The sequence below is a fragment of the Agreia sp. PsM10 genome (assembly GCF_030433855.1).
GTDB lineage: Bacteria > Actinomycetota > Actinomycetes > Actinomycetales > Microbacteriaceae > Agreia.
Window position 1 is genome coordinate 226,527 of the sequence record NZ_JARUXC010000004.1, and the last position, 57,671, is coordinate 284,197.

The following is a 57,671-nucleotide window of genomic DNA, read 5'->3' on the forward strand; positions in this document are numbered from 1 at the left end:
CAGCAGGTGCACCACCTCGAGCCAGCCGAATTTCTCGATCTGCGGACAGTCGGTGTGCAGGCTCTGCAGGTTGCTCGCGAACGTCGGCTCGAGCACGGCGAGGATGGCGTTGGCGTCGTCGACGTCCGTCGTCATCGTGCCGGTGCGTGGCGAGGCGCTGGACACGAAGTGCCCGCGCACGTCGGTGATGCGCGGAAGACCGCTCGAGCCGTCGTCATCCATCGGGGCGACGCCCTCGAGCTGCACCCAGCGGGCGCCCGCATACGAGAAGTCGGGCTGCCATGTCTCGGGCTCGCCGGTTCCCGCGAGGGTGAAGGTCGAGTAGACGTGCGTGCCGAACTCCGAGAACTCGGGGTCGGGCATGACCAGCACGCCGTCGTCGCCGAGAGTCTCGCCGTAGCGCACCACGATGCGGTCGCCCGCGTCTCCCACCGCAGAGAGCTCGACCATCGTCGACATGTTCTGGCCCAGGTCGAAGACGAGTGTGCCCGGGCGCGGTTCTGTCACCTCGACGGGCGTGCGCGTCTCGATCGCGGTCAGCGCGGGCTGCGACTGGTAGCGCAGGTGCCCGCGCGGGCCCTGGATGAACGACGCGTGACGCCACTCGGAGTCGTCGAACCCGGCGGCCGTCCATCCGGTCGGGAAGAGTCTGCGGTCGTGGTCCTCCGACGCGTAGACGTTCGCCAGCGTCGTGGCCGACTCGCGGATGCGCCAGCTCTGGTCGCTGATCACCGTCTCGCGGCGGCCGTCGGCGTAGGTGAGGTGCAGCTCGGCCACGAACGGCAGCTCGTTGCCGTAGCGCACGTACGTCTTGTCTTCGTAGAGCGGCCAGAAGAAGCGGTCGCCCTGCTCGCCGGCGTAGAAGCCGTTGCCCACGTGCGCGCCGAGGGCGTTGCGGCCCGCCGCAATGCGCCCCGTGAGGTCGTAGGCCGCGTACTGCACGGCCTGGTGGTAGTCGGTCCAGCCCGGGTCGAGACGGTGATCGGATGCGGGCGCGCCGTTCGCGAAGAACTGCAGGTGGCCGAGTCCGGTCGCGAACGCGATGGCTCGCACGGGCGTCTCGTCTAGCTCGAACTCGCGCCGCACGTAGAAGGGCCTGTCGCTCGTCGTGCCGATCCAGCGTCCCTTCCACCGCGCATCCGGGTCGGCGAACCAGCTGCGGAACAGCAGGCTGTCGTCGGGCATGACGTCGCGGTTCGGACTCAAGGGGGGAGCGGCGTGCGAGTTCTGGTAGCCCGTGTGGAAGAAGGCGGGATCGCTCGTGGACTCGCGTCCGCGCTCGTCGCGCACGGCCACGCTCCACCGGTAGGCGGTCGTCGGCAGCAGGGGCTCCTCGGGCTCGAGTGCGATGTCGCGGGTGGCGTCGCAGTCGACCCAGTCGCTGTCCCAGACGGCGCCTCGGGGGTCGCCCGGCGCATCCGTCAGGTCGAGCCGGATGCGGTACGCCGTCTGGCGGGCTCCACGTTCGGGGCTCTCGATGCGCCAGTAGACGCGCAGCTCGGGTTCGTCGACGGCGAGCGTCTCTGCGAAGCCGTGGATGCCGAGACCGGTGACGTGCATAGAGTTGCCTCTCGTGAAACGAACGCCATTGAAGCGCTTCAATGTGACCACCGTACAGACCGGACCCGGCATGGTGCAAGCAGTGCCCGCCCCAACTCAGGAAAAACCGCGCGTGGATCGCGTCTTCGTCCTTCGAGGAGCGGTTCTTCCTGCGATAGAGCGGCAGCCCCGGGGTCAGCGGTGCCCGAGGGTGCTCTCGCGCTCCAGGATCGTCGGGCTCAGCACCGTCGTGCGGTGCTCGTGCGAGGCGCCGGCGATCTCCTCGACGAGCAGGCGCACCGCCTCCACGCCCATGCGGTAGCCCGGGGGCTCCACGGTGGAGAAGGGCAGCGGGCTCTCCCACGCGCTGCGGTTTCCGTCACTGCCCATCACGGCGACGTCAGTGGGGATCGAGACGCCCGGCATCGCGAGCAGCGACTGCAGGATGCCGAGGGCCAGCAGGTCGGTCGAGGCGATGATCCCGACACGGCCGGCCGCGGCGGCCCAGGCCGCACCGTGCTCGGAGCCGACGGCACGCCCGTCGGCGGCGGTGACGGCATCCGTTCGCACGAGCGACAGCTCGACACCGGCCTCGGATGCCGCACGGGTCGCACCCAGGCGGCGATCGCGCACGGGCTGCAGTCGTTCGGGCCCCGCCACGAACACGAGCTCGCGCACACCGGTCGAGAGCAGGTGGCGGGCGGCGAGGTAACCGTCGAGCACGTTGTCCATCAGCACGGTGCAGCACTCGATGAGCGGGTCGCTGTAGTTGACGAGCACCACGGGGCGCCCGTGGCTGCGCACTCGCTCGATGCCCGCACGCGAGTCGTGCATGGGGGCGAGCAGCATGCCCTGGGTTCTGGCCTCGTCGAAGAGGTCGAGGTAGCGGTCCTGCTCGGCGAGGCTGTCGGCGCTCGACGCGATCAGCAGGCTGAGGCCGTGCTCGCGCGCCTCGGCCTGCGCGCCCTTCGACAGGTCGACGAACAGGCTGTTGCCGAGGTCGGGAACGATGAGAGCGATGCTGTCGGTCGAGCCTCCGGCCAACGAGCGGGCGTTCGCGTTGCGCACGAAGCCCAGCTCGGCGATGGCCTGCTGCACCCGCAGCCGGGTCGCCTCTGCCACGCGCTGCGGGTGGTTGAGAACGTTCGAGACGGTGCCGAGGGCGACGCCGGCCGCCGTCGCGACGTCCTGCATGCTCGGTTGCGGCGGGGGCTTGGGTGTGCCAGACATACGAACGTCCCTTCTGCCACGAACGACTCTTCGGCGAGCGCGGGTGATCACGCACTGCGCGGTGGTGCTGCACGCGCGATCTGCGCGGACGCCCGCGTTCGCACCCGCTGCCCAACTGCAGGAGAGTCTAGCGACGAGCCAGTGCGACTCCCGCGGGAACCCGGGCGACGTGGCTGCCGTGCTGCAGCGCGATCGGCTCGTGACCCTCCAGCTCGAGCACCGCCGAGGCGCCCACGGGCACGCGCGTCTCGACCACGAGCTCGTCGCCGTCGAGGCGCCAGGCGATCGACACCGTGCCGTAGGGCGACTCGTGCACGGCGGACGCGTGGGTGAGCCCGCCTCCCGGCTGGGGGCGGAACGCGATCGTGCGGTAGCCCGGTTCAGCCGGCGCGAGGCCCGCCACGACGCGGTGCATCCAGTCGGCGACGGCCCCCAGCGCGTAGTGGTTGAACGACGTCATCGTGCCCGGGTTGACCCGGCCGTCGGGCAGCTGGCTGTCCCAGCGTTCCCAGATGGTGGTCGCTCCCTGAGTCACGGCGTAGAGCCACGACGGGCACTCCCTCTCGAGAAGCAGGTCGTAGGCGGTGTCGACCGCGTCGGCCATCGTCAGGGCATCCGACACCAGGGGGGTGCCCGCGAAACCGGTGGCGATGCGGTTGCCGGCCGCCTCCACGAGTTCGGCGAGGCGCCGCCCGGCAGCCGCCCGGCGGGCGTCATCCGGGATCAGGTCGAAGGTGATGGCGAGCGAGTACGCGGTCTGCGCGTCGGAGGTGAGGCGGCCATCGGACAGCAGGTACTCGGCTGCGAAGGCGTCGCGGACCTCGTCGGCGAGAAGGCCGTAGTGCTCTGCGTCGTCGTCTTTGCCGAGGACCTCTGCGGTGAGGCTGAGGTGCCGCGCGCTCCAGGCGAAGTACGCGGTGGCGACCAGGTACTTGTCGGTCGTCGCGTCGGCCGGGTCCTGCGGCGGAGCGGCGGGATCGAGCCAGTCGCCCAGCTGGAAGCCCTCGTTCCACAGGTGGTCGTCGCCGGAGAGGCGGTCCATCAGGTCGACCCAGCCCTTGGCGCTGTCGTACTGCTCGGCGAGCACGCCCACGTCTCCGTAGCGCTCGTAGAGCACCCACGGCGTGAGCACGGCGACGTCGCCCCAGACGGCGCCCGGTCTGATCGGTGTCCACATCTGATGCGCCGGAATCGCAGGAACGTACCAGGGCACGGTTCCGTCGGGAAGCTGCTCGACGGCCACGTCCTTCAGCCAGCTGCCGAGGAAGCCCGACACGTCGTAGAGGAACGACGCCGTCGGCGCGAAGACCTGGATGTCGCCGGTCCAGCCCACGCGCTCGTCGCGCTGCGGGCAGTCGGTCGGGATGTCGACGAAGTTTCCGCGCATGCTCCACACGACGTTCTCGTGCAGGCGGTTCACGAGTTCGTCCGAGCTGTCGAACCAGCCGGTGCGCTCCATGTCGGAGTGGTACACCCGGGCCACGATCGCGCCCCGGGCCACGGCCTCGCGCACGTCTCCCGGCCATCCGCCCACGTCGACGAAACGGAAGCCGTGCATCGTGAACCGGGGCTCCCACTCCTCGACCTCGCGGCCCGCGAGCGTGTAGCTGTCGGTCGAGCGCGCCTCGCGCAGGGGGCGGGTGTAGATCTCGCCCTGCTGCATCACCTCGGCGGTGCGCAGTGTCACCGTCCGGCCGGCCTCGCCCGACACCTCGATGCGCACGCGCCCCACCAGGTTCTGGCCGAAGTCGAGCACCGTTCCGCCCGAGGGGGTGTCGATGATCTCGACAGGCAGCACCTCCTGGGTGCAGCGCACGGGCGGCCCATCCGGGGCGGTGAGGGTGGCGGGGTCGCGATAGCGCACGGCCACAGGGGTCCACGCGCTGTCGTCGAATCCGGGGCTCGACCAGCCGGCCTGCTCGTCGCGCGCGTCGTAGTCCTCGCCGTCGTAGTTGCCGGTGCGCACGATCGGACCGAACGCGGCGCTCCATGTCTTGTCGGTGGCGATCGTCTCGACGCGGCCATCGGTATAGGTGACCTCGAGCTGCGCGATCAGCGACAGGTCGCTGCCGAAGAGGTTGCGCCATCCGCCGCGCCACCCCAGGCGGCCGCGGTACCAGCCGTCACCGAGCCACGAGCCGATCGCGTTCTCGCCGTCGACCAGGTGTTCCGTCACGTCGTAGCTGTAGTAGCGCAGACGCTGGGCGTAGCTGGTCCAGCCGGGAGACATGGCGTCGTCGCCCACGCGGCGGCCGTTGATCTCGACCTCGTAGAGGCCGTGCGCCGAGGCGTACAGGCGGGCCGATGCGACGGGCCCGGTCAGCGCGAACGCTCGGCGCACGAGCGCCGGGCGACGATCATCCGATTCGAACTCCTCGCGCCAGGCGCCGCCCACCGGCTTGGCCACCCAGTCGGATGCGTCGAGCAGGCCCGTCTCGAGAGTGGATGGCTCACTCCACTCGCTCTGGATGCCATCTTCTCCCGTGAGGCGCACCCGCACGGTGGCCCGCTCGCGCGAGACGAGATCGGGGCCGGGCCAGGGAACGAGCACGGACTCCGCGGAGTCGACCCGGCGCGTGGCGGGGATGCCGTTGCGGGTGACCTCGAGCTCATAGCTCGCCTGCGCCCATCCCGGGTCGGCGATGGTCTTCCACGACAGGCGGGGCCGGCGGTCTCCGATGCCGAAGGGAACGCGGTGATGCTCGATCGAGGGGGCTGATGGGGTGGCCGACATGGCATACCTCTGTCTGGGACGGTGAAGCTGAGGGAAGGAGAACTGATGGCGACGGAGCCCGTCGTGGGGGGGGGGGGGGTCCCCCCCCCCCCCCCCCCCCCCCCCCACGCCGGGGTTCTAGCCCTTAACCGAGCCGGCCGTGAGGCCCTTCATGATCTGCTGGTTGAGGAACAGGTACAGGATCAGGATTCCGCCGGTCGTGATGCAGATCGCGGCGAACAGCGGCCCGTAGTCGGTGGCGCCGTACTCGCCCGAGAAGTTGAGCAGTCCGGCCTGGATGGTGTTGAGCGAACGGTTGCTGGCGAAGGTGATGGCGATGAGCAGGTCGTTCCAGATGAGGAAGAACTGCACGAGGCCCACGGTGATCACGGCGTTGCGCACCATCGGGAAGCCGATGTACCAGAACGAGCGCAGCATCGACGAGCCGTCGATCGTCGCCGCCTCGAACACCTCGCGAGGGATCGCCCGGAAGTACGTGGCCATCATGAAGATCGTCAGCGGAAGTCCGTGGCCCGTGTAGATGATGATCAGGGGCAGCAGCGAGCCGGTGATGTTCAGGTTGAAGAAGATCGTGAACAGCGGCAGCAGGATCATCTGCACGGGGATCATGATGCCCGCGAGAATCAGCAGAAGGATGCCGCCGCGGCCCTTGAACACCATGACCTCGAGGGCGAACCCGCCGGCGACGCCGAGGATCACGATGAGCGCGAGCGATGGGACCGTCGCGATGAGGCTGTTGGTGATCGTCGTCGCGAGGTTTCCCGTCAGCCACGCCGAGACGTAGTTGCCCCACTCCCACACCTCGGGCAGTGCCCAGGAGGGGTTGTTCAGGAAGTCGGTGTTCGACTTCAGGGAGTTGATGAACATCCAGAAGAGCGGGTAGATCTCGATGACCAGCAGCACGCCGATCACGATCAGCACGGGGATGCGCTTGAGGAATCGGATCGGTGCGGGCGTGCGTCCTCCGACGTCGTGCTTCACGAGGGCGGAGGTCCGGTCGAGATTGTCGACGTTCGTCACAGTCATGGTCACGCCTCCTTAGATGGTGTTGTCGCGGCGGGCGCCGCGGAAGATGAGGGCGGTCACGATGAGGCACATGATGCTCAGCACGAGAGCGATGGTCGAGCCGTATCCGTAGTCGCTGAAGGCGAACGCGGTGCGGTACATGTACAGCGTGAGTGGTGTCGTCTCGTTGCCCGGGCCTCCGCCGGTCAGCGCGAAGACCGAGTCGAAGACCTTGATCGTTCCGTTGATGCTGAAGATGATCGACGAATAGAGGATCGGCAGCGACATCGGGAGGACGATGTTCTTGAAGAGCGAGAAGCCGCGGGCGCCGTCGATGCGGGCGGATTCGATGATGTCCTCGGGGATGTCGAGGAGGCCGGTGTAGAGCAGCACCCCGTAGAAGCCCATCGATCGCCAGACATCCATGATCACGATGACGATGAATGCCGTCGTTCCCGAGCCGAGCCAGTCGACGCTGCCGAGGCCGACGTTCACCAGCAGCTCGTTGACCAGACCGTCTTTCGGGGCCGACTGGAAGAGCTTCTGGTAGAGCAGGGCGATGGCCACGGTCGGAACGACGACCGGGAAGAAGACGAGCGTGCGGATGATCGCCGAGGACTTCTTGAGCACGAACGTGTACAGCAGGGCGAGGCCGTAGCCGAAGACGACCTGCAGGATCGTGAGAAGAAGCGCGTACTTGACGGTGAAGCCGAGGGCGGCCTGCACATCCGGGTCGGTGAAGAGCCGGGTGAAGTTGTTGATGCCGTTGAACTCGAAACCCTCGAGGGCGTTGCCCTTGAAGAAGGTGTAGCCGAACGACCAGACCACGGGCACGAGGATGACGAGCGTGTAGACCAGCAGGGCGGGTCCGAGGAGGATGGCGATCGTTTTGCGGTCGCCCAGAACTTGCTTCATGGGAGCCTTTCCCGTGGTAGGAGGCCGGCCGGGCGGTGAGTGTCCGGCGGCGGCGAGGGCAGCGTGAGGTGGGCCCTCCGCGAGGCCCGCCGCCATCCGGTGCTGCATGGATGGCGACGAGCCCGCGAGGGGCGGGAGTGGTGGTGGCGCTAGCCCGCGTCGAGGTCGGTCTGGAGGAGCTTCATGAAGTCCTCCGGGCTGAGCTGACCGGTGACCAGGAGCGACGCGTTCTTCGACGAGTCCTGTCCGGCCTTCGCATTGAACAGCGCCTCGAACCACAGCACGCTCTCGGTGCTGCCGGCGATGCGGTCCTGCACGTCGACGGTCAGGGCGGGCAGGTCGGTGACCGGCTCCTTCGACTTGAAGCCGGAGATGGCGCCCGACTGCTCGAGCGAGACCTGGCCGTAGTTCTCGGTGATGCACTTCAGCCAGTCGGCGACCTTGGGGGTGTACGTGTCGGCGCCGAAGGTCTGGGGCAGACCGACGTTGGCCGGGTACTGGTCGATGCTTCCCGCGCCGCCTTCGACGGCGGGGAACGGCATGAATCCGATGTTGTCGACGCCGACGGTGTTCTTCTCGGGGTCGTTGGCACTCTCGAGGAACCAGGTTCCCATGTACATCATCGCGGCCTTGCCGGTGAGCAGCTCGTTGTAGGAGCTGTCGATGTCGAGCGAGGCGATGTTGTCGTCGAAGTAGCCCGCTGCACCGAGGTCGGCGATGGCCTGGGCGGCCGCCACGTATTCGGGGTCGGTCAGCTTGGCGTCACCGTCGGCGACCTTCTGCAGGGCGTCCGGTCCGAGGTCGCGGAAGAGGTAGCTGGAGATGAGGCGCGTGATCGGCCATCCCTGCTCGCCCGAGGCCGTGAAGGGGGTGATGCCGTCGGCCTCGAACTGCGACGCGACGTCGACGAGCTCGTCGTAGGTCTGGGGCTCCTCGAGTCCACGCTCGGCGAACATCGTCTTGTTGTAGAAGATGCCCTCGATGTTGAACTGGAACGGAAGGAAGTTGAAGTTTCCGCCGTAGAGGTTCTTGATGGTCGAGATGGCGGCGGGCTCGATGTCGTCGAGAACGCCGAGCTTCTCGAGCTCGGTCTCGAAGTTCAGCAGCTTGCCGGCCTTGTCGAGCTTGGCGCCCTCCGCCGGGGTTCCGGCGGCCGCGAACATCACGGGAAGAGCGTTCTGGCTGGCGAGCAGCTGGATCTGGCTGTCGAGGTCGGCCTGCGGAATGGACGAGACCTCGAGCGGCAGGGCCGTGTTCTCGGTCTTGCACTGGTTCTCGGCGAGTTCGTTGAACACGGGCTCTGTGTTCGTGTTCTCGGTGTTCTTGAGGTACGTGAGCTTCGTAGGCTCAGAAGAGGATCCGCCTGCGGCGCAGCCGCTCAGGATCATGGTGCCGATACCGACTGCAGCGAGTGCGGCAACGACGGGACGCCTGAGGCGTCGGCTGCGTGGTGCTGTGGTCACAATTCCTCCTTGAAGTGCGACGCCTCCTTTGAGACGTTTCAATTGGGGATGCTAGTTCGGCTTCTGAATCGTGTCAAGCGAATGTCGACTCCGAGATTGAATCGTGTCAAAGCAACCGTGGAGCGCTTCAAACCGGGGTCGCCCGCCCAAACGGGCGTCTCGCCGTCCCCGCGCATCCGATCGTGGCCCTGCGGCCTCGGGTTTGCTACCATCGATTATTGAAACGTTACAAAGCCGGAGTGCCGGCTTCGAGGTCGACGACGACACGAGAAGGATGAAGACACAGTGGTCAACGCACATTCAGACGAAGCATCGAACGGAACACTTGCGGGCAAGCGCGCGGTCGTGACCGGGGGAGCAGGGGCCTTGGGTCGTGTGATCGTCACGACGCTGGCGGCCGCCGGCGCCGACGTCGCGATCCTCGACCTCGACGCATCCGGGGCAGAGGCTCTGGCCGAGCAGGTGCGTGCCACGGGGCGTCGCGCACTCGGTGTCGGGGTCGACCTCACCGACTTCGAGGCCGTGCAGGCCGCGGGTGCGACGGTCGTCTCGGAATGGGGCGGCGTCGACATCCTGCTCAATGGCGCCGGCGGCGGAGCGGTCTCGTTCTTCCACGAGATGACGGCCCAGACCTGGAACACCCAGATCGAGCGCAACCTCACGACCGTCTTCAACGTGACGCGCGCCTTCCTCCCCTCGATGATCGAGCAGAAGTCGGGCCGCATCATCAACATCGCCTCGATCGCCGCCATCTCGGGCGGGCGGCTCGTGCGCGGCGCCACCGCGTACGCCGCAGCGAAGGCCGGCGTCGTCGGGCTCACCAAGGCGCTGGCCATCGAGGTGGCCGAGGACGGCATCACGGTGAACGCCCTCGCCCCCGGAGCGCAGGCCACGCCGGGCCGCGACAACGACACTCCCGAGCGCCGCGAGGCCCTGCTCGACCAGATCCCCACACGCCTGCTCGGAGAGCCGCAGCACCTGGCCGACACGGTGGTGTTCCTCGCGGGCCCGGCTGCCGTCAACATCACCGGACTCATCCTGCCGCTCGACGGCGGACACTCGATCTAGCTCGACCTGAGGAGACATGACCATGACGAAACGACTCGACAAGGGCAAGCACTGGTTCAACGAGGTCTACGGCGAGGGCAAGGCCGACGGGCTCATCGAGATGCAGACCGGTCTGGCGCAGGATCTGGCCCGCTTCGGCATCGAGTTCAACTTCGGTGACATCTACTCGCGCCCCGGGCTCACGCTCGCGCAGCGAGAACTGCTGACGATCGCCTCGCTCGTGACCATCGGCGGGCTCGAACCCCAACTGCAAGGGCACACCCGAGGGGCGATCCGCGTGGGGTGCACTCCCACCGAGATCCTCGAGACGGTCATCCACACAGTGCAGTACTCCGGGTTCCCGAAGGCCCTGAACGCGATCCGCGTCGTCACGGATCAGCTCATCGCACTCGGAGTCGAGATTCCCGAGGCTCTGGGCCCCGACGAGGACTGACCGCGCTCGCCGCGTCACCTCACAGGGCGGCTGTGCCGCATCCGGTCAGGGGCGCGGCGCACGGGGCGCCTGGGTGGTCGTGGTCCGGATGCGGTACAGGCTCGTCGAGGCGGTCACGTAGAGATCCCGGCCGGATGCTCCGCCGAAGCACACGTTCGACACCTTCTCGGGGATCGGGATCCGCTCCAGCACCTCGCCCGTCGACGAGAGAACCTGCACGGAGTCCTCGCTCGAGGTCCAGATGCGCCCCTCGACGTCGACCCTGAAACCGTCGGATGCCCCGGGCCGCACCACGGCGAACTCGCGACCGTTCGAGCAGGTCGCGCCGCGAACATCCACGTCGTACGCCCTGATATGCCGCGCGGCCGCCGAGCCCGCGTAGAACCCGGTGTCGGAGACGAAGAGCGTCTTCTCGTCGCGCGAGAACGCGAGACCGTTGGGGTGGATCATGTCGGTGATCACCGGGTCGACCACGCCCGTTGCGGGATCGAGGCGGAACACGAAGCACCCCTCGTATTCGGGCTCGGCCGCGTGTCCCTCGCGCTCGGAGGGGTCGATTCCGTATGGCGGGTCGGTGAACCAGACGGTGCCGTCGGATGCGACGACGACGTCGTTCGGCGAGTTGAAGCGGACCCCGTTCCAGCGGTCGACGAGGGTCTGCGGAGGCGTGGAGCCGTCGACGCTCGTCTCGCGTTCGACGGAGCGGCGGCCGTGGCTGCACTGCACGACGCGGCCTTCGAGGTCGAGGGTGCGCCCGTTCGTGAACTCCGCGCCGGCACGGAACACGCGGGTTTCACCGCTCGCCTCGTCGTACTGCAGGATGCGATCGTTCGGGATGTCGCTCCAGCGCAGGCTGTCGAGGGCCCCGATCCACACGGGGCCTTCGCCCCACTCGGTTCCCGTGTAGAGGGTCTCGAGAGCGGCGCCGTCGAAGATGAGGGAGGTCACGCCGTCATCCTGCCAGACGGCGCCTGCTCGGGTGTCGCATCCGCGCCCCCGAGGCGCATCCGCTACCGGGCGACCGGACGCGGGTGCCCCGAACGGGCGCGGACGCGGCCCGCGGCCCGCGCGCCGTCGGAGCGCCCGCGTTGGAAATCGAGCGCTTCTTTGATACGTTTCAAAGATGCCGATCGTGAGCTTCGTTCAGTAGGGTCGGCTGACGGCTCGATTTGCCCGGCAATGGCGCGGGTACGGAGGATTGATACGTATGACTCGACCATTCTTTCGACCCGGCTCGGTCGACGTGACGTGGAGAAGGTGACCTGAGACGTGGCTCGAGTAGGAATTCGCGAGGTCGCAAGCCTCGCCGAGGTGTCGTTGGGTACGGTGTCTCACTACATCAACCACCCGGACAGGGTGTCGCCGGAGAAGCGCCAGCGCATTCAGAAGGCGATCGACGACCTGGGTTTCGTGCGCAACAACGCGGCCTGGCAGCTGCGCCTCGGCCGCAGCGCAACAATCGCCTACATCGCTCCCGATGTGAGCAACCCCTTCTTCGCAACGATCGCCGAGGGCGTCGAGCGCACCGCTGCAGCGGGAGGGCTCACGGTCTTCATCGCCAACTCCAACAGCTCGCGCGAACGCGAGGACAGCTACCTCGAGATGTTCGAGGCTCAGGGCGTGCAGGGAATGCTCGTGGCGTCGCACGAGCCGGTCGAGGATCGCCTCACGCAGATCCGTCTCCGGGGAACGCCGTCGGTTCTGATGGGGCAGCGGGCGACCTCACCGGCGCAGCCCTCGGTCTCGCTCGACGAGATGAAGGGCGGATTCCTGGCGGTCAGGCACCTCATCGACATCGGTCGCACCCGCATCGCCTACGTGGGAGGACCGCTCTCGGTTCCGCAGGTCGGGGAGCGGTACGAGGGCGCGCTCGCCGCGGCGAGGGAGTCCCCGGGAGTCACGATCGAGCAGATCGACGCGGTGGACCGCACGATCGCGGAGGGCCGCGATGTGGCCGACCAGATCGCTGCACGGCCGCCCGAGGAGCGGCCCGACGCGATCTTCGCGGTCAACGACCTTATGGCGCTGGGACTGCTGCAGACCCTCGTGGTCGAGCACGGCATCCGGGTGCCCCAGGACATCGCGATCGTCGGCTATGACGACACGGTGTTCGGGGCGTCGTCGATCATTCCCCTCACCACGGTTCGCGGACCCCACGACTCGTTCGGGCCGACCGCCGTCGACCTTCTGAGGGCGGAGATCGCGGGGGAGGGGAGCGAGGACTCGAAGCACGTCGTCTTCGATCCCGAGCTCGTGATCAGGGCGTCGACAGTGGCTCCCGCTGCGTCTGCGTCTGCCGAGTAGCTCGCCCTTCGACAGGCTCAGGGAACGGGCGGACGTGTCGACGGATCTGTTACACGGCCGACCCGCCCGCTTAATCGTCGTGAAACACGGGTCTCATACTGTTGCGTCTTGCACACCCCGTTTCACTATCGCCCGAATATTCTTCTGGCCAATTTTGCAACTAAGTAGCATAATTCGAAACCAGCACCTGTTCCCTTCGCAGTCCCACCGAGATCTCGAGGAGCCACCCATGAATTCCCGTCCACCGCTGAGGCGCTCGCGCCTCATTCCCCTCGCCGCGATTCTCGCGGTCACAGCACTGGCCGCAACCGGATGCGGCCGCTCCAGCGACGGCGCGGCACCCGAGGCCGCCGGCAGCCTCGCAGACGGACCGGCCACCGGAAAGGTGACCCTGTGGGCGCCGGACGGCGACGCCACCGCCCTCGACGACGTGCTCACCCCCTTCGAGAGCGACAACCCCGATGTCGACGTCGAGGTCACGCTCGTGCCCAGCGACGAATACAACACGAAGCTGCAGACGGCGATCGCGGCGGGAACCGCTCCCGACATCGCCTTCCTCTACACCGAGGCGCAGACCCAGTTCCTGGCATCGGATGCCTTCGCCCCCGTTCCCGACGGCGTGGCCGACTCCTCGTCGTTCTTCGAGGGATCCTGGGATGCGGGCGAGGTCGACGGAACCGCCTACTCGGTGCCGTGGTACGCCTACACGCGCCTGCTCATCTACCGCGACGACTTCGCACAGAAGGCCGGAGCCACCCCTCCCGCCACCTGGGACGAGACGATCCCCTTCTTCAAGAAGCTCGAAGAGGGCGGGGCCGAGAGCGGCTACGGTGCAGACGTCGGCTGGGACACCTACAACGGACAGAACCTCGCGATCTTCGGCTACCAGGCCGGCGAGACCCTGCTCAGCGACGACGGCTCGACGTGGGAGCTCGACACCCCGGGCATGATCGAGGCGGCCGAGTTCAACGCGTCGTTCTTCTCGTCGGGAGTCTCGTCGCCCGACACCCCCCAGTTCCTCGACACGCAGCCCTACCTCGTGGCGGGCAAGACCGGCTCGATGATCAGCGGCCCGTGGGTGATCTCCGGCCTCGACACCACCGCAGGCGAAGAGGGCTGGACCGCGGCGCACATCCAGACGGCGGTTCTTCCCGCGGGTCCGGATGGCAACGTCGGGCAATTGGCCGGTGGAAGCTGGGCCGTCACGAAGAAGTCGGACAACGCCGACTCCGCCTGGAAGACCGTGAGCTTCATGGCCCAGGAGGACACGCAGGTCGCCCAGTACGAGGCCGCCGGCAGCATGCCCGCCGTGGTCGCGGCGTGGGACGACCCGTCGATCGCCGACCAGCCCCTGCTCAAGCCGTTCTTCGAGCAGCTGAAGAACGTCAAGCCCATGCCGTCGGTGAGCACCTGGAACGAGGTCTCGACCATGCTCGGCAAGGAGCTGGAGCAGGTCGCCCGCGGCAAGGAGACCGCCGCAGAGGCGATGGCGAACGCGCAGAAGAAGGCCGACAGCATCGGTACGGGCACGGACTGATCCGATGGCATTCGCCGTGCAGTCGAACAAGACGGGGGCGCCGCGCACACGGCGGCGCCCCGCGCATACGGGGATCGCGTGGCTGTTCCTCGCCCCCTTCGCGGTGATCTTCGTGGTCTTCAGCGCCATCCCGATCATCTCGTCGCTCGCCATCAGCGTGACCGACATGCGCAGTGCAGACCTGCAGACGCCGTTCGGGGTGAACTTCGCAGGCCTCGAGAACTACGTGGCCCTGCTCTCCGACGGCAACTTCGTGCGGGCGATCCTCAACACCCTCCTGTTCGTGGTCGTGGGCGTTCCCGTGACCATGGCGGTGGGCTTCGCCCTCGCGCTCGTGCTGAACAGCGGCATCCGTCGGTTCCGCTCCGTCTTCCGTGGCCTCTTCTATGCGCCCGTGGTCACGAACATCGTCTCCGTCGCGTTGATCTGGCAGTACGCGTTCAACCAGAACGGCACGGTCAACGAGGTGCTCGCGAACCTCGGCTTCGCCGGTCCGAACTGGCTGGGCGACGAGAACCTCGCCATGCCGGTCGTCATCCTTCTCGGCATCTGGCGCAACTTCGGAACGGCCATGCTGCTGTTCCTCGCCGGCCTCCAGTCCGTGCCGGAGGACGTGCAGGAGGCCGCCGCCCTCGACGGCGCCGGCCCGTGGCGGCGGCTCTGGTCGATGACCATTCCGCTGATCATGCCCACGACGCTCCTGGTCTCCGTGCTGCTCTCGGTCTTCTTCCTGCAGGTCTTCGACGAGCCCTACCTGCTGACCAACGGCGGCCCGCTCGGGTCGACCGAATCGATGGCGCTCTTCACCTATCACCAGTTCGGGTTCGGCAACTTCGGCGTCTCGAGCGCGGCATCGTTCATCCTGCTGCTCATCGTCGCGGCGGTCAGCGCGCTCCAGTTCCGACTGCTGAGGAGTCGCTCATGACCTCACGCCTGCGCCCCGCCGTGCTCTACACGGCGCTCATCGTGCTCGCCCTCGTCACGATCCTGCCGTTCATCTGGGTGATCTCCGGATCGCTCCGCACGACGAGCGACATCCAGGCGAACCCCGGGGCCTGGCTGCCGTCCGAGGTGACCCTCGACAACTTCGCCCGCCTGTTCAGCCGCAACGGCTTCAGCACGTTCCTCGGCAACAGCGTGATCGTGGCGATCGTCATCGTCATAGGCAACATCATCGCCGCCTCGATGGCCGGCTTCGCCCTGGCGAAGCTCGAGTTCCGCGGCAAGAGGGTCGCCTTCGCCGCCGTGCTGATCGCGCTGATGGTGCCCTTCTCCGCCACCTTCGTTCCGCAGTTCGTGGTGACCGTTCAGCTCGGCCTCGTCGACACCCTCGCCGGAATCGCCCTGCCCAGCCTCGTGCTGCCGATCTCGATCTTCATCATGAGGCAGTTCGCCGCGAGCATCCCCGACGAACTGCTCGAGGCCGCCCGCATCGACGGCGCGAACGAGGTGCGCATCTTCTTTCAGATCTTCCTGCCCCTGGCCGGCCCCGCCGTGGCGACGGTCACGATCATGTCGTTCCTGGCCTCGTGGAACAACTTCATCTGGCCGCTGATCGTGGCCCAGAGCGCCGACAGCTACACCCTGCCCGTCGGCCTCGCGGCGATGAGCCAGGCGGCGCAGAACGTGACCGACTACGGCCTCGTGCTCGCCGGCGCCGTGATCGTGATGCTGCCTGTTCTCGTGCTGTTCCTGTTCCTGCAGCGCTACTTCGTGCAGGGCATCGTGTCGACCGGACTGAAATGATGGAGGCCATGATCGAGGTCGACTGCGCTGCTGGCACGATCGTCGGCTCCACCGACGGGGTGGATGCGCAATTCCTCGGCATCCCCTTCGCCGAGGCGCCCGTCGGTGCGCGTCGCTTCTCCGCGCCCGAGCCGCGGGCCGTCTTCGACGAGCCGTTCGCGGCATCCGCTTTCGGGGCCACGCCGCAGCGCGGCCGGCCCTACCCGATCACGGCCATCCCCGAGCCGTCTATCGCGGGAGACGACACCCTCTCCCTCAACGTGTTCGCGCCGGCCGACGGTGTCGGCTCGGGCGCCGCGCCGGTTCTGGTCTACATCCACGGCGGAGGGTACGTCGCCGGCTCCCCGGTCGGCCCCTGGTACGACGGCGCCGCCCTGACCCGCGATGGCATCGTGATGGTCACGCTGTCGTACAGGCTGGGCGTCGACGGCTTCGCCGCGGTGGATGGCCGCGCCAACCGCGGAATGGCCGACTGGCTGCTGGCCCTCGCGTGGGTGCGCGACAACATCGCCGCGTTCGGGGGAGATCCGGGCCGGGTCACCGTTGCCGGGCAGTCCGCGGGCGGAGGCGCCGTTCTCGCGCTGCTCGCCAGCCCCGCCGCGCAGGCGCTGTTCCACCGGGCCGTCGCGATCTCGCCGGTCGACCTCTCCAGCCCACTCGACGAGGCCGCCCGTGTAACCACGGCGCTCGCGGACTCGCTGGGCGTCTCGCCGACGGCCGAGGGCCTCGGCTCGGTCGACCCGGATGCGCTGCAGCGGGCGGTCATCACCTGGGGCGAGCGGCACCCGGGCACGGAGCCGCTGCTGTTCGAACCGGTGAGCGGCGACGAGCTGCTGCCCCTGTCCATCCGAGCCGGCCTCGCGGTGACCGGGCTCGACAAGCCTCTTCTCATCGGCGCGACCGCCGACGAGTTCGACAGTCCGGGCTTCGCGGGCTCGGACGCCGAGCCGGAGGCGGAGACGCACGGCACGGCAGATGTCGCTGCTCCGCGCCAGACCGACGTTCTCTTCAGGGCGAGCGTGCTGCGCACGGCCCGGGCACGGGCATCCGGTGCCGCAGGCACGTGGCTCTACTCGTTCGACTGGGCATCGCCGGTGCTGCGCGGCGCCGCCCACTGCACCGACCTCCCCTTCTTCTTCGACATCCTCGGCGCCGAGGGGGTCGAGGCGGTCCTCGGCGACGAGCCGCCCGCCACACTGGCCGCCCGCATGCACCGGGAGTTCGTCGCCTTCGTGACGGGAGCCGAGCCCTCCTGGCCCGCCGCCAGGGGCGTCGAGTCAGACCCGGTGCTCGTCTTCGGCGTGGTGTCGAGCGACTCGACCGCGCTCGTTCCCGGCGCGTACGACGCGGTTCTGCCGCTCGTCGACGCCGATCTGGGAGAGTGAGCAGATGCCTGGACTCGACCCGAGCGCGATGCGCCGACTGAATACCTCCGTGGTGCTGCGCGCCCTCGCCGAGCACGACGAGCCCGTGACGATGGCGACCCTCGTGGGGCAGGTCAAACTGTCGCGGCGCACGGTCGAGCTCATCCTCACCCAGCTCTGCGAGAGCGGCTGGGCCGTCGAGGTCACGCCCGTGCACGCGGATGTCGGACGGCCCCCGCGCTACTTCTCGTTCGAGGCCGACCGCGCCCTCGTCGCGGCCGTGCGCGTCGATACGCACGCCGCAAGCGCGGCCGTCTCCGACATCCGGGGCCGAGTGCTCGGCAGGGGCCTGGTGACCCTGCGCGATTACTCCGACACCGACCAGGTGATGATCGACGCCGTCGAGGCTGTGGATGCGGCCATTCGCGAGTCGGGCCAGCCCCGCGACCGGGTGCGCGCCGGGGCCGTCGCGGCCGGTGGCGCGATTGACGAAGACGGTGTGGTGCGCCGTCTCATCAACTCGCCCGGGTGGAACGAGTTCGCTCTCGCCCGCGAACTCGGTGCGCGGCTCGGCATCCCTCTCTTCGCCGACAACGACGCCAACCTCGCCGCCCTCGCCGAGCATTGGCGCGGAGCGGCCCAGGAGACCGACACGTTCGCCTGGTGCATCTTCGGAAACCGCGCCGGTATCGGCATCGTGATCGGGGGAGTCGTGCACCGGGGTTTCCAGGGAGGTGCCGGTGAGATCGTCGAGGCGGGGGCGCTCGATGCGATGCGCATGGAGTCGCAGCCGTTCGGTCTGTTGACTTCGCCGCTGGTCGAGGAACGCCGCCAGGCAGCGGAGTGGCTGGTCAGGGCGCGCGCCGGCGATGCCGAGGCCCTGGAGCTTCTCGGCGAGTTCGCCGACGACGTCGCCCGCCTGCTCTCGTCGCTGGCGTGGACGATCGCGCCGGAGGTGATCGTGCTCGGGGGAGGCCTCGAGGTGGCGGAGGACCTGCTTCTTCCCCGCGTCGTCGAGGCCATGAAGCAGCTCGGCACCCTGCGTATCGACGTGCGCGCGACCACGATCGGGGCGGATGCCCCCCTGCTCGGCGCGGTCAAGCTCGTGCTCGACCGCATGGACGTGGAGTTCTTCGGGCCGACCATCGCGGCGTGACCCGCGGCGGGGCCTAGCCTCGCACCGTCACCACGACCCATATCGTCACCACGAATTTCGCAACACAGTACGCAAACACCCGCAGGACAGGAACCAGGAGCTTCGAATGTCTGACTCGCAGAACACCCCCGACATCCTCATCGTCGGCAGCGGAATCATGGGTGCCGCGACGGCCGGGCTGCTGCGCGAGGCCGACCCGACCGCGCGCATCCTCATCATCGACGGCGCGCCCGTAGTGGGAAGCGTGCCCGGGCTGCACCTGCACGACAGCACCGAACCAGCAATCTGGGAGCGCTACAACCAGCGCGTCTCCTCCGGAATCCAGGGCATGTACACGGGCGCCGACGTGACCCCCGACATCACCGACGAACTGCGCTCGGTGGAGCCCGGCATGTACAACCTCTCGGCGCTCGGCGAGAACGCGGCCGCCATGCCCGCGAGTGCTCTGTCGTGGAATGTGGGCGGCATGGGCGTGCACTGGACCGCCGCGACGCCCTGGCCCGACGGCGACGAGACCTTCGACTTCGGAGACCCCGAGCAGTGGCAGGCCGATCTCGAGACGGCGCGCGAGGTGCTTGGCGTGCACCCGGCCGTGCTCGGTCCGACCGGGCCCGGGCAGCGGGTGCTCGACGTGCTCGACGAGCTGTTCGGGGCCGCGAGCCCTGCCGGCCGACACCCGCAGGCCATGCCGATGGCCGTACAGCCCGGCGCATCCGGGCCCCTGCCGCGCACCGGCCCCAGCCGCATCTTCCCTCCGATCGCCGAGGGTGGCGACGCCGCGTTCGAGCTGCGCGCCGGCACGCTCGCGATCGCGGTGCTGCACGACGCAGGCCGTGCCCGCGGGGCGCGCGTGCGCGACATCGCCTCGGGTGAGGAGTACGACATCGAGGCATCGGTCACGGTCGTCTGCGCCGACGTGATGCGCACGCCCCAGCTGCTGTTCGCGTCGGGGATCAGGCCCGAGGCGCTCGGACGCTACCTCAACGAGCACGCCTTCGTGACGAGCCGCGTGCTCATGGACCTCGACCGCTTCGGCCTCACCCTCGACGAGCTGCCCCGCTCACTCGAGGGCGAGTTCGCCACAGACTCTCTCTGGCTGCCGCAGAACGGGTCCGCCCAGCCGTTCCACGGCCAGATCATGAACTCCGTCTACGTCGACGATCACGACCGGGCGCTCGCGTACTCGGTCGGCGTCTCGCTCTACACGCCCGTCGAGTCGCGCGCCTCGAACAGGCTCGCGTTCTCCGAGACCGAGACCGACGTCACCGGTATGCCGCGCATCACCGTCGAGTTCGACTACACCGACACCGACCTCGCGCTCATCGAGCAGGCCTCAGACACGATCGAACTCGTCGCTCGCCGGTTCGGATCGTTCGATCCCGAGACCGAGTCGGCCGTGCTCGCCCCGGGTTCGTCGCTGCACCAGACCGGCACCGTGCGCATGGGCGCCGTCGACGACGGCACGAGCGTCTGCGACCCGGATGGGCGGGTCTGGGGATTCGACGGCCTCTATCTGGCCGGCAACGGGGTCATCCCCACGCCGGTCGTCGGCAACGCCACGCTCACCGGCGTGATCACCGCCGTGCGCGCGGCGCGAGCCGTCGCCCGCCTCCGGGTGTCGGCCGCCTGACCGGCGGTCGCGCATCCATTCGTCTTACATATCTGCACCGTCTTGAAGGGACACTCATGAACATCGACACCCTGGGCACCTCGTATTCGATCGAGCTGCCCGACTGGATCGCCGACGAGCTCGCCGACGTGCCGGATGCGCTCGGCAGCCACGAGGAGCGCATGCGGCTCGTGCACCGGCTCGCCGCCCGCAACTTCAGGGAGGGAAGCGGGGGACCGTTCGCCGCGATCGTGGTCGAGTCGGCCACCGGCCGGATCGTGTCGGTGGGGGTGAACGTGGTTCTGAAGAGCGGCGTCTCGTCGGCGCACGCCGAGGTCACCGCTCTCGGGCTCGCGCAGACGCGCATCGGGTCGTGGGACCTCGGCGGCGAGGGCCAGCCCGCGCACGAGCTGGTCGTGAACTGGCGTCCCTGCGTGCAGTGCTACGGCGCGACGCTCTGGTCGGGAGTGCGCACCCTCGTCGTGGCCGGCGACGGGCCCGAACTCGAGCAGATCACGACCTTCGACGAGGGCCCCATGCGCGAGGACTGGGCCCCGCAGTTCGAGGCGCGCGGAATCGCCGTGGTGCAGGACGTGACCCGCGACGAGGCCCTGCAGGTGTTCCGCGACTACCGCGAGCACGTGGATGCGGGCGGCGCGGTCGTGTACAACGCCCGCGCGGCCGAGTGACGGCATCCGGCCCCCGCTTTTTGATTGCTCGACCAGGAAGAAGACCATGACGCTCAGCCGCTCGCAGTTCGCGCTCAACCCCATCCAGTGGATCAACATCAAGGCCGACCCCGCGGACCCGGCCAGTGACGACCTCTGGCTCTTCGCCGAGCCGAGCTTTCGGGAACAGTACCCGGATGTGCTGGTGCAGGTGCGCCGCTCGGGCTTCGACGCGACGATGATGGAGGTGCTCGACACGCAGACCCTGCAGAGCTACGCCCGCATGCTGCGCGATACGGGCCTTCGCGTCGCCCCCGGGTACTGCTCGGTGGCGTTGCCCGAGGACCACGGGGTGTCTCTTGCGCCGGGCAGTGCTTCGTTCGTGCGCTGGTTCGACGGCGTGCGGCGCAAGGCCGAGGAGTCGAACTTCTTCGGGCTGTCGTCGGTCTTTCTTGCCCCTGAGGTGTCGTGGGCTCCTGGCACGGTGCGCACGCTCGACTCCGTGGCCGTAGGTGCGGTCTTCGACGAGGGCCGTCTCGACCGGGTGATCGATGTGCTCGGCGAGGCCGCGAGCGTGCTGGCCTCGGAAGGCATCAGGGCCGGCCTGCACAACCACGTGGGCACCTGGGTCGAGACCGAGCACGAGATCGACCGCGTGCTCGCCGCCATCTCGCCGGATCTGCTGGGCGCATCGTTCGACGTGGGGCACCTGGCGTGGGCAGGTATGGACCCGGTCTCGATGCTGGGGCGCTACTCGGATCGCCTCGTCGACCTGCACATCAAGGACCTCGACCTCGACGTGGCGGCCGCCAGTCGGGCGACGCCCACCCCCTACCGCACCGCGACCGACCAGGGGCTGTTCCTCGAGCCGGGGCTCGGCGGGATGGACCTCGACGGCATCCTCTCCGCGCTGCCCGACGGGTTCGGCGGCTGGATCATCATCGAGGTCGACCGCGCGAGCATGGAGCCGTTCGAGAGCGCGCAGGTGAGCCGAGCCTGGCTGGAGGCGACGATCCCGGCCTGACCCTCCAGCATCCGCGCCCCGTAGGCGCATCCGCCGCCAGTCGTCCGGCAGCGGATGCGCCCATACGGCGCGGATGCTCGCTACAGCGTGCGGGTGGTCGGGTCCCAGGACTCCGGGAGGACCGGGCTCGCGGGGGCCGTGCTCGTGACGCGCACGAACTGGCCGGCCGCGGAGGACTCCTCCATCGCGTTCATCACGTCGAGCACGTGGTAGCCCAGCTCGGCCGGCAGCAGGTCGGCGCCGCCCGACCGGATGGCCCGGGCCATCTCCAGCACGGCAGATCCGCGGCCGCCGGCGTACCCGGTCTCGGCCAGCTCGACGCTCTCCTCGCCGCGCACCAGAGTGCTCGCGCCCTCGAACATGTTCGGGTCGGGCAGCACGAGCGTTCCGGTCTCGCCGGTGATCTCGACGAATCCCGAGCGACGCAGCGGTGAGTCGAAGCTGAAGATGCTCTGCGACGATTGGCCGCCCTCGAAGCGGGCGAGCGCGCTCATCTGGGTGTTCACGGTCACGGGCAGCTCGGTTCCGGCGCGCGGGCCCGATCCGATGACCCGGATGTCGCGAGCGCGCGAGCCGATCGCCGCGACCTCGGTGAACGACCCGAAGATGCAGGCGAGCGTCGTGAGGTAGTACGGCCCCATGTCGAACAGCGGCCCTGCGCCGGGAACGAAGAAGAAGTCGGGGTTGGGGTGCCATGACTCGGGGCCGTGGCCCTGAAACGCGGTCATCGCGGTGAGCGGCCGGCCGATGTCGCCGCGGGCGATCGCGCGCAGGGCGCTCTGCACGCCGGGGCCGAGGATCGTGTCGGGCGCGACGCCGATGCGAAGACCGGATGCCGCGGCCTGGTCGAGCAGCGCCTGTCCGCTCTCGCGGTCGAGACTGATCGGCTTCTCGCTCCACACGTGCTTTCCCGCACTGAGAGCGGCCGACGAGAGCTCGGCGTGCACGGCCGGAATCGTGAGGTTGATCACGATCTCGATGTCGTCGTCCTTCAGAACCTCGTCGGCGCGTCCGGAACGCGGCACGCCGTATTTCTCGGCCTGCTGCGCGGCGCGTGCGACATCCAGATCGCCGATCATCACGACGCGAACGTCGGGGAAGGTCGTGAGGTGGGTGAGGTACTGGTCGCTGATCGCGCCGGCACCGATGATGCCGATGCCGACGGGGCCGGAGCCCGTGGGGGTGTAGGTGGCGGTGCTGTAGGTGGCGGTGCTCATCAGCGGAGGCCCCTCTCGACGAGGAACTGTCTGGCTTCGGCGATGCCGGCGAAGAGGTCGCCCGAGTAGACGTCGAACTCGACGACGGCGAACTCGAGGTCGGGAACCGCGTCGAGGCCGGCGGCGAGGGGCACAACGCCCTGCCCGGCGGGAAGCTGGCTCGACAGGTGCTCGGGCTGTTCGAGCGAGATGTGCCCCGCGGGAACCTGGTTGGGCAGGTCGCCGGTGAGCGACCCGTCTTTCACGTGGATGAACTTGACCCGGTCGGCGTTGCGGGTGAGGAACTCGACGAGGTCCTCGCCTCCCGCGGCCACCCAGTACGCGTCGACCTCGAGAACGACGGCGGGGTCGAGCAGGCTCGCGAAGTGGTCGAGGCCGGTGACGCCCTCGACGTGGTTGCGGATCTCGCCGTCGTGGTTGTGATAGCCCACGCGCATGCCGCGGGCGGCGGCGGGCTCGACGGCGGAGTTGAGGCGGTCGGCGAGACGAGCGATGTTCTCGGCGCTCTCCCACAGGGTCGGCGGGGTGAACGACTCGATGACCGTCTTCACGCCCAGCCGCTCGGCCAGGTCGAAGGATTCCTCCAGCTCGCCGGTCGCCAGCGGCACGTGGGCGCTCGGTGCGGTGAGTCCGTGCTTCGCGAGCCCCGCCGCGTAGGCGTCGCCGAATTCCTGCAGTCCGTAGAGCTCGACGGCCGTGAAGCCGAGGTCGGCGATCCGCCCGAGCGTCGCATCCGGATCGGCGGCGAGCGCCTCCTTGACCGTGTAGAGCTGGAGCGAAATGGTCGCGGTCATGCGTCTCCTCAGTGAGTGCGTGCGGGGGTGTTCGACAAGCCTAGCCAGAAGCTGCGGATGCGCATACATTTCGATGGTCGCGTCATGACCGGCGGGTTGCGGCGGTTGTGTCTGTCGGTTCGGGTCTATGGAGTCGTGCTGCCGATCTCGAACACAGAGGCTGAACCGACACCGAAGAGTGCCGCGCCGGTGAACAGCTCGACGGTCTCGCCGTCGACGAGCACCTGCACCTCGCCGTCGCCGGTGGGCACGATGGTCTCGACGCCCTGCCATGTGCAGGTCACCGAGTCGACTTCGCGTCGGATGATGAGCGCGCTGTCCGAGCTCGATGCAGTCCACTCCTCGCCGACGGCGATGCTGGTGAGCGCGGCGGACGCGGCCTGCGCGATCGTCGGGTGCGGCGCCGCGACAAGCGTGTCGCCCTCGAGTCGCAGCACGTGCGGCACGCTCAGCGCGCTGGCGCGGACGACCTCGGCGTCGATGGCTCCGCGCATCCACGAGATCAGGCACGGCAACCCGTCGCGGTCGCGGAAGAAGGAGGGAGCGTAGTAGCTGTCGCCGTAGGTCAGGCGCCCCCAAGCGGTCGCGTCGAAGCGGCCGTCGACGAATGTGCCGATGGCATAGGCGACGTAGTGGAGTACGTCGTCCTGCCAGACCGAGGTGACCATCACGTCGCGGCCGTCGATGGTGAAGATCTGGGGGCACTCCCAGAGCGCTCCCGTCCACACCGGGTCGGTTTCGCTCGTGCTTCGCGATGCCGCCAGGCCGTCGAATGACCACGAATCGAGGTCGTCGGAGACGTACGAGCTGGCCGCAGCCTCGCCCCCGACAATGGCGGTGCCCACGAGCATCCGCCACCGCTCGCCATCGCGCATCACGAACGGGTCGCGGAAGGCGACAAGATCCAGCGGCGGCGCCTCCACGACGACCGAGCCTTTCGTCCACACGAGCCAGTCGTCGTCGACCGGGGTGGCGCTGCGGATGCGGCCGACGCCGAACTCGGGTGTGGAGACGGCGGTGTAGAAGATCGTGGCGCGGCCGGCGACATCGACCGCGAGCGAGCCAGACCAGATGCCGTCGTCGCCATCGCCCGGCGCGAGGGCGACCGGATGCTCGGTCCACTCGATCAGGTCAGGCGAACTCGCGTGCCCCCAGCGGCACTCGGGAGCCCACGTGGTGCGATCGGGAACGTACTGGAAGAAGAGGTGGTAGCGGCCGTTGTGCCAGGTCAGCGCGAGCGGGTCGTTCATCCACCCCGATCCGGGGGTGAAATGCCAGCGGGGGCGGGCGCGCGGCGCGTGCGTCATGAGTGCGGCTCCTTATGCTGCCGCCGTCGATGGCGGGCTGTTCGACAATTATGGGCTTGACAAGACGATTTGGCAAAACGTATTGTCAGAGCAGTCGCCTCAGCGACGCGTGCCGTTTCTCTCGGTGCGCACCCTACGTAATCACGCAATGTCGCACAGAATTGGAGTCGAAGTAATGATGCTTCGCATACATCGACGGATGTCCCGTCGTGTCCTGGTAGGCGCCGCCGGTGTCCTCGCCGTCGTCACCACCGCCGTCCTCTCGGGGTGTGGCGCTGGAGGCGGCGCTCCCGCAGCGGGTGACGATTCGATCACCGTTCTCGTCGAGGCCGGTGGCCACGGCGAGTTGCAGCCGATCGCCGATCAGTTCGAGACAGACACGGGCACCTCGGTGACTTTCGTCGAGTTGCCCTACGACGGCCTCTACAATCGGCTGAACAGTGAGTTCAGCTCGGGTTCGCTCTCGTTCGACGTCGCGGCTCTGGACTCGATCTGGCTGCCGACCTTCGCCGAGGCACTGACGCCTCTCGACGACGTGTTCACCGACGAGGTGCAGTCCGACCTGTTTCCTGCGCTCGTGACCGAGGCGCAGGTCGACGGCTCGTTCGTCGGGATGCCCGCCTGGACCAATTCTGAGATCCTCTACTACCGCACAGACCTCTTCGAGGACCCGGCCCAGCAGGCCAACTTCAAGGCGCAGTTCGGGTATGACCTCGTGCCTCCCACCACCTGGGAGCAGTACGCCGACGTCGCGAAGTTCTTCACGCAGGACACCGATGGCGACGGCCAGGTCGACATCTACGGCACCGACGTGAAGGGTGCGGTCGAGACGGAATGGTTGGCCACCCTGTCGCAGACGGGCGAGAAGGACATGGTCGTCGGCGACGATGGAACCGTGTCTCTCGGCGACGAGGACAGCCTCGAGGCGCTCGACTTCTACACCAGTCTGCTGCCCTATGCCCCCTCGGGCGCTGCGCAGCTGGATTGGGCCGGTTCGCAGAACCTCTTCAACCAGGGCCAGGTGGCGATGATGCGCTTCTGGGCGCACGCCTACAAGCAGATCCCCGCAGACTCGGCGGTGGCCGGCAATGTCGGGGTGATGACGATGGTCGGTGGCCCTGGCGGGGTCGCCGGAGTTCCGGGCGCGTGGTACCTCTCGGTGCCGGCGGGCACGAGCAAACAGGAGAAGGCACTGGAGTTCGTGCAGTACGCCTACGACCACAACGAGCTGTCCGTCGACACCGACCTGGGACTCGCATCGCGTATCTCGGTGCTCGAGCAGTACCAGGACAAGCCCGGCTACGAGAACTACAAGCCGCTCATCGACACCCTGAATGCCGAGTCGACCATCCCACGTCCGGCGAACCCGAAGTGGCAGGAGATCGTCGATTCCGCTCTGATCCCCATGATCCAGAAGGCCGTCGTACCGGGGGCCGACAATCAGAAGCTCCTCGACGACGCCAAAGCGCAGGTGGAGTCCATCATCGAGTGACCTCAGGCTGTGGCGCCCCGGTCCAACGGGGCGCCACAGCCGCCCACCCTTCGCCGTTCCTCGACCCGAAAGTCTCATCGTGCGTCTCACCGATCGCCGGTTCGCCTTCTTCCTGATGCTCCCGGCCACCGTTTTCCTCGCCGTGTTCGTAGCGTGGCCCCTCGTGCAATTCGTCTCGGATTCCTTCTTCGATATCAGCAAATTCGCCGGAGGACCCCGTACCTTCGTCGGCCTCGACAACTACATCGACGCGTTCACCTCTGGCGACTTCGGCAACGCCGCGTGGCGAACGATCGTCTACACCGTCATCGTGGTCGTCTTCGAGTTCGTCCTCGGTCTCACCGTCGCGCTGATATTCACGGCGCTCGGCAACTCCTCGCGGGTATTCCGCACCATCTTCCTGTATCCCCTGATGATCGCGCCGATCGTCGCCGGTCTGCTCTGGCGGTTCCTGCTGATCGACAATTTCGGCATCGTCAACCAGCTCCTGACCGATGCCCACATCCTTCAAGATCCGGGCCAGATCCAGTGGCTGAGCGATCCGAACATCGCTCTGTTCTCGGTCGCGATCCCCGACATCTGGTTGACTACCTCGTTCATCTCGCTCGTGCTCTTCGCCGGCCTGCAGAACATCCCGGGCGACGTCATCGAGGCGGCCAGGCTCGACGGCGCCCGCTATTCGACGATCCTGTTCCGCATCATCATCCCCCTGCTTCGACCCGTCATAGCGGTGGCCCTGATCCTCCGCGGCATCGACGCCGCCCGTGCCTTCGATGTCATCCTCATCCAGACCAACGGGGGGCCGCAGCAGAGCACGGAAACCATGTCGCTGCTCGTCTACCGCACGATGGTGCGGTTCGGCGATCCAGGCCTGGCGAGCGCGATGGGAACCGTGTATCTCGTGGCCATGCTCGCCGTCTCGGTCGCGGCCATCCTGCTCATCTGGCGACCCGGAAGTGAGAACAACCGATGAACGGTCTCGAAACCACCCGCGTGAGCTCCCGGGCCATCCTCTGGGTCGCCCTCGTGCTGCTCGTCGTGCTGTACGGCTTCCCCTTCCTCTACATGCTCTTCACGTCGTTCAAAACGCCACTGGAGACGATCGCGGTGCCGCCGACCGTGCTGCCCTCGACCTGGACGATCGAGAACTACACGTCGGCCATCGGCCGTGACGGTGTGGTCGCCTCGTTCATCAACAGCGTCGTGACAGCCGTACTCAGCACCGCCATCTCCCTCGTGCTGGCGCTGCCGGCGGCCTACGCCGTCACGCGGTTCCGCACCCGCTTCGGTCGATTCTTCATCGTCGGCGCCCTCGTGATGCGCATGGTGCCCCCGATCGTGATCGGCGTGCCGATGATCGGCATCTTCCGCAGCCTCGGCATCTCGGACACCTCGCTCGCACTGGCTATCGCGCATGCCACCATCTCGTTGCCGCTGTCGATCTGGCTGATGTCGAGCTTCTTCGAGGCCGTACCCGAGGAGCTCGAGGAGGCGGCGAAGATCGACGGCGCCAGCCGGCTCGGGGCGCTCTGGCGCGTAGTGCTTCCGGTGACCGCCGGCGGGATCGCGGTCACCGCGATCTTCGCCTTCCTCGCATCGTGGAACGAGTTTCTGTTCGCGCTGCTCCTCACGGCCACGCGGTCGCAGACCACGCCGATCGTGATCGCGAACTTCCAGACCCAGTTCGGCCTCGACTGGGGCGCGATGACCGCGCTCGCGGTGCTGTACTCGGTACCCGTGATCCTTCTGGCGCTCGTGCTGCAGCGTCATATCGTCGCCGGTCTCACCGCCGGGGCGGTGAAAGGGTGACGATGTCGGTGAGAATGGTGGCGAGCCGAATCGGCCGGCCTCGGGCATGCAAGGGGAGACAGTGGCACGCAAAGCAGTAGGCATCAAGGACGTGGCCCGCGAAGCGGGAGTGTCCGTGACCACCGTCTCCCACATCCTCAACGACGTCGAGTCCGCACGCGCCAGTGACGAGACCCGTGAACGGGTGAAGTCGACGGCCGAACGGCTCGGATACGGAGCCAATCGCATAGCCCGGAGCCTCCGCCGACAGCAGTCCGAGATGATCGGGCTGCTGAGCGAGGAGATCGCCACCACACCGCACGCCGGCCGCATCATCCTCGGTGCCCAGGAGGCGGCACGCAAACGGGGCTTGACCCTGATGCTCATCAACACCAGCCGCGACGAGTTCGACATTCAGCGGGACACGGACGCTCTGCTGCGCCAGCAGGTCGACGGCGTGCTCTACGCCACGATGTACCACCGCGAGATAGACCTCCCTCGATTGCTGCGGTCCGTCCCGACGGTGCTGATCGACTCGACCTCGCGCGACGGAAGCATCCCGTCGGTCGTGCCCGATGAGGAGGGCGGTGCGTACGTCGCCGTGAACGAGCTGATCGAGCACGGCCATCGGCGGATCGGCTTCATCACGAACTCCGACGACGTGCCGGCCACCCGCGGACGCCTGGCCGGCTACCGGCGGGCGCTCGGGGACGCCGGCCTCGAATTCGAGTCCCGGCTCGTGGTCTCCGAGCAGTCCGAGACTCCAGGCGGGTACAAAGCGGCCGTTGCGGTGCTTGACCGTGTCGACCGGCCTACCGGTCTCTTCTGCTACAACGACCGCATGGCCATGGGGGCCTATCGCGCTGCTGCTGAACTCGGACTCCGCATTCCGGCGGATCTCTCGATCGTGGGCTTCGACAACCAGGAGTTGATCGCAGAGGGGCTGTATCCCGCTCTGACCACAGTTGCCCTGCCGCACTACGAGATGGGCGAGTGGGCGCTCGGCGCCCTCGCCGATCTCATCCAGCCCGAGGCCGTGATCGGGACCGCACCCTCCTCGGCAGACCCGGTCTACGAGTCCGCGGTGCTGCCATGCCCGCTCGTGCGGCGACACTCGGTCGCGGCGCCCCGCTCGGAAGGGGAACCCGCCCATGACTGAGTTGCTCGTCGTCGGCGAGGCTCTCGTCGACGTGGTCTCATCCTCTGGAGGAAAAGAGGAGCATCCTGGCGGAAGCCCGATGAACGTCGCCATCGGACTCGCGCGCCTCGGCGCATCCGTCACTCTGGCGACCCGCGTCGGCACGGATGCGCGGGGTGTCCTCATCGCGCGCCACCTCACAGACTCCGGCGTGCGTCTGGCGCCCGGCTCCGTCGACGCCGCAATCCGCACCTCGAGCGCGACCGCCACGATCGGGGCCGACGGTTCGGCGACGTACGACTTCGACATCGGCTGGGACGTCACTGAGCTCCCGACGGCCGGGTTCGAGCTTGTGCACACGGGATCCATCGGGGCACTCCTCGCACCCGGGGCCGATGCCGTCGCCGCGTGCTTCGATGCCGTCGACGACGGCGTGCTCCGGTCGTTCGACCCGAACATCCGGCCATCTGTGCTCGGTGGGCATAACGACGTGCTCCCGCTCGTCGAGCGGTTGGCCCGCTCCAGCACCGTGGTCAAGATGAGCGACGAGGATGCGCGCTGGCTCCATCCCGAGCTCGATCCGCTCGCGGTGACGGCCCACTACGCTCGGCTCGGTGCGCAGGTCGTCGTGGTGACGCTGGGTGCCGAAGGGAGCCTGCTCCGCGTCGGCGGAGACACGGTCGTGGTCCCATCACACTCCGTTCGGGTCGCCGACACGATCGGCGCCGGCGACTCGTTCATGGCTGGTCTTCTCTTCGCTCTCACGAACTCGATCGGCGTCGCGCACGTGATGGGGAGGACCGCGGCCTTCGGCGACATTCTGCAGGCGGCCCGCTTCGCCGCCGCGTGCGCCGCGATCACGGTCAGTCGTCCCGGCGCCGACCTCCCCCGGCAGCACGAGGTCGTCGTCTCACCACAGCTAGGCACGGAAAGAGGTACTCGATGAGCAGCGCTAATCGCTACGACGTCACGAGGTGGCCCGTCGGCGACCCCGTCCAGGACATCGGCGAAGTGCTGAACAGCATCATCGCCGACATCACCTCGCGCCAGTCGGCCGCGGTCGACGCCGACGGCGGCAAACCCGGAGCGGTGATCGTGATTCCGCCTGGCGACTACCGCCTGCGCACCCAGGTCGTCATCGACATCAGTTTCCTCAGGATCGAGGGCTACGGGCATGGCTTCACGTCGTCGAGCATCCGCTTCAACGTGCCGGAAGAGGAGTGGCCCGACCTGCACGAACTGTGGCCAGGCGGGAGCCGCATTCTCGTCGATCTCCCACTGGACGACGACGCGAGCGAGATCGATGGTGCCGCTTTCGTGGTCGCGCGCAGCGGCAACCCTCGGATCAGCTCGGTCGAGTTCTCGGGCTTCTGCATCGACGGGCTGCACTTCACCGCCGACCGTTCAGGCCGACAACCGGAGAACACCTACATCAACGGCAAGACGGGCATCTACGTCGCCAGCGCCAACGACTCGTTCCGCGTCGCCGGGATGGGCTTCGTCTACCTCGAGCACGCGCTGACCATCTGCAATGCGGATGCATTGTCGATCCACGACAACTTCGTCGCCGAATGCGGCAGCTGCATCGAGCTGCGCGGCTGGGGTCAGGCCTCGAAGATCACAGATAATCTGATCGGCGCGGGTCCCGATGGATACTCGATCTATGCCGAGAACCACGGGGGACTTCTGATCACGGCGAACAACGTCTTCCCGCGCGGAGCGAGCAGCGTGCACCTCGAGTCGGTGAGCCGTTCCAGCGTCACGGCCAACCGCCTCCATTCGTTCTATCCAGGGATGGTCGTGCTCGCCGGCGGCAGCTCGGAGAACCTCGTCGCGTCGAATCATCTCCTGCGCGACCACGAACCCTGGACCCCGTTCCTCGGCGTCGACAACGGTCTCGACGACCCTTACGGGGTTGTGCGTGTCGAGGGCAGCGACAACTCGATCATCGGAAACCACGTCTCCGTCGTGATCGATGCGGCGGGTATCCGCCCTGCCGGTGCCCAGCCGGTGGTCATCCGGCTCGCCTCGGGAAGCGGCAACTACGTAGCCACCAACCATGTCGTCGCGCGGGACGTGCACGTGTCGTCGGGCGGCTCGGCGTTCGAGGCGCAGGTGGATGCGCTGCTGTCGACAACGGCGTCGGAGACGCTGTCCGTCACGGCGGTCCTCGTCGATCCCGCCTCGGTACGCAACACCATTCTCGACACGGGCACCCACGCCGAGGTGCTCGCCGACCGCAGGGTCAACGCGATCCGGCCGACCCGGATGTACCGATCCGTCGCGGAGTCTCGTCGTCAGGCCAGACGGGGGTCGCGGCCGTACTGGGCAGGTACGCCCAGGTGGTCCCGCAGAGTCTCGCCGGAGTAGCCATCGGGATAGATGCCGCGCTGCCGAAGAATGGGGACGACGTTGTCGACAAAGTCATCGATACCGGCTTCAGCCAGATCGGGGATGACCCAGAAGCCGTCCGCGGCTTCGGCCTCGAACCATTCCTGCATGTGGTCGGCAACCAGGGCGCCGGGCCCGACGACGGTCGGATGGAAGTCGATCACGCCGTGGGCGAGGATGTCACGAATCGTCCACCCCTGCCGAGCCACGCGCAGCGCGACCTCCGACCGCGGATCGATGGGTGCCGCGTAGGCGCGCGCGAGTTCCTCGTCGCTCAGGCGGTCGTTCACCCGGTCCGGGCCCAACCGCAGACCCAACATCTGTCCGAGTCCGACGACTCGCTGGGGCGAGGGTTCGCCGGTCACGGCCAGGCGCCGGTCCAGGCCTTCTCTTACCGTCGAAGCCACGGTCGTCATGATGCCGACGAAGTACTTGATCTCGTCTGGGTCTCGTCCGGCTTGGCGCGCTGACTCGCGCACCATCTGGCGCTGCGCCCGGGCCTCTTCAATCGTCCATACCTCGGCGATGAAGCCGCTTGCGTATCGACCCGCGAGCGAGAGCAGATGGGGGCTGGGGCCCCCCGCCGTGAAGATGACCGGCTGTCCTTGCTCGGAGGGAGGGATGGGAAGCGGCCCGCGCGAAGCGACGAACTCGCCCTGCAAGTCAATGGGCCGGACCTTTTCTGGATCGAAGTAGCGTCCGGTTGCTTGGTCACCGATCCACGCGTCTGCTTCCCAGCTGCCCCACAGGGCCTGGACGATCTGGACCGTCTCGTTGGCACGCCGGTATCGCGCCGATCGCTCGGCCACCGGCTGTCCGTAGTTCGCAGCCACCGCGGGACTGCTGGTCGTCACGGCGTTCCAGCCGACGCGCCCGTGACTCATCACGTCTAGTGCCTTGAACTGTCGAGCGAGGTTGTACGGCTCCTGGAACGTGGTCGATCCTGTTGCGACCATCCCGATGCGCGACGTCTCCCTGGCGACCGCTGCCAGCGCCAGCATGGGATCCATCGTCATGTTCAGTCCGGCCCGTTCCTCTCCGCCCTGGACCGCGGCAAAGTCGGGAACGAACAGGAAGGCAAAGCCTCCACGTTCGGCAGATTGGGCAATGCGCACCTGCGCGTCGGTGCTGGTGAAGTTCTTGGGGTCCACCCCAGGGGAACGCCACGCATCGGTGAGCATGCCGTAGCTCGTTCCCAGCGATGTCGCCAGAATCATCTTCGGTGCGTTCACGTTGTCTCCTTCATAGGGGCTCGTTCTTGATATGAGGTGATGGACACAAGGTGGGGTGAAAGGGAGATGCGGCTCGCCGACACGGGCGGCCCGCTGGGGAGAGGAACGCTCGGAGCAGGCACGTGACCATCATCCAACCTTCACACCATGAGAAGGTCAAATCGAGCCGGTCCGACCCAGGTGGAACGTTGTAACGTTGACGCAAGCGAAAGGTGACGACTCTGTGAGGATCGGCGAGTTATCGCAGCAGTCAGGTGTCTCGACCCGCATGCTGCGGTACTACGAGGAACAAGGCTTGATCGCACCCCTCCGGCGTGGCAACGGGTATCGCGAGTACGACGAGGATCTTGTCGATCGGGTGACGAAGATCCGAGGGCTGCGAGAATCAGGCATACCCATGCACATCATCGGCGACATGCTTTCGTGCCCCGATCAGTCGACGAATACCGCCGCCGCTCCGGACCCGGAGCTGCGCACGACGCTCGTTCGAGCTCGCGACCGGATGAGCGAGTGCGTTGAACTACTGCATCGTCATCGAGACGCTCTGTCTCGGTACATCGAATCGATGGACCAGACCCAGACAGTGGAGTCTGGCCGGGAGCCACACTGAGACGGTGCGTCTCGGCGCGATCGAGGAGTTGGCGGACGACCGGGTGCTTATGCCCTGAGATTCAGCGTTCGTGCAACTCCATGGCAGCAAGAATTTCCTCGCGGTAGGGCATCGAGGTGACAGCGCCACGACGGGTGACCGTGATAGCCGCGGCCGCGCTGGCCGCCGAGATGGCCGTCTCCAACTGCTCACCAGCTGCTAGCCAGGCGGTAACGACGCCGACGAACGTGTCACCGGCGGCGGTGGTGTCGACCGCTGAGACGTGGGGGGCAGGAAAGTAGCGCACCCCGATGGTGCGCCGGTAGAGCAGCGAACCACGTTCGCCCAGGGTCACGATGACGTTCCGCGCGTCGCGACCCAGGCGCTCAGCCGCCCCTGCCACGTCGTCCATTCCGGCGAGCTGGATCGCTTCTTGCTCGTTCGCGACGAGAAGGTCGGTGAGGGCGATCAGTTCCTCCGATCCACCGACGACAGGCGCAGGGGTGAGAACCGTCGTGATCCCTAAGCTGCGCGCATACATGAACGCTTCCCGGACGAGGCTCACAGGCCGCTCGAACTGGGCGACGAGAACACCGGATGCGGCTATGGCCGCCCTGTCCTCGTCGGCGAAATCAGTCGCATTGTTGGCCCCCGAGACGACCACGATGCTGTTCTGACCATCGTCGGTGACGCTGATCTGGGCGACGCCTGTGGGCTGATCTGTCGAACGTAGACCTGTCACGTCTACGTCGTTGTCGACGAGTGTTGCTCGCAGTGACTCGGCGAAAGGATCATTCCCGACTGCACCCAGGAAGCGCACATCGGCGCCTCCGCGGGATGCGGCAATGGCCTGGTTCAGACCCTTACCTCCGGCACCCATCACGAATGACGAGCCGAACAGGGTTTCGCCGGGTCTGGCCGGTCGCGGTTGTCGAACCGAGAGGTCCATATTGGCGCTTCCGATCACCGTTATCGCGCTCATGCAGTATTCGCATGCTCGAGTAGCGACGATACGAGGCCGGATAGCGATTCTCCGCTCAGTGTGGGAATCGTCACGCCGCCGAGAGTGTCGAGATCGCCGGCATCGATGCGGCTGCCCAGTGCGCCGCAGAGAGCTCCCACGAGCGAGGGCAGACTGTCTTGATGCCGTGTGATCGTGAACGCCAGTGGGAGCGCCTTCTCGTGGTCGCCTCCTGCCGCCTCGACGATGGCGAAAGCGAGGGGAAGGGTCTCGGTCACGGTGCCCGGGTGGCTGTAAGTCCTGGGGGCGAAGCGAGCGACCAGAGCGGGCACCGAGGTCAGTGGTGTGCGAGCTTCGCGCACGATCTGTCGTGCTTCCGCGATGCCCTCCGATAGCCACGGGTCGCAGTCCAGTGCTTCCAGGGCGTCCTCGATACTTCGATTCAGCGGGGTTCCTGTCATGCAGCTCGCGAGGGTCCAGGCGTAGATAGCTGCGGCTTGAACCCCCACGCCGTCATGCGTGATTGTGGCGAGGTTGCTGGCGAGAACGGCGGCATCGGCCGGATCGATCATGGCGATAGCTGCGGCAAGGGCGCCGGGAAGAGCGGAATCGTCGTAGAAGGCGGGGTTGTCGCGACCGGTTTGAGGCGGTCGAAGCCCTGAGGCGGCGTTCAGTTGAGCCGAGCGCTGGGCTGCCCCGGTCCAGACGTCGGGGGCGTCGATCCTGTCGCGCCAACGCTCGAACATCTCCTGAGTCGATCGGCTCGGCGAGTCGATGATCGTGAGGGCGGCCAGAGCGAACAACTCCGAGTCATCAGTACCGACGAGCGCCCGCGTGCCCAGAGCTGTCAGTACGAAAGGAATCACCGGTCGAAGGACATGCGATTCGTCCAGCTCGCTCGCACCGCGCCGAAGCATCTGACGCACCCAGGGGTCGCGGATCGTACGGTGTTCGCTCGCGGGAGCTCCAAGGGCATCTCCGAGGACGAGGCCATGCACGGCTTGCAGGGCGTTGACGGATTTGGTGGTCATGCGGATACACCTCGGTCTGCGTTGGAACGGTCGACTAATGAATCGGCGAGGTCGAAGAGGTCGATACCGGCCGTCGCTTCGATACATCGGCCTGCCACCGAGCGGACTTGCTTTACGTGAGCCGGGTCGAATTCTGTGACGCCGACGAGGGCGCCTGAGATCGCGCCTCCCATTGCCGCGATGGTGTCGGAATCACGCCCGATGTTGACGCCGCTCTCGATGACCGACGTGCTTCCATTAGTCGCGCGAAGCAGACCCACACACAGGGCCAGCGCTTCCGGCGCCACGTCGGCCCACATGTAGTGCCGCAGCGGGATCGACCTGAAGAGTTCCTCCTCAGCGGACTCGATGGAATCCGCTGCCTCTGCGATGTCCAGCGCGCGCATGGCGAGCCGGAGAGACCAGGAGTCTCGGGGCAAAGCGTCGAGCATCGCCTCGAGCACAGGTTCGATCGTGTTCTCCACCATGGCGACCGCAACCCCCGCGGCCATCGCTTCGGCACAGAATATGCCGTCCCGGTCGTGGCTGACGCGCGCATCAGCGACAGCCATGCGACGCGCAAGAGCGGGATCGCCCGCCGCGTAGATTCCCATCGGTGCGGCTCGCATCGCAGCGCCGTCGCTCCACATCTCGGAATTGCGCTGACCGCTTGCGGGCGGACGAATTCCCGCCTGCAGGTTCGACAATGCGATCATCTCGCTGAAGCCCGCTCCACGAAAGCCGGCTGTCTGAATTTCGAGAGCCTTCAGCCAGATATCTGCGACGGTGTCGGAGGTCATGTCGGCGCCGGCTGCCAGGACGCTCTGAGCGGTCAGAACTGCGTACTCAGTGTCGTCTGTGCCGGCGGCATCTTCTTCGACGAACGAGCGCACCCGCCCCCAGCGCTCTCGAATCTCGACGGGCGTCATCCCTTCGGTGGGAGCTCCCATCGCATCACCAATGGCGAGTCCGATAAGGGACCCGCGTGCACGATTCTTCGTCATATTTCTCCGAACTAGTGAAACCTTTTGCATCACCATATCGGTCAAATACGCCGCCGTAACAAGAAGTTAATATTTCTGTCTTGCGTGATCTATTGATTTCGCCCATGCTGATGCAAAACGTTTCGATGAATTATGAAGGAGAGAACGTGGCTGGGATACGTGAGGTCGCGACGACTGCCGGGGTGAGCATGTCGACGGTCTCCCATGTCATGTCGGGTAAGCGGCACGTCGCGCCGGCGACGCGTGCCCGGGTTGAGGATGCGATCGCGCGGCTCGGCTACACGGCCAATCCGGCGGCTGCGCAGATGCGTTCCGGTCGATCCGGTGCTATCGCACTCGTCGTTCCCACACTCGAGAATCCCTTCTACCCGCTCGTGGCAGCCGGCATGCAGGACATCCTCGTACCGCGCGGCCTTCTCTTGACCATCTCGGAGTCGAATGGGCCGGGTGGCCAGGATGTCTTGCGTCATCTCATTGCGAGGCGAGTCGACGCGCTGGTCGCCGCACCATTCGGCCTGAACAACAAGCTGCTCGGCGAACTTCGCGAAGCGAAGATCCCCTTCGTCACCCTCGGGCGTGTGTCTGCCGCAGGTGGCGATCTCGTCCACACCGATGATGTGGAGGGTGCGAGAGAGATCACGACGCATCTGATCGAGCGAGGCTATAAGAAGATCGCCTTCATCGGCGGTGAGAAAGAGGCCGGCACGACCCGAGAACGATTCGAGGGATATGCCCGAGCCTTCGGCTCCGCCGGGCGACCCCTTGTCGACGATGACATCGTCTTTTCTCAATTCACCCGCGCGGGTGGCCGAACCGGCGCGGCCCTGCTGCTGGATCGTGAGAGTCGTCCGGACGCCATCGTTGCGGCCAATGATCTGATCGCGATCGGAATTCTCGATGCGGCACGGGAACGCCATTTGAGCGTTCCTGGGGACCTTGCCGTCACCGGCTACGACGATATCGATGCTGCCTCGTTGGTGAACCCGGAACTCACCACCGTAGAGAATCCCGCCCGCGAGATCGGGCGAGCGTGTGCCCGCCTACTGCTCGAGCGACTCGATGGCGACGTCACCGACGTGACCCGTACGGTCGCTCTTTCCCACCGATTGATCGTCCGTCAATCGAGTTGAAGTTTCCACCCAACCCAATCGAAATGACAGAAAAGAGAGAGCTATGAACAGGAAAAAACGCGCGCTCGTCCTGACCGGCATGCTCGCCGCCGCAGCGATGACGCTTGTCGGCTGTACTGGCGGAGGCTCCAGCAGCAGCGATGTCTCGTACTGGGGCGCCTTCTACGCCCCGACGACAGAAGACGCTTTCCAGGAGATCTTCATCGACGGTTTCAATGGCGAGGGCGACGCGAAGGTCGACATGCAGGTCAAGGAGTTGACCACTATCGGTCAGCTCACCGACACGGCTGTCGCGGCAGGCCAGGCTCCCGATGTGATCTACTCCAATGGGCCATCTGCCGCATCGGACTTGGCCCGGGCCGACCGGACGTTGTCGCTCGATGACTACTCGAAGAAATACGACTGGGAGGCGAAACTCCTTCCCTGGGCCTACGAACTGAGCAAGGTCAATGACTCGCTCATGTCCGTTCCTACGGGATACGGCTCCATGGTTCTCTACTACAACAAAGCTGTATTCGACGAGAACGGATGGACGCCGCCGACGACATTGGCCGAGTTCGAAACGATCGCGGCCGATGCGAAAGCCAAGGGTATTGTGCCTCTGGGAGGTGGAAACTCCGGCTACCAGGGGATGTCCGAGTGGCTCGTCACCGCGGTGTTGAACGCGGCGGTCGGTCCAGACAAGCTGTACGACGCTCTGACCGGAAAGGCCTCCTTCACCGACCCTGAGTTCGTCGAAGCGATCGACCTGATCAAGGGGTGGATCGACGATGGCTGGCTGGCCGGAGGAGCAGAGTCGTACTTCACCACCGACGACACGGCGAACATCACGGGCCTTGCCAACGGGTCCACCGCCATGTACATCAGCGGAACCTGGGCGTTCAACTCCCTGTCTCAGGAGTTCGAGGATCCCGACGGATGGGACTGGGCTCCCCTCCCGTCGTTGAATGATTCAGTCGCGCCGGGCGTGTTCCCGCTTGCCATCGGCACGGCGCTCTCCGTGAACGCCAAGACGGAGCATGCCGACGATTCTGCCGCTTTCATCGATTACCTCATCGGCGATGTGGACCGATCGTTGAAGTACACGGCGCGGACAGGCGAGAACCCACCGCCGCTGGCATTCACCGCTGATCAGTTCCCTGCCGACATCGACTCGCGTACAGCACGCCTGTATAGCGATATTCCGGCAACCACCAACGTCGGATACGCGACCTGGTCGTTCTTCCCCCCGAAGACGGACGCCTATCTCATCTCGGAATTCGACAAGGTCGTGACCGGCGACGTGTCCTCCGCACAGTATCTCGAAGGACTTCAGAAGAGTTTCGACGAGGAGTTCGCGGCTGGAACAACTCTGACCCCGTTCGCCCCGACAAAGTAGAGCTGATATTCAATGACAAGCACGACTCTGCCGGCGCGGCGGGACGCACCCGCGTCCCGACCGCGCCGGCGGCGGCCGAGAACCAAGCAGCACCTCATCGCTTGGGCCTTCGTCGCCCCGCTCCTCGTCGTCAACGTCCTCGTCATCACGGGCCCGGGACTGGCATCTGTGTACTACTCGTTCACGGACTGGAACGGAATAGGACAACCGAACTTCATCGGCCTTGCAAATTACGCCGAGATGCTCAGTTCTGGTGCGGTACTCAACGCATTTGTGCACAATATCGTCTGGACGATCTTCTTCTTGGTCGTCCCCATGGCAATGGGACTCGTCGGGGCCTTCCTCCTGTCTCGCATCCGACGCGGGCAAGTCCTCTTCCGAGTCCTCTTCTTCATCCCCTACGTGCTGGCCACCGTGGTGTCCGCCGCCATCTGGCGTCAGATCCTGGACCCGCGGGGCGGTATCGGTGCCACGTTGGCAGACCTCGGGCTCCCCTTCCTGACCGACGTGAACTTCCTGGGTAATCCCTCCCTGGCTCTGGGATCCGTCGCGTTCATCAACAACTGGCAGTGGTGGGGATTCCTGCTCGTGATCTTCCTTGCCGCTATGCAGTCGGTCGACCCGGCGCTCTACGAAGCGGCTCGCCTCGATGGCGCAGGCCCGGTGCGTGAGTTCTGGAACATCACGTTGCCGTCGATCCGACCGACGTTCGTATTCCTCTCCCTCATGACCGTCATCTGGTCATTCCTGGTGTTCGACTACATCTACGTCCTCACCAAAGGCGGTCCAGCCGGGTCGACCGATGTCCTCAGCACGCTGCTGTACCGCGAGGCCTTCGAGAACCAACGGCAGGGATACGCCTCCGCAGTAGCAATGCTGCTCTCCGTTATCAGCGCAGCGACGGTCATCGGCTACTTCGCCCTGCGCCGACGCTTGAAATGGGATGTGTAATGACCACCGTTCTGAAACGTCCTCGCGCCCCATTCCGGATGTCGCGCGTCCTCACCTGGGCCATCCTCGGCATCCTCGCGATCTATGCTCTGGCCCCACTCGTGGTCTTCGCATTCAATTCGCTGAAGTCGTCACGCGAAATAGCCGTCAATCCGATGGGCATTCCTCAGGAGTGGAACTGGTCCAACTTCGCCGATGCCTGGAGTCAGGCGCGCATGGGCCAGGCGCTCCTGAACAGTGGCATCATCGCCATCTTCGCCGCCGCAGGCGTGGCTCTGATCGCATCGATGGCCGCCTACGCCATGACACGCCTCGAGCTCCCCGGGAAGGGAGGGTGGATCCTCTGGCTGTTGGTCTCCACCTCCCTGCCGATCCAACTCTTTCTCGTTCCTCTGGTCAGTTGGTGGTCATTCCTCGGCCTCTACAACGAGCGCATCGGCCTGGTCATCATCTACTGGGCTGTGTACAGCCCGTTCGCTACACTCCTGATCCGCTCGTTCCTCATCAGCCTGCCGGACGAGTATCTGGAGGCCGCGCGGATAGATGGCGCAGGAGAAATCCGCCTTTTCTTCCGCATCGTGTTGCCGATGGTGTGGCCGGGCGTTCTCACTGCGGCACTCGTGGCGGGCCTGCAGGCCTACAACGAATTCATGCTGGCCGTCACCTTCATCCAGGACCGTGACGCCCAACCGGTAGCGCTTTCGCTCTACTCGTTCCAACAGGGATTCACGACGGACTATTCGATGGTGAGCGCCGCGGGACTCATCATGGCGCTTCCCGTCATCATCGTCTTCGTGCTTGCACAGAGGAAGTTCATCGAAGGCTACGCATCCGGCGGACTAGCAAATTAGCCCTTTCACCGACATTCGACCGAAAGACGAATAATGACGATAATCCGAGCGGCGATCACCCAGACCACCTGGACCGGCGATAAAGCGTCGATGCTCGACAAGCATGAGGAGCTCATGCGGTCGGCGGCCGAGCAAGGCGCACAGGTCATCTGCTTTCAAGAGCTGTTCTACGGCCCGTACTTCGGCATCACCCAAGACAAGAAGTACTACCGCTACGCTGAGCCGGTCGACGGCCCCATCGTGCAGCGCTTCGCGGCCCTCGCCAAAGAGCTCAACATGGTCGCGGTGCTCCCCATCTATGAAGAGGCCCAGACAGGCGTCTACTACAACACCGCCGTGGTGGTCGACGCTGACGGGTCGATCTCGGGCACGTACCGCAAGCACCACATCCCGCACCTCGAGAGCTTCTACGAGAAGTTCTACTTCCGTCCAGGCAACCTCGGCTACCCCGTGTTCGACACGGCCGTCGGCAAGGTGGGGGTGCATATCTGCTACGACCGCCACTTCCCCGAGGGATGGCGGGAGCTCGGGCTGAACGGCGCAGAGATCGTCTTCAACCCCAACGCCTCCAAGCCCGGCCTCTCGAACCGCCTCTGGGAGCTCGAAGGCCCCGCGGCGGCGGGTGCCAACCAGTACTTCGTTCTCGTACCCAACCGCGTCGGCAGAGAAGACAACGAGTACGGCGACCTCGCCGTGGACTTCTACGGAACCTCGTACGTCGTCGATCCCCGGGGCAACTACGTGGGAGAGCTCGGTTCATCCGAGACCGAGGAGATGCTTATCCGCGACCTCGACCTCGATCTCATCCGCGAGACCCGCGACGACTGGCAGTTCTATCGCGACCGGCGTCCCGACGCCTACAGCGAGATCGTCGCTCCGTAACGCGGGGAGGTAGAGCTATGAAGACCCTCATCAAGGGCGGAACGGTCGTCAACGCCACGGGCACGGCGCACGCCGATGTGCTGATCGACGGCGAGACCATCGCCGCCGTGCTGGCGCCGGGCAGCACGCTGCTCGGCTTCGACATCGAGCGGAACGTCGACCAGGTGGTGGATGCGACGGGCAAGTACGTCATCCCGGGCGGCATCGACGCGCACACCCACATGCAGATGCCGTTCGGCGGCACCGAGGCGAGCGACACGTTCGAGACGGGCACCCGGGCGGCCGCGCACGGCGGCACCACGTCGATCATTGATTTCGTCGTGCAGTACGCCGGCGAGAACATCCTGGATCAGTACACCCTGTGGCAGGAGAAGGCGGCCGGGCAGTGCGCGGTCGATTACGGGTTCCACCAGATCCTGTCGGACGTGCAGGACTCGTCTCTCTCGGCGATGGACGAGCTGATCAACGAGGGCGTCACCTCGTTCAAACTGTTCATGGCCTACAAGGGCGTGTTCCTGAGCGATGACGGTCAGATCGTCAGGGCGATGCAGCGTGCCTCCGAAAACGGATCGCTCATCATGATGCACGCCGAGAACGGCTCGGTCATCGACCTGCTCGTGAAGCAGCACTTGGAGCGCGGCGAGACCACCCCGTATTACCACGGTGTCTCGCGCCCGTGGCAGGCCGAGGAGGAGGCGACGCACCGAGCGATCATGTTGGCGAACCTCACGGGGGCGCCGCTGTACATCGTTCATGTGAGCGCCAAGCAGGCTCTCGACCAGATCGCCGCCGCCCGTGACAGCGGCCAGAACGTGTTCGCCGAGACCTGCCCCCAGTACCTCTACCTCTCGCTCGAGGACCAGCTCGGAGCATCCAGCCCTGAATGGGGCGAGTTCGAGGGCGCGAAGTGGGTCTGCTCGACGCCGTTGCGTTCGAAGAACGAGGGCCACCAGCACCACATGTGGCAAGGCCTTCGCACGAACGACCTGCAGGTGATCTCGACCGATCACTGCCCCTTCTGCATGAAGGGCCAGAAGGACTCCGGCCTGGCCGACTTCTCGAAGATCCCCAACGGGATCGGCTCGGTGGAGCATCGGATGGACCTGATCTACCAGGGCGTCGTGATGGGCGAGATCACCCTGCCCCGCTGGGTCGAGCTCACGAGCACGACACCTGCTCGGATGTTCGGCATCTACGGAAAGAAGGGCGTCATCCAACCCGGGGCAGACGGCGACGTGGTGATCTACGACCCCAACGGGCACACCTCCATCGGGCTCGAGAAGACGCACCACATGAACATGGACTACTCGGCCTGGGAGGGCTACGAGATCGACGGCCACGTCGACACCGTGTTCTCCCGCGGGCGTCGGATAGTCGACGACAACGACTACCTGGGCCGAAAGGGCGATGGCGCGTACTTCAAACGCGGCCTCAGCCAGTACCTCATTTGATCTCTCGAAAGGACAGCTCGATGGACTTCGGTGTCGTCGTACAAACGAACCCGCCCGCTCCCCGAACCGTGGCTCTTGCGCGACGCGCTGAAGAGCATGGATTCGACTACTTCTGGACCTACGACTCTCATATTCTGTGGCAGGAGCCGTACGTCATCCACTCGCAGATCCTGAGTCAGACCTCCCAGATAAAAGTCGGCACGATGGTCACCAATCCGGCGACTCGGGATTGGACAGTGACCGCGTCGACTTTTGCGACGTTGAACGCACTCTTCGGCAATCGAACGATCTGCGGCATCGGCCGCGGTGACTCCGCGGTGCGCGTCATGGGAGGTGCGCCCGTCACGCTAAAGGCGTTCAGGGAGTCGATCGGCGTCATCCGTGAGCTCGCCAACTCACGCTCGGTGGAGGTGAACGGGACCACCATTCAGTTTCCGTGGAGCCGCGGGTCGCAGCTCGACGTGTGGGTCGCCGCCTACGGCCCGATGGCACTGAAGATCGCGGGCGAGGTGGGCGACGGATTCATTCTTCAGTGCGGCGATCTCGATATCGCCGAGTGGATGATCCGCACGGTTCGCAACGCAGCCGAGAATGCAGGGCGCGATCCCCAGGAGATCAAGTTCTGCGTTGCGGCGCCGATGTACATCACGGATGGCACGGAGAGCAGCTACCGTCACGCTCTCGACCAGTGCCGATGGTTCGGCGGCATGGTGGGCAACCATGTGGCCGATATCGTCTCGAAATACGGCACTGACAGCGATGTGCCGAAGGCGCTCACGGACTACATCGCCGGACGAGAAGGCTACGACTACAACCAGCACGGAAAATCCGGCAACACCCACGTCGACTTCGTGCCGGACGAGATCGTGGAGCGCTTCTGCCTGATCGGTACTGCCGAGCAGCACATCGAGAAGCTCGCAAAGCTGAAGGCCCTCGGCGCTGTCCAATTCGCCGGGTACCTCGATCACGACAACAAGGAGGAGACCATGCGTGTCTACGGCGCCACCGTCATCCCGGCCCTTCGCGAACACGTCACAGCAACACAGAGGAAGAACGTATGAATGCGATTCGGCCATCTGACGGCGACCTGACGCTCGAGCTCGACCGCGCCCATGTGTTCCACTCCTGGTCGGCCCAGGCCGCCTTGAAGCCGATGGTCATCGCGGGGGGACTCGGTTCCACCGTCTGGGACTACGAGGGCAACGAGTATCTCGATTTCTCCTCGCAGCTCGTGAACACGAACATCGGCCATCAGCATCCGGCGGTCGTCGCCGCCATCAAGGAACAGGCCGACGTGCTCACGACGGTCGCCCCGGCCGCCGCCAACCTCACGCGGGGCAAGGCCGCTCAGCGCATCCTCGACAAGGCCGGGAGCAGGTACAGCAAGGTCTTCTTCACCAACGGAGGGGCGGATGCGAACGAGAACGCCATCCGTATGGCCCGCCTGTACACCGGCCGGGACAAGGTGCTGTCGACCTACCGCAGTTACCACGGCAACACGGGAGCCGCGGTGGTGGCCACGGGCGACTGGCGCCGCGTGCCGAATGAGTACTCGCGTGGACACGTACACTTCTTCGGCCCCTTCGCCTACCGCTCCGATTTCTGGTCGACCAATGCCGAGGAGGAGTCAGCCCGCGCGCTCCAGCACCTCGAACGTGTGATCGTCTCGGAAGGCGCCTCGTCGATCGCCGCCATCCTGCTGGAGACAGTGCCCGGCACCGCCGGCGTTCTCGTGCCGCCGCCCGGATACCTCGCCGGCGTGCGTGCCCTTGCAGACCGCTACGGCATCGTGTTGATCTTCGACGAGGTGATGGCCGGCTTCGGGCGCACCGGATCATGGTTCGCTTTCCAGGGCCTGCCTGAAGCAGACGGTTCGATCACTGAGCCCGACCTCATCACGTTCGCCAAGGGGGTGAACTCCGGCTACGTGCCGGCCGGAGGGGTGGTCATCTCGCCGGCCATTGCCCAAGCCTTCGACGACACGGTGTTCCCTGGCGGGTTGACGTACTCCGGGCATCCGCTGGCCATGGCCGCCATCGTCGGTGCCATCGACGCCATGGATGCCGAAGGAATCATCGACAACGCCCATCGAATCGGCCGCGACAAACTCGCGCCGGGGCTCGCAGCCCTGGCCGACAAGTACCCCATCATCGGCGACGTCCGCGGCCTCGGTGTCTTCTGGGCGCTCGACCTCGTCACGGATCGCGAAACCCGACAGCCGGTGTCTGCCGCCGTGATCGCCGAACTCAAGGCGGCGCTGACCAGCAGGGGACTGCTCGGCTTCTTCGCCGAGAACCGCCTTCATGTGGTGCCTCCCTGCGTCGTGACCGATGCAGAGGTCGATAAAGCCCTCGCCATCTACGACGCGGCGTTCGCCACGATCTCCAACTGACCGCCCCAACCTTCCGGAGCCACATCATGCCCATCACATCGCCTGTCATTCCTCATTGGATCAACGGCTCCGAGTACCCCTCGAACTCGGGCCGGACAGCTCCGGTGTTCGATCCCGCCCTGGGAGTCGAAACCAAGCGCGTCGCGCTCGCAGACCACGCTGAGATCGCCGCTGCGATCGCAAGCGCCAAGGCCGCATTTCCCGCCTGGCGTGATCTGTCGCTCGCGCGAAGGCAGCAGATCCTCTTCCGATTCCGCGAGCTGCTCGAGTCGAAGAAGGGGGAGCTCGCCGAGATCATCACCAGTGAGCACGGCAAGGTCGTCTCCGACGCGCTCGGCGAGATCACCCGGGGCCAGGAAGTCGTGGAGTTCGCGACCGGCCTCGCCCACCACCTGAAAGGCGAGTACTCCGAGAACGTCTCGACAGGCGTCGATGTCTATTCGACGAAGCAGCCTCTGGGTGTCGTGGGCATCATCAGTCCGTTCAACTTCCCCGCAATGGTGCCGATGTGGTTCTTCCCTATCGCCATCGCGGCCGGCAACTCCGTCATCCTGAAACCGAGCGAGAAAGATCCGAGCGCAGCCATCTGGCTGGCCAAGCTGTGGAAGGAAGCCGGCCTGCCCGACGGTGTCTTCACGGTGCTCAACGGTGACAAGGAGGCCGTCGACGGTCTGCTCACGAGTCCGGACGTGGCATCCATCTCGTTCGTCGGGTCGACCCCGATCGCGCAATACGTCTATGAGACCGGCACCAGACACGGCAAGCGCGTCCAGGCTCTCGGCGGTGCGAAGAACCACATGCTCGTGCTGCCCGACGCCGACCTCGATCTCGTCGCAGACAGCGCCATCAACGCGGGCTTCGGCTCCGCAGGTGAGCGCTGCATGGCCATCTCCGTGGTCGTCGCCGTCGAGCCTGTCGCCGAACCGCTCATCGCGAAGATCGCCGAACGGATGTCGACCCTTCGCGTCGGCGACGGCCGCCGGGGTTGCGACATGGGACCGCTGGTCACTGAGGCGCACCGCGACAAGGTCGCCTCCTACATCGAGATCGCCGAAGCCGATGGCGCCACAGTGGTGGTCGACGGCCGCAACGTGCAGCCCGACGGCGACGCGAACGGCTTCTGGCTCGGTCCCACTCTCCTCGATGAGGTGCCCACCACGAGCCGCGCCTATACCGAGGAGATCTTCGGCCCCGTGCTGTCGATCGTTCGCGTCACGAGCTACGAAGAAGGTGTGAAACTCATCAATGACGGCGCCTTCGGCAACGGCACCGCCATCTTCACCAACGACGGCGGCGCCGCCCGCCGCTTTCAGAACGAGGTGCAGGTCGGCATGATCGGAGTCAACGTGCCCATCCCCGTGCCGGTCGCCACGTTCTCCTTCGGCGGCTGGAAGGCCTCGCTTTTCGGCGACACCAAAGCCCATGGCGCTGAGGGAGTGCGCTTCTTCACGCAGCAGAAGGCCATCACCAGCCGCTGGCTCGACCCGTCGCACGGCGGTATCAACCTCGGCTTCCCGCAGAACTAAGGCAGACACATGACACTCACACTCGGATACAAGGCCAGCGCAGAACAGTTCGACCCCCGGGAGCTCGTCGAGATCGCGGTAGCGGCCGAAGCCCACGGCATGGAGTCCGTCGCGGTCAGTGATCACTTCCAGCCATGGCGCCACGAGGGCGGGCACGCACCGTTCTCGTTGACGTGGATGGCGGCGGTGGGCGAACGCACGTCGACGATTCGGATCGGGACGAGCGTGATGACGCCCACCTTCCGCTACAACCCCGCGGTGCTGGCGCAAGCGTTCGCTTCGCTGGGAGTGCTCTACCCCGACCGGATATTCCTCGGAGTGGGAACGGGCGAGGCGCTCAACGAGATCGCCACGGGTTTCCGCGGGCCGGGCGAGCAGACCTGGCCGGAGTTCAAGGAGCGCTTTGCGCGTCTCCGCGAATCGATCGACCTCATGCGGCAGCTCTGGACGAGTGACCGGGTGAGCTTCGAGGGCGAGTACTACTCGACGCGCGACGCGTCCATCTACGATCGCCCCACCACGCCGATCCCCGTGTACATCGCTGCGGGCGGTCCCGTGGTCGCGCGATATGCGGGCCGCGCTGGCGACGGGTTCATCTGCACCTCTGGCAAAGGGATGTCCCTCTACACCGACACCCTCCTGCCGGCAGTCCAGGAGGGAGCCGAGAAGGCGTCACGGCCCGTCGAAAGCATCGACAAGATGATTGAGATCAAACTCTCGTACGACACTGATCCGTCCGCAGCGCTCTCCAACACGAGATTCTGGGCTCCACTCGCGCTCTCCAAGGAACAGAAACACGACATCACCGATCCCGTCGAGATGGAGAGGGCAGCCGACGCGCTTCCGATCGAGCAGATCGCTTCGCGCTGGATTGTCGGATCCGACCCTGACGCGGTCGTCGCCTCTATAAAGGACTACGTCGACGCCGGCCTCAACCACCTTGTTTTTCACGCGCCGGGTGCGGACCAGCGACGCTTCCTCGAGCTTTTCGAACGCGATCTCGCTCCCCGCCTCAGAGAACTGGAATAACAGGACAGGCTTCCGACAGCCGTAAGAACGTCTGATGCGCACAGAACTCCACACCGTGCTGCTTCGCACCGCCGTCCATGATCCGATCGTGTGGCGGCTGAGCTAGCGGAATCCCAACTCCGTTTATGCTATGTTCGCATAAGCGGAATAAAGAATCCGCTTAGATCGAACGGAGATCCATGCCTCGGCGACAACGACGGACCCACTACCAATTGACATTCGCGGTCCTTGCACTCGGCGTCAGCGCGTTCGCCCTGCTGCAGTCCCTCGTCATGCCTGCGTTGCCGACAATTCGGGTGGCGCTGGACGCATCGCAGACGGATGTGACGTGGGTTCTGACGGCATATCTACTCTCGGCATCGATCTTCACGCCCATCATGGGCCGACTGGGAGATATGTCGGGCAAGAAGCGCATGTTCGTCGTCGCCCTGGTCGCCCTGGCGGTCGGTTCGCTTCTGGCTGCGCTCGCTCCGTCTCTCTTGGTGATGATCGTCGCGAGGGTGATTCAGGGCATTGGCGGCGGCGTGCTTCCGTTGGCTTTCGGCATCATTCGCGACGAGTTTCCCGCGGTCAAGGTCGGCGGGGCGGTCGGCCTGATCGCAGCACTCTCGGCCATGGGGGCCGGATTCGGAATCGTTCTGGCCGGGCCGATCGTGTCGGCCCTCAGCTACCGATGGCTGTTCTGGTTCCCGCTGATCATGGTGGCCGTCGCTGCGCTCGCGGCCTACGTGCTTGTTCCGGAGAGCGAGGAGAGGACGCCAGGGCGGATCAACTGGCTGGCCGCCGCGCTCCTGTCGGGCTGGCTCGTCGCCCTTCTTCTCGCAGTGAGCCAGGCTCCCTCGTGGGGGTGGGTCTCGGTTCCGGTCCTCGGGCTCATGGCTGCGTCGGTGGTGATCGGTGTCGTCTGGGTGGCCGTCGAGCGCCGCAGTGCGAACCCCTTGATCGATATGAAGATGATGACGATCCGGTCTGTCTGGACCACGAATGTCGTCGCGCTTCTCTTCGGCGTCGCCATGTACGCGATGCTCGGCTTCCTGCCCGCGTTCCTGCAGGCATCCGCTGCTGCCGGGTACGGGTTCGGCGCAACCGTCACGGAATCGGGCGTCATGCTCCTGCCGAACGCCCTCCTGATGTTCGTCGTGGGCCTTGTTGCCGGACGATTGGCACAGCGGTTCGGGTCCAAGATGGTTCTCATAGCGGGCACGGTCGTCTCGTTCGTCGGTCTCCTCACGATCGCCCTGGCCCATGTCGAGGTGTGGCAGATCATCGTGGCGACGAGCCTCACCGGCATCGGATTCGGGTTGGCGTTCTCGTCGATGTCGAACATCATCGTGAACGCGGTCCCTCGAGAACAGACCGGGGTTGCGAGTGGAATGAACGCCAATATCCGCACCATCGGCGGCTCGCTCGGTGCCGCGGTGATGGCGAGCATCGTTGCCGTCGGTGCTGCGCCGTCGGGCCTTCCTGCTGAATCCGGATACACGAACGGGTTCCTTGTGCTCGCGGGTGCAATGCTTTTGGCGGGTGCTGTCGGCTTCCTCATTCCGCGAATTGCCCGAATTCCCGCCGGAGATCACCTGGAAGAGCCGTCCGTTCCTCTGCGGCATGGAGAATTGGCCATGGTCGCCGGCGGTACCGTGGTCGGCGACGAGTCGGAATAATCGCAGGGTAAGCCCTCAATCGGTCATGCACACTCAGGAGGAACGTTGCCCTCGCCATCTCTCGAGAATCAGCCCGAAAGTGCACCGCGCGAGAAGCGCCTGCGTCGGGATGCGGCGGCGAATCGCGAGCGACTTCTCGAGGCCGCGCGCAGTGTGTTCGCCGAACATGGCCTGGAGGCGTCAGTAGAAGATGTCGCTCACGCAGCCGGAGTCGGAGTCGGCACCCTGTATCGTCGGTTCCCCACGAAAGACGCTCTGATCGCAGAACTCGTCAGGGAGTTCATGGAAAAGGTCGTGACCCTCGTCACTGAGGCGGCGCAGTCCCCCGCCGGTCGGGGTCTGGAAACGTTCATCTATGCCCTGGGTGAGGTTCAGGCCGCCAACCGCGGGTGTCTCGCCCGCATCTGGACGGATCAGACGACCACCGGGTTGCGGGATGTCTATCGCGAGCACATTGCGGCTCTCTTGAAGGATGCGAAGGCCCACGATGCTGTTCGCGTCGACGCGTCGGTCACGGATCTCGACATTCTGTTCTGGTCGCTTCGCGGCATCATCGAGACGACGGGAGACCTATCTCGAACCGCATGGCGCAGGCAGGCCGCCATTTCGCTGGCCGGACTGCGGCCGTCGCCGATCGCCTTGGCAGATCCTCCGGTGGCAGAAGAGATCATCCATCGCTCACGCCAGTCCACCCTCGTCCATTCGGAGCGCGGCTCCTGAGCGAAGGGCGGGTGGTTCTCGGCCTTCCATAAAGGATGGACGCTCGAACTCGGTGACGTTCTGCCCGTGCGCTCAGTTGTCGGCTGAGGGTGCCGGGTGCTGGGGGTCGAAGAGCGACAGTGCGATGTCGAGAACGGCGCGCATGTCGAGTGTCGAATCGTAGCTCCACTGGAGCTGCAGCCCGTCGCTCACGGCGACGGCGATCCGGGCCAGCGTCTCGGCATCTTCAAGGGATGAGATGCGTCCGCCGGCTTGTCGACGGAGGATGCTTTCGCTCAGCGTGCTGACAATGTTCCGATAACGGTCGTCGATGTAGTCGTGGGCAGGATGATGGGGCTCGGCCGCATCGACAACGAGCCGTGAATACATGGCGACCAGTCCGGGCGTTCTGGTGTTGTTCGACATCGCTTCAGCCAGACCGTCGAGACTATCTCCCGCGCTCGAGATCGAGGTCGCGGTCTCCGCTGCGTCCCGCTCCTGCAGGATCGCGGCCATCAAAGATTGACGCGACTCGAAGTAGTGGAGCACGCCCGCCTTCGTCAGGCCCACGGAATCCGCGATCTCACTCAGCGTCGATGCCGTATACCCTCGGTCGGCGATCAGGAGAAGAGCTTGTTCCAGGATCTCTCGGCGCTTCGATTCGCCCTTGTCGTAACGGCGAGATGTAGAAGAAGCGGCCATTCCCCGACCCTAACAATCTTTTGAAGACACAAAACCAACCAAAGGTAGGTTTCTTATGCTACTTTCGAGCGATGCCGCCAACGAGGGCGGCCAGAGTAAGTGGAGGCATTGTGGCCGACGAATCAATCAGAGCGAAGACGACCGATGAGCACGCTTCATCGAGCGCGGGTCGGCAAAGGCCGGAAAGGCCCGGGGGGAGCCTGCGTTCAGAGATCGGAATGCCGATCGCCGTGCTCGGTCTCTTCGTCGCGCTTCTCCCGCCGATCATCGTCTCCCTTGCGCTCAAGGTGAACGAGATCGACCCCGACAATGCGGCTGGCACGCTCAGCCTCGTGCTGGGTCTCGGTGCCTTGGTGGCCCTGCTGGTCAATCCACTGGCGGGGCGTCTGTCTGACCGCACACCCGGGCGGTTCGGTATGAGGCGGCCCTGGATCATCGGGGGTGTCGTACTCGGCTACGGTGCTCTCGTGCTGCTCACCCAGGCGACGACGGTACTGATGCTGGTGCTCTCGTGGATGCTCGTGCAGGCCTTCTTCAACGCGGCCATTGCCGCGCTCATCGCCATCTTGGCCGACTCCGTCCGTCCCCGATTCCGCGGTCGGGTAGCGGCTGGTATCGGGGTTGCTCAGAACGGATCTCTGGTCGTCGGCACTTTTATCGTGCAGCTGTTCACCACCACCACACAGCAGGTCCTTGTTCCGGCTGCCATCGGGGTCGCCGTCGTCATCGTCTTCGCGCTGGTGTTCACAGACCGTGTGCTCACCGAGCGTCCTTCAGTGAGCTTCGGAGTCCGAGAGTTCTTCGGGTCTTTCGCGTTCAACCCTCGAAAGAATCCCGATTTCGGCTGGGCATGGCTCATGCGCTTCCTCCTCACAGCAGCCGCGGTCACGGCGACCAACTACTTGGCGCTGTATCTGATCGATGATCTCGGCGTCGCAGAATCCGACGTGGCCAACGCCGTCTTTTTCGCCACACTCTTCAACGTCATCGGAGTCGTTTCGACGACCTTCGTCGCGGGCTGGCTGAGCGACCGGCTGGGTCGACGCAAGATCTTCGTCTCAGTGGCTGCCTTCATCGTCGTGATCGGCTTGATCGTGCTGGCACTGGCGCCGAGCCTTGCGGTCGTCTACGCCGCCGAACTCGTCATCGGAGCCGGCATCGGTTCGTTCTATGCCGTCGACCTCGCCCTCATCACCGACGTGTTGCCGAACGATTCCGACAACGGCAAAGATCTTGGTGTCGTGAACATCGCTCAGGCGCTTCCCCAGTCGCTTGTCCCTACAGCGGCCGGAGGGATCGTCGCCGTCGCCGGCTACCCCGGGCTGTTCATCAGCGGGGCCGTGCTGGGCATCTTCGGCGCGTTGGCGGCCTTCCGGGTGAAGAGCGTGCGCTAGCACGCATCGTCGCTTCACCCGCTGCCTTCCCATGACGATCCAAGGAGAAACCGTGCACAACCACGCCAACGAAACCGACCGACTCATCGACCTGACCGGTCGTCTCAGCCTCGAAGAGAAGGTGCAGCTCATTACGGGCCGCGACTTTTGGACGACGTGGCCGATCGAGAGCATCGGTCTCCGTCGGATACTCGTGTCCGACGGTCCCAGCGGAGTTCGAGGAGAGGTGTGGGACGAGCGTTCACCATCTCTGAATCTGCCCTCCGGAACAGCGTTGTCGTCATCGTGGGACCGCGACATCGCTGCGCGTTACGGTGCCGCATCGGCCGTCGAGGCGCGACGAAAAGGTGTCGATGTGGTGCTCGGCCCCACCATAAACCTGCATCGCTCTCCTTATGGGGGGCGCCACTTCGAGGCCTTCAGCGAAGATCCGCTTCTCACGGGTGATCTCGCTGCGGCCTACGTGGAAGGAGTCCAGGGCAACGGCGTCGGAGCAACGCCCAAGCACTATGTGGCGAATGAATTCGAAACCGACCGCTACACGGCAGACAGCGTCGTCTCGGAGCGGGCACTGAGGGAGCTGTACCTCGCTGCGTTCGAGAAGTCGATCACCGAGGCGCACGCATGGGTGGTGATGAGTTCGTACAATTCGATCAACGGCACGACCTCCACCGAGAACGACCTGCTCGAGACGCCCCTGAATTCCGAGTGGGGCTTCGACGGTGTCGTCGTCAGCGACTGGACCGGTGTTCGCAGCGTTGACGCCGCATCCGCCTCTCAGGATCTCGAGATGCCAGGACCGGTGGGAGCATGGGGCCCCGCGCTGGTCGACGCTGTCAGGAACGGGCGCGTGCTGGAGTCGGATATCGACCGGAAGGTCGTGCGGATCTTGCGACTCGCGGCTCGCGTCGGCGCCCTCGAAGGATTCGAACCGACAGAGAGGGGCGTGGCTCGAATCGAAGATGGAGAAGCTTTCGCACGCACCGCGGCGTCGGCGGGGAGTGTGCTTCTTCGCAACGAGGGCGCGCTGTTGCCGCTCGACCCCGAAGCAATCCGGTCGGTGGCCATCATCGGTCACAACGCGGAGAACGCGCGTACGCAAGGGGGAGGGAGTGCCACCGTGATACCGACGCATGTCATCTCGCCTCTCGATGGAATCCGTGAAGCCCTCCCCGCTGGGGTCTCCGTGACCTATGCCAGAGGCGCTGTGGTGCAGAAGGGAATCGCGGAGTTCGCGCTCGCCGAGATCGTCAACCCCCGGACGGGCCAGAATGGTGCCCTGGTCCGCTTCCTCGACGGTGAAGGGCGCGAAATCTTCGCCGAGGACCGCTTCTCGACGACGTTGATGTACTTCGGCGGCGACGCCCCGACAGCGACCGCAGCGGTAATCGAGATCTCCGTACGCTGGACCCCGCGAGTCTCCGGCGACGTGCTCTTCGGGTTCGGCGCGGCCGGTCGCGGCCGTATCTACGCCGACGGACAGCTGATTCGAGAAGACGGCGCCGCACCCGTGGGGATGGATCTCGGGGCGAGCGTCCTCTCGCCGCCGTCGATTTCCGCTTCGGTCACGGTGCAGGCGGGGGAGCCCATCGACCTCATGGTCGCCTTCGATCTGATTGCCCACGAGGGCGCTCTCGCCGGTGCCTTCGGAATCACCGTCGGCATCGAGGCCGACGAGTCTGTTTCTCAGCAACTCATGATGCAAGCGATCCACGCAGCGGAGGCGGCGGATGTGGCGATCGTCGTCGTCGGCACGAATGCACAGGTGGAGTCCGAGGGATTCGACCGGAACACCTTGGCGCTGCCTGGCCTCCAAGACGACCTCGTGCGTGCCGTCGCCGCGGTCAATCCCCGCACGGTCGTCGTCGTCAACGCCGGCGCCCCTGTGCTCCTGCCGTGGCGCCATGAAGTGCCGAGCGTCCTCTTGACGTACTTCGGCGGGCAGGAGTACGGAGCCGCACTCGCCGACATGCTGTTCGGTGTCACGGAGCCGGGTGGCCGCCTGCCGACGACGTGGCCGGCGACTGAGGCCTCCGTTCCCGTGACCTCGGTCACACCGGTCGACGGAAAGGTTGTCTACGACGAGGGCATTCACATCGGCTACCGCGCGTGGCTCCGCGCAGAAGCCGACCCGGCCTATGAATTCGGTTTCGGACTCACCTACACGACGTTCACCCTCGATGCACTGGAACTGGCATCGGCTGACGACGATGCCATCGACGTTCTTGTGACCGTGACCAACACCGGGGACAGAGCGGGCAAAGAGGTGGTGCAGGTGTACTTCAGCCGTTCCACAACCGAGATCGATCGACCCGTGCGTTGGCTTGCCGGATTCGAACCCGTTTACCTTGAGGCCGGTGGTGTTGCTCGGGTGAGAATTCGGATCGCTTCACGAGCATTCGAGCACTGGGATGGCGGCTGGAAAACCGAACCGGGCGAATTCGACGTCCACGTGGGTACGTCCGTGACATCCACCCCGTTGCATTCGACTACGACTCGGTGATTCCCGTGATCGGCACGTCCCCGCTGCGCGCGAGGTGCGCGAGCAGGAACCGCCCGGTCGTGCTCATCGGATCGCGAGCCACGTCGTCAGGGCGACCCTGCGCGACGATCTGTCCGCCCTCCGGCCCGCCGACCGGCCCCATGTCGATGAGATAGTCGGCGGCGGCGAGCACATCGAGGTCGTGGTCGATCACCACGACGGTCGCTCCGTCATCGATCAAGCGGTCGAACACCGAGACGAGCGTCCTGACGTCGAGCGGATGAAGTCCGGTCGACGGCTCGTCGAAGACATAGAGCACGCCTTTCTGGCTCGTACGCAGACGAGTGGCGATCCTCAGTCGTTGCGCTTCACCGCCCGACAGGGACGGCGTCGCCTCGCCGAGGCGCAGGTAGCCGAGTCCGACATCGTCGATCGGGCGAAGAGGGCGTTCGACGCCGGGCCACGTGGCCAGGCGATCGAGCGCGTCGTGAACTGTGAGGCTGAGAACGTCGGCGATCGTGAGGCCGTCGACCGTGACCTCGAGGACCTCGTGCGCGTATCGCGTGCCGTGGCACTCGGGGCAGGTTTCCCGGATGTCGGGCAGGTACTGGGCATCGAAATCGAGGTAGCCCAGACCGGTGCAGACGGGGCACTGGCCCTGCTTGGTGTTGTACGAGAACTGGGTGGCCCCCCACCCTCGCTCCTTCGACAGGGGCGCTGCCGCAAACACGGCACGGATGGCGTCGTGGACGCCGGAATACGTGGCGGGGGTCGAGCGCGAGTTCGAGCCGATCGGGGTCGCGTCGATCTCGGCGAGCGCCCGGATGCCGGGGGTCTCGAGGTGGGTGATATGCGCGGGCGGTTTCACCCCGTCGAGCGCTGCTTTAATGCCGGGGATCAGGCTCTCGAGGATCAGCGCCGTCTTTCCGGCGCCCGAGGGCCCGGCCACGGCGGTGAGTGCACCGGTTGGAAACTGCAGGGAGACGTCGTGGAGATTGTGGAGGTCGGCCACGTGCATGGCGACCTGCTCCCCGTCGATGGGTCTGCGCGTTCGCTCGACAGCAGCGCCTCCCGACAGGAACGGTCCGATGATGGATGCCGCATCGGAGCGAACCTGCTCGGGGGTGCCTTGCGCGATGATCCGTCCGCCGCCCGAGCCGGCCCCGGGACCGAGCTCGACGATCCAGTCGGCCTCCGTGATGACATCCACGTCGTGCTCGACCATCACGACGGAGTTGCCGCCGTCGACCAGCGAGCGGATTGTGGCGATGAGGCCGACGACGTTGCTCGGGTGCAGCCCGACCGATGGCTCGTCGAGAACGTAGAGCATGCCTGTTGTGTTGGCCTGCACCGTCGATGTCAGTTCGAGCCGCTGTCGTTCACCGGTCGACAGGGTGGAGCCGGCCCGGTCGAGGCTGAGGTAGCCGAGGCCGAGCTGCACGAGGGGGTCGATCAGGTTCAGGGTCTCGCGCGCCAGGGTATCGGCCGGTTTGCGAAGTTCTGCCGGCGCATTCGGTGAGATCCGACGCACGAACTGTCCGAGGGCTTCCAGGGTGAAGGCGTTGATGTCGGCCAGATTCATGCCGTCGAGGGTGCTCGTGAGCGCCTCGGGCCTCAGGCGACTGCCGTGGCAGAGGCTGCAGGTGTCCCAGTCCAGGAACTGCTCCTGTCGCTTTCGGGTGCCCGCGTTGTCGGATCGCGCCTGCCGTTCGACGGCGGCGATGGCGTTCTCGTAGTTGACGTTCAGATTGACTGGCTTGCCGGCGCGCTCGGCCACCTGCACGCGACGCACGACTGGCTCCCCATGGAAGACGATGTCGCGTTCCTGGGCGGTCAGCTCACTCCACGGCACATCGGTGCGCACGCCCAGCTGTGCCACCGCGAAGCGCGACAGCCGCATGCCGCCGACGTTCCACGGAAGCACGGCACCTCCCTCGATCGTGAGAGAGGGATCGGGGATCAGACGGTCGACCTTGACCTCGAACCGTTCACCGACCCCGGCGCACTGGGGGCATGCTCCTTCCGAGTTGAACGCGAACGATTCGGCGCCCGGGACCATGAATCGCACGCCGCACGTCGGGCAATCCATCTCTTCTGAGAAGTTGTGCACCCCGGCCGCCACCGTGTGTCCGTTCGGGCACTGGTGGGAGCCGAGCCTCGACATCGACAGCCGCAGCGCATTGAACACCGAACTCATCGTGCCCACGGTGCTGCGGGGGCCCGGCACCGGTGGGCGTTGCCGCAGAGCCAACGCCGCAGGAAGGTGAGCGATGAGGTCGACGTCTGGCCTCTGTGCCTGGCTTATTCTGCGCCTGCTGAATGTCGACAGCCCTTCGAGGAATCGCTGTCGTCCCTCGGCGAACAGGGTGCCCATGGCGAGCGAGCTCTTGCCCGATCCGGAGACTCCGGTGATCACCACGACGCG

48 protein-coding genes and 1 pseudogene (2 of these 49 cut by a window edge) are annotated in these 57,671 nt (G+C 66.0%); 33 read left to right on the forward strand and 16 right to left on the reverse strand.

Annotation, left to right across the window (positions count from 1 at the left end; all coding sequences use genetic code 11):
- The 6 genes from QCD70_RS07100 to QCD70_RS07125 all read right to left on the reverse strand — a co-directional run.
- Window positions 1-1,560 carry the 5' portion of a family 78 glycoside hydrolase catalytic domain gene (locus QCD70_RS07100; RefSeq protein WP_301214583.1) on the reverse strand. 1,185 nt of this gene lie to the left of the window's left edge, so 1,560 of the gene's 2,745 nt are visible here — the first part of the coding sequence; its start codon is at window positions 1,558-1,560; its stop codon lies off the left edge, out of view.
- Between the two features lie 174 nt (window positions 1,561-1,734).
- Complete coding sequence (locus QCD70_RS07105) at window positions 1,735-2,769, reverse strand: LacI family DNA-binding transcriptional regulator (RefSeq protein ID WP_301214585.1); 1,035 nt, start codon at window positions 2,767-2,769, stop codon at window positions 1,735-1,737.
- Window positions 2,770-2,896: 127 nt separating this feature from the next.
- The gene (locus QCD70_RS07110; protein WP_301214587.1) at window positions 2,897-5,503 is read right to left on the reverse strand and encodes an alpha-L-rhamnosidase; all 2,607 of its coding nucleotides are present in this window, start codon (window positions 5,501-5,503) and stop codon (window positions 2,897-2,899) included.
- 117 nt (window positions 5,504-5,620) lie between these two features.
- Entirely contained in the window at window positions 5,621-6,529 is a 909-nt protein-coding gene (locus tag QCD70_RS07115; protein ID WP_301214589.1) for a carbohydrate ABC transporter permease, read from the reverse strand.
- 12 nt (window positions 6,530-6,541) lie between these two features.
- Complete coding sequence (locus QCD70_RS07120) at window positions 6,542-7,423, reverse strand: carbohydrate ABC transporter permease (RefSeq protein WP_301214591.1); 882 nt, start codon at window positions 7,421-7,423, stop codon at window positions 6,542-6,544.
- Window positions 7,424-7,572: 149 nt separating this feature from the next.
- On the reverse strand, window positions 7,573-8,886 hold the full coding sequence (locus QCD70_RS07125; RefSeq protein ID WP_301214593.1) for an ABC transporter substrate-binding protein: 1,314 nt from the start codon (window positions 8,884-8,886) through the stop codon (window positions 7,573-7,575).
- Between the two features lie 285 nt (window positions 8,887-9,171).
- Between QCD70_RS07125 and QCD70_RS07130 the strand changes: the two genes are divergently transcribed.
- Together QCD70_RS07130 and QCD70_RS07135 are read left to right on the forward strand one after the other, a co-directional pair.
- Window positions 9,172-9,954: an SDR family NAD(P)-dependent oxidoreductase gene (locus QCD70_RS07130; protein ID WP_301214595.1), complete on the forward strand. Its 783-nt coding sequence runs from the start codon at window positions 9,172-9,174 to the stop codon at window positions 9,952-9,954.
- 22 nt (window positions 9,955-9,976) lie between these two features.
- Window positions 9,977-10,387, forward strand: coding sequence for a carboxymuconolactone decarboxylase family protein (locus tag QCD70_RS07135; RefSeq protein WP_055924987.1), 411 nt, complete (start codon window positions 9,977-9,979; stop codon window positions 10,385-10,387).
- Window positions 10,388-10,432: 45 nt separating this feature from the next.
- Here the strand turns inward: QCD70_RS07135 and QCD70_RS07140 are convergent, their stop codons facing one another.
- Complete coding sequence (locus tag QCD70_RS07140) at window positions 10,433-11,335, reverse strand: SMP-30/gluconolactonase/LRE family protein (RefSeq protein WP_301214599.1); 903 nt, start codon at window positions 11,333-11,335, stop codon at window positions 10,433-10,435.
- Window positions 11,336-11,656: 321 nt separating this feature from the next.
- Here QCD70_RS07140 and QCD70_RS07145 point away from each other — a divergent pair, with 321 nt between their 5' ends.
- The 9 genes from QCD70_RS07145 (at window position 11,657) to QCD70_RS07185 (ending at window position 21,795) form a co-directional block, all read left to right on the forward strand.
- Entirely contained in the window at window positions 11,657-12,691 is a 1,035-nt protein-coding gene (locus tag QCD70_RS07145) for a LacI family DNA-binding transcriptional regulator (RefSeq protein WP_301214601.1), read from the forward strand.
- Window positions 12,692-12,920: 229 nt separating this feature from the next.
- Window positions 12,921-14,228 (forward strand): extracellular solute-binding protein, encoded by a 1,308-nt coding sequence (locus QCD70_RS07150; RefSeq protein WP_301214603.1) that lies wholly within the window; start codon window positions 12,921-12,923, stop codon window positions 14,226-14,228.
- A 4-nt stretch (window positions 14,229-14,232) separates the two neighbouring features.
- Window positions 14,233-15,153: a carbohydrate ABC transporter permease gene (locus tag QCD70_RS07155; protein ID WP_055924980.1), complete on the forward strand. Its 921-nt coding sequence runs from the start codon at window positions 14,233-14,235 to the stop codon at window positions 15,151-15,153.
- Entirely contained in the window at window positions 15,150-15,974 is an 825-nt protein-coding gene (locus tag QCD70_RS07160) for a carbohydrate ABC transporter permease (RefSeq protein ID WP_301214606.1), read from the forward strand. The genes QCD70_RS07155 and QCD70_RS07160 overlap by 4 nt, the downstream gene beginning before the upstream one ends.
- Window positions 15,975-15,982: 8 nt before the next feature.
- Window positions 15,983-17,359, forward strand: coding sequence for a carboxylesterase family protein (locus QCD70_RS07165; protein ID WP_301214608.1), 1,377 nt, complete (start codon window positions 15,983-15,985; stop codon window positions 17,357-17,359).
- A gap of 4 nt (window positions 17,360-17,363) precedes the next feature.
- The gene (locus tag QCD70_RS07170; RefSeq protein WP_301214610.1) at window positions 17,364-18,494 is read left to right on the forward strand and encodes an ROK family protein; all 1,131 of its coding nucleotides are present in this window, start codon (window positions 17,364-17,366) and stop codon (window positions 18,492-18,494) included.
- Between the two features lie 106 nt (window positions 18,495-18,600).
- Window positions 18,601-20,124, forward strand: coding sequence for a GMC oxidoreductase (locus QCD70_RS07175; RefSeq protein WP_301214612.1), 1,524 nt, complete (start codon window positions 18,601-18,603; stop codon window positions 20,122-20,124).
- Between the two features lie 56 nt (window positions 20,125-20,180).
- Complete coding sequence (locus QCD70_RS07180; RefSeq protein ID WP_301214614.1) at window positions 20,181-20,792, forward strand: nucleoside deaminase; 612 nt, start codon at window positions 20,181-20,183, stop codon at window positions 20,790-20,792.
- 46 nt (window positions 20,793-20,838) lie between these two features.
- Window positions 20,839-21,795 carry a sugar phosphate isomerase/epimerase family protein gene (locus QCD70_RS07185; protein WP_301214616.1) on the forward strand — a complete coding sequence of 319 codons (957 nt, stop codon included), beginning with the start codon at window positions 20,839-20,841 and terminating at the stop codon, window positions 21,793-21,795.
- Window positions 21,796-21,875: 80 nt separating this feature from the next.
- Here the strand turns inward: QCD70_RS07185 and QCD70_RS07190 are convergent, their stop codons facing one another.
- From QCD70_RS07190 to QCD70_RS07200, 3 genes are all read right to left on the reverse strand, one after another.
- Window positions 21,876-23,012 (reverse strand): Gfo/Idh/MocA family protein, encoded by a 1,137-nt coding sequence (locus QCD70_RS07190; protein WP_301214618.1) that lies wholly within the window; start codon window positions 23,010-23,012, stop codon window positions 21,876-21,878.
- Window positions 23,012-23,806, reverse strand: a complete 795-nt coding sequence (locus QCD70_RS07195) for a sugar phosphate isomerase/epimerase family protein (RefSeq protein ID WP_301214620.1) — start codon at window positions 23,804-23,806, stop codon at window positions 23,012-23,014. Before QCD70_RS07195 ends, QCD70_RS07190 begins: the two co-directional genes overlap by 1 nt.
- A 125-nt stretch (window positions 23,807-23,931) precedes the next feature.
- A complete protein-coding gene (locus QCD70_RS07200; protein WP_301214622.1) occupies window positions 23,932-25,113 on the reverse strand; it encodes a glycoside hydrolase family 32 protein in 1,182 nt (393 codons plus the stop codon).
- 199 nt (window positions 25,114-25,312) lie between these two features.
- Here QCD70_RS07200 and QCD70_RS07205 point away from each other — a divergent pair, with 199 nt between their 5' ends.
- The 6 genes from QCD70_RS07205 (at window position 25,313) to QCD70_RS07230 (ending at window position 31,901) form a co-directional block, all read left to right on the forward strand.
- Complete coding sequence (locus tag QCD70_RS07205; RefSeq protein WP_301214624.1) at window positions 25,313-26,605, forward strand: ABC transporter substrate-binding protein; 1,293 nt, start codon at window positions 25,313-25,315, stop codon at window positions 26,603-26,605.
- A 79-nt stretch (window positions 26,606-26,684) separates the two neighbouring features.
- Complete coding sequence (locus tag QCD70_RS07210; protein ID WP_301214626.1) at window positions 26,685-27,578, forward strand: carbohydrate ABC transporter permease; 894 nt, start codon at window positions 26,685-26,687, stop codon at window positions 27,576-27,578.
- Entirely contained in the window at window positions 27,575-28,414 is an 840-nt protein-coding gene (locus tag QCD70_RS07215) for a carbohydrate ABC transporter permease (RefSeq protein WP_301214628.1), read from the forward strand. Before QCD70_RS07210 ends, QCD70_RS07215 begins: the two co-directional genes overlap by 4 nt.
- 61 nt (window positions 28,415-28,475) lie before the next feature.
- A complete protein-coding gene (locus QCD70_RS07220) occupies window positions 28,476-29,552 on the forward strand; it encodes a LacI family DNA-binding transcriptional regulator (protein WP_301214630.1) in 1,077 nt (358 codons plus the stop codon).
- Window positions 29,545-30,477 (forward strand): carbohydrate kinase family protein, encoded by a 933-nt coding sequence (locus QCD70_RS07225; protein WP_301214632.1) that lies wholly within the window; start codon window positions 29,545-29,547, stop codon window positions 30,475-30,477. Before QCD70_RS07220 ends, QCD70_RS07225 begins: the two co-directional genes overlap by 8 nt.
- Window positions 30,474-31,901 carry a NosD domain-containing protein gene (locus tag QCD70_RS07230; protein WP_301214634.1) on the forward strand — a complete coding sequence of 476 codons (1,428 nt, stop codon included), beginning with the start codon at window positions 30,474-30,476 and terminating at the stop codon, window positions 31,899-31,901. Before QCD70_RS07225 ends, QCD70_RS07230 begins: the two co-directional genes overlap by 4 nt.
- Here QCD70_RS07230 and QCD70_RS07235 read toward each other — a convergent pair.
- The gene (locus QCD70_RS07235) at window positions 31,829-33,154 is read right to left on the reverse strand and encodes an NtaA/DmoA family FMN-dependent monooxygenase (RefSeq protein ID WP_301214636.1); all 1,326 of its coding nucleotides are present in this window, start codon (window positions 33,152-33,154) and stop codon (window positions 31,829-31,831) included. The genes QCD70_RS07230 and QCD70_RS07235 overlap by 73 nt on opposite strands.
- 268 nt (window positions 33,155-33,422) lie before the next feature.
- Between QCD70_RS07235 and QCD70_RS07240 the strand changes: the two genes are divergently transcribed.
- A complete protein-coding gene (locus QCD70_RS07240) occupies window positions 33,423-33,764 on the forward strand; it encodes a MerR family transcriptional regulator (RefSeq protein ID WP_441004926.1) in 342 nt (113 codons plus the stop codon).
- A 61-nt stretch (window positions 33,765-33,825) separates the two neighbouring features.
- On the opposite strand, the gene QCD70_RS07245 is transcribed toward QCD70_RS07240, so the two are convergent.
- Genes QCD70_RS07245 through QCD70_RS07255 form a run of 3 tightly spaced genes read right to left on the reverse strand, consistent with a single transcriptional unit; the run spans window position 33,826 to window position 36,718 of the window.
- Window positions 33,826-34,710, reverse strand: coding sequence for a ribokinase (locus tag QCD70_RS07245; protein WP_301214640.1), 885 nt, complete (start codon window positions 34,708-34,710; stop codon window positions 33,826-33,828).
- Between the two features lie 11 nt (window positions 34,711-34,721).
- Window positions 34,722-35,735: an ADP-ribosylglycohydrolase family protein gene (locus QCD70_RS07250; RefSeq protein WP_301214642.1), complete on the reverse strand. Its 1,014-nt coding sequence runs from the start codon at window positions 35,733-35,735 to the stop codon at window positions 34,722-34,724.
- Window positions 35,732-36,718: an ADP-ribosylglycohydrolase family protein gene (locus QCD70_RS07255; RefSeq protein ID WP_301214644.1), complete on the reverse strand. Its 987-nt coding sequence runs from the start codon at window positions 36,716-36,718 to the stop codon at window positions 35,732-35,734. The genes QCD70_RS07250 and QCD70_RS07255 overlap by 4 nt, the downstream gene beginning before the upstream one ends.
- A 104-nt stretch (window positions 36,719-36,822) precedes the next feature.
- On the opposite strand from QCD70_RS07255, the gene QCD70_RS07260 reads away from it, so the two are divergent.
- The 13 genes and pseudogenes from QCD70_RS07260 (at window position 36,823) to QCD70_RS07315 (ending at window position 50,689) form a co-directional block, all read left to right on the forward strand.
- The gene (locus QCD70_RS07260; RefSeq protein WP_301214646.1) at window positions 36,823-37,848 is read left to right on the forward strand and encodes a LacI family DNA-binding transcriptional regulator; all 1,026 of its coding nucleotides are present in this window, start codon (window positions 36,823-36,825) and stop codon (window positions 37,846-37,848) included.
- 79 nt (window positions 37,849-37,927) lie between these two features.
- A complete protein-coding gene (locus QCD70_RS07265) occupies window positions 37,928-39,226 on the forward strand; it encodes an ABC transporter substrate-binding protein (protein ID WP_301214648.1) in 1,299 nt (432 codons plus the stop codon).
- A 168-nt stretch (window positions 39,227-39,394) separates the two neighbouring features.
- Complete coding sequence (locus QCD70_RS07270) at window positions 39,395-40,177, forward strand: carbohydrate ABC transporter permease (protein WP_301214650.1); 783 nt, start codon at window positions 39,395-39,397, stop codon at window positions 40,175-40,177.
- A complete protein-coding gene (locus QCD70_RS07275) occupies window positions 40,177-41,028 on the forward strand; it encodes a carbohydrate ABC transporter permease (RefSeq protein WP_301214652.1) in 852 nt (283 codons plus the stop codon). Before QCD70_RS07270 ends, QCD70_RS07275 begins: the two co-directional genes overlap by 1 nt.
- Before the next feature lie 33 nt (window positions 41,029-41,061).
- A complete protein-coding gene (locus QCD70_RS07280) occupies window positions 41,062-41,910 on the forward strand; it encodes a nitrilase-related carbon-nitrogen hydrolase (protein WP_301214654.1) in 849 nt (282 codons plus the stop codon).
- A 17-nt stretch (window positions 41,911-41,927) separates the two neighbouring features.
- Window positions 41,928-43,361, forward strand: a complete 1,434-nt coding sequence (gene hydA, locus QCD70_RS07285; protein ID WP_301214656.1) for a dihydropyrimidinase — start codon at window positions 41,928-41,930, stop codon at window positions 43,359-43,361.
- 20 nt (window positions 43,362-43,381) lie between these two features.
- Complete coding sequence (locus QCD70_RS07290) at window positions 43,382-44,422, forward strand: TIGR03842 family LLM class F420-dependent oxidoreductase (RefSeq protein WP_301214658.1); 1,041 nt, start codon at window positions 43,382-43,384, stop codon at window positions 44,420-44,422.
- Window positions 44,419-45,753, forward strand: coding sequence for an aspartate aminotransferase family protein (locus tag QCD70_RS07295; protein WP_301214660.1), 1,335 nt, complete (start codon window positions 44,419-44,421; stop codon window positions 45,751-45,753). Before QCD70_RS07290 ends, QCD70_RS07295 begins: the two co-directional genes overlap by 4 nt.
- Window positions 45,754-45,779: 26 nt before the next feature.
- Complete coding sequence (locus QCD70_RS07300) at window positions 45,780-47,279, forward strand: CoA-acylating methylmalonate-semialdehyde dehydrogenase (protein ID WP_301214662.1); 1,500 nt, start codon at window positions 45,780-45,782, stop codon at window positions 47,277-47,279.
- Window positions 47,280-47,288: 9 nt separating this feature from the next.
- A complete protein-coding gene (gene fgd / locus QCD70_RS07305; RefSeq protein ID WP_301214664.1) occupies window positions 47,289-48,308 on the forward strand; it encodes a glucose-6-phosphate dehydrogenase (coenzyme-F420) in 1,020 nt (339 codons plus the stop codon).
- Between the two features lie 212 nt (window positions 48,309-48,520).
- Window positions 48,521-49,969: an MFS transporter gene (locus QCD70_RS07310; RefSeq protein ID WP_301214666.1), complete on the forward strand. Its 1,449-nt coding sequence runs from the start codon at window positions 48,521-48,523 to the stop codon at window positions 49,967-49,969.
- A gap of 45 nt (window positions 49,970-50,014) precedes the next feature.
- Window positions 50,015-50,227: pseudogene (locus QCD70_RS19205) on the forward strand (helix-turn-helix domain-containing protein); the annotation flags it as partial.
- Window positions 50,228-50,263: 36 nt separating this feature from the next.
- The gene (locus QCD70_RS07315) at window positions 50,264-50,689 is read left to right on the forward strand and encodes a hypothetical protein (RefSeq protein WP_301214668.1); all 426 of its coding nucleotides are present in this window, start codon (window positions 50,264-50,266) and stop codon (window positions 50,687-50,689) included.
- Between the two features lie 72 nt (window positions 50,690-50,761).
- Here QCD70_RS07315 and QCD70_RS07320 read toward each other — a convergent pair whose 3' ends face one another.
- The gene (locus tag QCD70_RS07320; protein WP_301214670.1) at window positions 50,762-51,370 is read right to left on the reverse strand and encodes a TetR/AcrR family transcriptional regulator; all 609 of its coding nucleotides are present in this window, start codon (window positions 51,368-51,370) and stop codon (window positions 50,762-50,764) included.
- Window positions 51,371-51,588: 218 nt separating this feature from the next.
- Here QCD70_RS07320 and QCD70_RS07325 point away from each other — a divergent pair, with 218 nt between their 5' ends.
- Window positions 51,589-52,764, forward strand: coding sequence for an MFS transporter (locus QCD70_RS07325; protein WP_301214672.1), 1,176 nt, complete (start codon window positions 51,589-51,591; stop codon window positions 52,762-52,764).
- A gap of 52 nt (window positions 52,765-52,816) precedes the next feature.
- Entirely contained in the window at window positions 52,817-55,267 is a 2,451-nt protein-coding gene (locus QCD70_RS07330) for a beta-glucosidase family protein (RefSeq protein WP_441004923.1), read from the forward strand.
- Here QCD70_RS07330 and QCD70_RS07335 read toward each other — a convergent pair.
- Window positions 55,254-57,671, reverse strand: partial view of an excinuclease ABC subunit UvrA gene (locus QCD70_RS07335; RefSeq protein WP_301214676.1) — the 3' portion only. It continues 69 nt past the right edge of the window; 2,418 of the gene's 2,487 nt are visible here — the last part of the coding sequence; its start codon lies beyond the right edge, outside the window — the gene reads right to left on this strand; its stop codon occupies window positions 55,254-55,256. The genes QCD70_RS07330 and QCD70_RS07335 overlap by 14 nt on opposite strands.

Bases quoted from the DNA above. Each gene is read 5' to 3' on its own strand.
- QCD70_RS07260 (WP_301214646.1), top strand. From the start codon at position 36,823: ATGCTGATGCAAAACGTTTCGATGAATTATGAAGGAGAGAACGTGGCT.
- QCD70_RS07165 (WP_301214608.1), top strand. From the start codon at position 15,983: ATGATCGAGGTCGACTGCGCTGCTGGCACGATCGTCGGCTCCACCGAC.
- QCD70_RS07240 (WP_441004926.1), top strand. From the start codon at position 33,423: ATGCTGCGGTACTACGAGGAACAAGGCTTGATCGCACCCCTCCGGCGT.
- QCD70_RS07180 (WP_301214614.1), top strand. From the start codon at position 20,181: ATGAACATCGACACCCTGGGCACCTCGTATTCGATCGAGCTGCCCGAC.
- QCD70_RS07265 (WP_301214648.1), top strand. From the start codon at position 37,928: ATGCTCGCCGCCGCAGCGATGACGCTTGTCGGCTGTACTGGCGGAGGC.
- QCD70_RS07205 (WP_301214624.1), top strand. From the start codon at position 25,313: ATGTCCCGTCGTGTCCTGGTAGGCGCCGCCGGTGTCCTCGCCGTCGTC.
- QCD70_RS07295 (WP_301214660.1), top strand. From the start codon at position 44,419: ATGAATGCGATTCGGCCATCTGACGGCGACCTGACGCTCGAGCTCGAC.
- QCD70_RS07320 (WP_301214670.1), bottom strand. From the start codon at position 51,370: ATGGCCGCTTCTTCTACATCTCGCCGTTACGACAAGGGCGAATCGAAG.
- QCD70_RS07190 (WP_301214618.1), bottom strand. From the start codon at position 23,012: ATGAGCACCGCCACCTACAGCACCGCCACCTACACCCCCACGGGCTCC.
- QCD70_RS07290 (WP_301214658.1), top strand. From the start codon at position 43,382: ATGGACTTCGGTGTCGTCGTACAAACGAACCCGCCCGCTCCCCGAACC.
- QCD70_RS07250 (WP_301214642.1), bottom strand. From the start codon at position 35,735: ATGACCACCAAATCCGTCAACGCCCTGCAAGCCGTGCATGGCCTCGTC.
- QCD70_RS07230 (WP_301214634.1), top strand. From the start codon at position 30,474: ATGAGCAGCGCTAATCGCTACGACGTCACGAGGTGGCCCGTCGGCGAC.
- QCD70_RS07195 (WP_301214620.1), bottom strand. From the start codon at position 23,806: ATGACCGCGACCATTTCGCTCCAGCTCTACACGGTCAAGGAGGCGCTC.
- QCD70_RS07175 (WP_301214612.1), top strand. From the start codon at position 18,601: ATGTCTGACTCGCAGAACACCCCCGACATCCTCATCGTCGGCAGCGGA.
- QCD70_RS07110 (WP_301214587.1), bottom strand. From the start codon at position 5,503: ATGTCGGCCACCCCATCAGCCCCCTCGATCGAGCATCACCGCGTTCCC.
- QCD70_RS07105 (WP_301214585.1), bottom strand. From the start codon at position 2,769: ATGTCTGGCACACCCAAGCCCCCGCCGCAACCGAGCATGCAGGACGTC.
- fgd (WP_301214664.1), top strand. From the start codon at position 47,289: ATGACACTCACACTCGGATACAAGGCCAGCGCAGAACAGTTCGACCCC.
- hydA (WP_301214656.1), top strand. From the start codon at position 41,928: ATGAAGACCCTCATCAAGGGCGGAACGGTCGTCAACGCCACGGGCACG.
- QCD70_RS07255 (WP_301214644.1), bottom strand. From the start codon at position 36,718: ATGACGAAGAATCGTGCACGCGGGTCCCTTATCGGACTCGCCATTGGT.
- QCD70_RS07155 (WP_055924980.1), top strand. From the start codon at position 14,233: ATGGCATTCGCCGTGCAGTCGAACAAGACGGGGGCGCCGCGCACACGG.
- QCD70_RS07185 (WP_301214616.1), top strand. From the start codon at position 20,839: ATGACGCTCAGCCGCTCGCAGTTCGCGCTCAACCCCATCCAGTGGATC.
- QCD70_RS07200 (WP_301214622.1), bottom strand. From the start codon at position 25,113: ATGACGCACGCGCCGCGCGCCCGCCCCCGCTGGCATTTCACCCCCGGA.
- QCD70_RS07325 (WP_301214672.1), top strand. From the start codon at position 51,589: ATGCCGATCGCCGTGCTCGGTCTCTTCGTCGCGCTTCTCCCGCCGATC.
- QCD70_RS07170 (WP_301214610.1), top strand. From the start codon at position 17,364: ATGCCTGGACTCGACCCGAGCGCGATGCGCCGACTGAATACCTCCGTG.
- QCD70_RS07135 (WP_055924987.1), top strand. From the start codon at position 9,977: ATGACGAAACGACTCGACAAGGGCAAGCACTGGTTCAACGAGGTCTAC.
- QCD70_RS07225 (WP_301214632.1), top strand. From the start codon at position 29,545: ATGACTGAGTTGCTCGTCGTCGGCGAGGCTCTCGTCGACGTGGTCTCA.
- QCD70_RS07300 (WP_301214662.1), top strand. From the start codon at position 45,780: ATGCCCATCACATCGCCTGTCATTCCTCATTGGATCAACGGCTCCGAG.
- QCD70_RS07275 (WP_301214652.1), top strand. From the start codon at position 40,177: ATGACCACCGTTCTGAAACGTCCTCGCGCCCCATTCCGGATGTCGCGC.
- QCD70_RS07120 (WP_301214591.1), bottom strand. From the start codon at position 7,423: ATGAAGCAAGTTCTGGGCGACCGCAAAACGATCGCCATCCTCCTCGGA.
- QCD70_RS07160 (WP_301214606.1), top strand. From the start codon at position 15,150: ATGACCTCACGCCTGCGCCCCGCCGTGCTCTACACGGCGCTCATCGTG.
- QCD70_RS07115 (WP_301214589.1), bottom strand. From the start codon at position 6,529: ATGACTGTGACGAACGTCGACAATCTCGACCGGACCTCCGCCCTCGTG.
- QCD70_RS07280 (WP_301214654.1), top strand. From the start codon at position 41,062: ATGACGATAATCCGAGCGGCGATCACCCAGACCACCTGGACCGGCGAT.
- QCD70_RS07215 (WP_301214628.1), top strand. From the start codon at position 27,575: ATGAACGGTCTCGAAACCACCCGCGTGAGCTCCCGGGCCATCCTCTGG.
- QCD70_RS07150 (WP_301214603.1), top strand. From the start codon at position 12,921: ATGAATTCCCGTCCACCGCTGAGGCGCTCGCGCCTCATTCCCCTCGCC.